We start from the raw sequence: 40969 nt of genomic DNA, 5'->3' as shown, positions 1-40969 counted from the left end.
CCCCCTTCACCGGGGGGGTGGGGGCGGGGACGGTAGCTGACGCTGCGTCAGATTGCCATGGGGTGGCACGCGGGGGGGGGCAGAGGAGTTGCGGGTCGGGGGCCGCCCGTGTGCTCGGGCACCGACCGGTCCGGCATATCGGACGAAAGGGAAATGAAGCGGCTCGCTCCTCCGAGTGCGGCGGCGCGGTCGCTCCCGGCAGGGCGGGATGGATACTGGACGGGTTATGGAAACCGTCATCCTTGCTGTAGTCATCGCCGTGGTCGTGCTCGGTGTGCTCGGCGGGCTCGTCGTCGGAAGCCGGCGCAAGAAGCCGCTGCCCCCGCCGCCTCCCGCCGCGCCCGACATCACCGCCCCTCCGGCCGAGCCGCACGTCGGCGACGAGGCCGAGACGCCGCGCGACGAAGCGCGCCGGACCATTGAGGAGGTGGATCTCCCGGACGGCTCCGCGCCGCCCGTCACCGAAGAGCTCCCGGCGGCGGCCGGGATCGAGATCCCGGAACCCACCGCCGGACGCCTGGTCCGGCTGCGCGCCCGGCTCTCCCGCTCGCAGAACGCGCTCGGCAAGGGGCTGCTCACGCTCCTGTCGCGCGAGCACCTCGACGACGACACCTGGGAGGAGATCGAGGACATCCTCCTCACCGCCGACGTCGGCGTGGCCCCCACCCAGGAGCTGGTCGACGGGCTGCGCGAGCGGGTGAAGGTGCTCGGCACCCGGACCCCCGACGAACTGCGCGGACTGCTGCGCGAGGAGCTGCTCAAACTGGTCGGCACCGAGGTCGACCGCACGGTGCGGACCGAGCCGGAGGGCCGCAGGCCCGGCATCGTGATGGTCGTCGGGGTCAACGGCACCGGCAAGACCACCACCACCGGCAAGCTCGCCCGTGTGCTCGTGGCCGACGGGCGGACCGTCGTGCTCGGCGCCGCCGACACCTTCCGGGCCGCCGCCGCCGACCAGCTCCAGACCTGGGGCGAGCGGGTGGGCGCCCACACTGTGCGCGGGCCGGAGGCCGGCGACCCCGCCTCCGTCGCCTTCGACGCGGTGAAGGAGGGCAAGGAGATGGGGGTCGACGTGGTCCTCATCGACACCGCGGGGCGCCTGCACACCAAGACCGGCCTCATGGACGAGCTCGGCAAGGTCAAGCGGGTCGTCGAGAAGCACGCCCCGCTCGACGAGGTGCTGCTCGTGCTGGACGCCACGACGGGACAGAACGGCCTGGTGCAGGCCCGCGTCTTCGCCGAGGTCGTCGACATCACCGGCATCGTCCTGACCAAGCTGGACGGCACGGCCAAGGGCGGCATCGTGGTCGCCGTCCAGCGTGAACTGGGCGTACCGGTCAAGCTGATCGGCCTCGGCGAGGGCGCCGACGACCTGGCGCCGTTCGAGCCGGAGGCGTTCGTGGACGCGCTGATCGGGGAGTAGTACCGCCCGTCCCAGCCGTCGGCGCACGCGAAGAAGCGCCCGCCCCCGAGGTGCAGTCGGGAGCGGGCGCTTCGCTGTGTACGGCTACGCGCGCGACCGGTGCGCCACGTACGCCAGCGTCCCCAGCAGCAGGCGGGCCGCCGGCGGTTTCGTCACCGCGTCCAGGGAAGGCGGCCGCAGCCACCGCACCGGCCCCAGGCCGCCCCGGTCCGACGGCGGAGCCGTGATGTACGCGCCCGGGCCCATGCCGCGCAGATCGAGGGAGGCGGCGTCGTCCCAGCCCATGCGGTAGAGGAGTTCGGCCAGGTCCGCCGCGGCGCCGGGGGCGACGAAGAACTGGGCGCGGCCCTCCGGGGTCGCGGTCACCGGGCCGAGCGGCAGGCCCATGCGCTCCAGGCGGACCAGGGCGCGGCGCCCGGCCGGCTCGGCGACCTCGATGACGTCGAAGGCGCGGCCGACGGGCAGCATCACCGCGGCACCGGGGAACTCGGACCACGCCTTGGTCACGTCGTCGAGGGTGGCCCCGGCCGGGACCGGGGGCGCGAAGTCGAGGGGGTGGGCGCCGGGTCGGAGGCAGTCCGCGCGGCCGCAGGAGCAGGCGCCGGCCGAGGCCCGCGCGCCCGGGACGACGTCCCAGCCCCAGAGTCCGGTGAACTCGGCGACGGCGGTGCACTCCGAGGAGCGGCCGCGCCTGCGTGTACCGGAACGGATCTCCCGAATGCCGCCGATCGTGAAGCCCATACCCCCTCCAACGGGTCCAGCACGCCGGTGGTTACGCGGCGGACGCGCTCGGTCACTCTCCGTTTCCCCTTCCGGGCGATGGTGGCGCCCGGAAGTGTCCAGGGTCGTGTGTCGAGGATCGTGCGCCCCCGAGTGCACCGCTCCGCCCACCCCGCTCGGTCTATGTCAAGTGAATCGTGTGGAGGCGACCGTGAGTTCATTCGAAGGGGTGGCGAATGGTGGCGTTTCCGGGATCGCCATGGCTGGACGCGTGATCGTAGGATTACTTTGAGTGCACGAGTCCTGGGGGCACATGCACTTGTGGGTATGCCGGAGGCAAGTCGGTTCCCCGTTCGAAGGCTGACAACCGCCGGACGGACGGCCGTATTTACCGGCATTCTGATAGGGCTTGGCGCACTCGGCGACAAGTGGTCTCAGGGATGGGGGCGTTCCAGTGGGCGGCAACAGCGGAAGCGGGACGGGCGCCGGGAGCGCTGCGCAGGCCGAGAAGCGCCCGAACGAACTGCTCACCTCCTGGTTCGTGCGCAGCGGCTGGTCGAAGGGCGAGCTCGCCCGCCAGGTCAACCGCAGGGCCCGGCAGTTGGGGGCCAACCACATCTCCACCGACACCTCGCGGGTGCGCCGCTGGCTGGACGGCGAGAACCCCCGCGAACCCATCCCCAGGATCCTGTCCGAGCTGTTCTCCGAGCGGTTCGGCTGCGTCGTCTCCGTCGAGGACCTGGGACTGCGCGCCGCTCGCCAGTCGCCGTCCACGACCGGGGTCGACCTGCCCTGGACGGGCCCGCAGACCGTGGCCCTGCTCAGCGAGTTCTCGCGCAGCGACCTCATGCTGGCGCGGCGCGGCTTCCTCGGGACCTCGCTGGCCCTGTCCGCGGGCCCGTCCCTCATCGAGCCCATGCAGCGCTGGCTGGTCCCCGGCCCCGCCGCCGCCCCGCAGCGGGAGCCCGACCCGGCCGCGTCCCGCCGCGTCGGCCGGCTCTCCAAGCCCGAGCTGGACCTCCTCGAGTCGACGACCGTGATGTTCCGCCAGTGGGACGCCCAGTGCGGGGGCGGACTGCGCCGCAAGGCGGTCGTGGGACAGCTGCACGAGGTGACGGACCTCCTCCAGGAGCCCCAGCCCGAGGCCACCACCCGCAAGTTGTTCAAGGTCGCCGCCGAACTGGCCGAGCTCGCGGGCTGGATGTCGTACGACGTGGGGCTCCAGCCCACCGCCCAGAAGTACTTCGTGCTCGCCCTGCACGCCGCCAAGGAGGCCGGCGACAAGCCGCTCGGCTCGTACGTCCTGTCCAGCATGAGCCGCCAGATGATCCACCTCGGCCGGCCCGAGGACGCCCTGGAGCTGATCCACCTCGCGCAGTACGGCAGCCGGGACTGCGCGAGCCCGCGCACCCAGTCGATGCTGTATGCGATGGAGGCCCGCGCGTACGCCAACATGGGCCAGCCCGGCAAGTGCAAGCGGGCCGTCCGGATGGCCGAGGACACCTTCGCGGAGGCCGACGAGTGGGACGAGCCGGACCCCGACTGGATCCGCTTCTTCTCCGAGGCCGAGCTGTACGGCGAGAACTCCCACTCCTACCGCGACCTCGCCTACGTCGCCGGCCGCAGCCCGGCCTACGCCTCCCTGGCCGAGCCCCTCATGCAGCGGGCGGTGGAGCTGTTCTCCGACGACGGCGAGCACCAGCGGTCGTACGCGCTCAATCTCGTCGGCATGGCCACCGTGCACCTGCTGCGGCGCGAGCCCGAGCAGAGCACCGTCCTGGTGGAACAGGCCATGCACATCGCCAAGAAGGTGCGCTCCGAACGCGTGAACACTCGTATTCGAAAGACGGTCGACACGGCCGTACGCGATTTCGGTGATCTCGCCGAGGTCGTGGATCTCACCGACAAGCTCGCCGTGGAACTCCCGGAGACCGCGGAAGCCGTCTGAATCCCCTGAACCCCGGCCGCGGCCGGCCCTCCCGAACTGCCCGACTCGGCTCCCCCATGCCAGGTCGTCGGAAGGCCGACCGCGGCCGGTTTCTTTCCTTCTCCGAAGGTTGCGCCACGATAACGATCGACGCGGCCGGAATCTGCCAGTTCATCGACGCGTAACACACCAGGTGTCTTCGTCACGGCGGCGAAACAACGAGGGGCTTCCACCGAAACCGCGCTGCGCCAATCTCATGGCGCATAACCGGCCCACCCCTCAATCCGCTCTGGCTTCGCCCGCACGGGGCCGTACCTACGACGAGGAGACGCCGATGGCACCAGCCATCACGCTCGCCGCAGACAAACTGTCTGTGGCGAACACAGGCTTCATGTTGATCTGTTCCGCCCTGGTGCTGATCATGACCCCGGGTCTTGCCTTCTTCTACGGAGGCATGGTCCGCGTCAAGAGCACCCTCAACATGCTGATGATGAGCTTCATCAGCATGGGTATCGTCACCATCCTGTGGGTGCTGTACGGCTTCTCCATGGCGTTCGGTACGGACCACGGCTCGCTCATCGGCTGGGAATCCGACTTCTTCGGATGGACCGGCATCGACAAGGGCGACATCTGGTCCGGGTACACGATCCCGGTCCTCGCCTTCGCCGTCTTCCAGATGATGTTCGCGATCATCACGCCCGCACTGATAAGCGGTGCGATCGCCGACCGCGTGAAGTTCTCCGCCTGGGCGCTCTTCGTCGTGCTGTGGGCGACGGTCGTCTACTTCCCGGTCGCGCACTGGGTCTGGGGCACCGGCGGCTGGGCCTTCGAGCTCGGTGTGATCGACTTCGCCGGTGGTACCGCGGTCCACATCAACGCGGGTGCCGCGGCGCTCGGCGTGATCCTGGTCATCGGCAAGCGCGTCGGCTTCAAGCGGGACCCGATGCGCCCGCACAGCCTCCCGCTGGTCATGCTCGGCGCCGGTCTGCTGTGGTTCGGCTGGTTCGGCTTCAACGCCGGCTCGTGGCTCGGCAACGACGACGGCGTCGGCTCCCTGATGTTCGTCAACACCCAGATCGCCACCGCGGCCGCCATGCTCGGCTGGCTCCTCTACGAGAAGATCCGCCACGGCGCGTTCACCACCCTCGGTGCCGCCTCCGGCGCGGTCGCCGGTCTGGTCGCCATCACCCCCTCCGGTGGTGCGGTCACCCCGATCGGCGCGATCTGCGTGGGCGTCATCGCCGGTGTCCTGTGCGCCATGGCGGTCGGCCTGAAGTACAAGTTCGGCTACGACGACTCCCTGGACGTCGTCGGCGTCCACATGGTCGGCGGTGTCATCGGCTCCCTGCTGATCGGCTTCTTCGCCAGCGGCAAGGGCCAGTCGGACGTCAAGGGCCTCTTCTACGGCGGCAACGCGGACCAGCTCTGGAAGCAGTGCGCCGGTGTCTTCGCGGTCCTCGCCTACTCCCTCATCGCCTCCGCGATCCTCGCCTTCCTCCTCGACAAGACCATCGGCATGCGGGTCAGCGAGGACGAGGAGGTCTCGGGCATCGACCAGGCCGAGCACGCGGAGACCGCATACGACTTCAGCGGTGCCGGTGGCGGCGCCGCCCGGACCTCCGTCCCGGCCCCGGCCGCCGACGCGGGCAAGAAGGTGGACGCATGAAGCTCATCACCGCCGTCGTCAAGCCGCACCGGCTCGACGAGATCAAGGAAGCCCTCCAGGCCTTCGGGGTGCACGGTCTGACGGTCACCGAGGCGAGCGGCTACGGTCGTCAGCGGGGCCACACCGAGGTCTACCGCGGTGCCGAGTACACCGTGGACCTGGTCCCGAAGATCCGCATCGAGGTCCTCGCCGAGGACGACGACGCCGAGCAGCTGATCGACGTCATCGTCAAGGCGGCCCGTACCGGCAAGATCGGTGACGGCAAGGTCTGGTCCCTGCCGGTCGAGACCGCCGTACGGGTCCGGACAGGCGAGCGCGGCCCGGACGCGCTCTGACCGGAGAACAGAACAGGAGCTGCTGGGTGACGAGCACGAACGTGCGCAAGGATGCAGAGGACTCGGGACCCAGCGGCTACGCGGCGGCCCGGCTGCGCCTCCTCCAGGAGGGGGCGCGGTCCGGGCCGCCGCGCCGTTCCGCCCTCGCCGAACTGACCGACGACTGGCTCGCGGGGCTGTTCACCGCGGGCGCCGGGCACCTGCGCGGGGTCTCCCTGATCGCCGTCGGCGGCTACGGCCGCGGCGAGCTGTCGCCCCGCAGCGACCTGGACCTGGTCCTGCTGCACGACGGCGGCGACCCGGGCGCGGTGGCCGCCCTCGCCGACCGCATCTGGTACCCGGTGTGGGACCTGGGCCTCGCCCTCGACCACTCCGTGCGCACGCCCGCGGAGGCCCGCAAGACGGCCGCGGAGGACCTGAAGGTCCAGCTCGGCCTCCTGGACGCCCGTCACATCGCCGGTGACCTGGGACTGACGGCGGGCCTGCGGACAGCGGTCCTCGCCGACTGGCGCAACCAGGCGCCCAAGCGCCTCCCCGAGCTCCAGGAACTGTGCGCCGAGCGCGCCGAACGCCAGGGCGAGCTCCAGTACCTCCTCGAACCCGACCTCAAGGAGGCCCGCGGCGGACTCCGGGACGCCACCGCCCTGCGTGCCGTCGCCGCCTCCTGGCTGGCCGACGCCCCGCGCGAGGGCCTCGACGACGCCCGGCGCCGGCTGCTCGACGTCCGGGACGCCCTGCACCTGACCACGGGCCGCGCCACCGACCGGCTCGCCCTCCAGGAACAGGACCAGGTCGCCGCCGAACTCGGACTCCTGGACGCCGACACCCTGCTGCGCCAGGTCTACGAGGCCGCCCGGGTCATCTCGTACGCCAGTGACGTCACCTGGCGCGAGGTGGGGCGCGTGCTCAAGTCGCGTGCCGTGCGGCCCCGTCTGCGCGCCATGCTCGGCGGCGGCAAGCAGGTCGCCGAGAGGTCCCCCCTGGCGGAGGGCGTCGTGGAACAGGACGGCGAGGTGGTGCTCGCCCGTGCCGCGCGCCCCGACCGGGACCCCGTGCTCCCGCTGCGGGCCGCGGCCGCTGCCGCACAGGCCGGACTGCCGCTCTCCCTGCACGCCGTGCGGCGCATGGCGGCCGGAGTGCGCCCGCTGCCCACGCCCTGGCCCGCCGAGGCCCGCGAACAGCTGGTCACCCTGCTCGGTTCCGGCCGTCCCACCGTCGACGTGTGGGAGGCGCTGGAGGCCGAGGGGCTGATCACCCGGATGCTGCCCGACTGGGAGCGCGTGCGCTGCCGCCCCCAGCGCAACGCCGTGCACATCTGGACCGTCGACCGGCACCTGATCGAGACGGCCGTGCGCGCCTCGGAGTTCACCCGGCGCGTCCACCGCCCCGACCTCCTCCTGGTCGCCGCGCTGCTGCACGACATCGGCAAGGGCTGGCCCGGCGACCACTCGGTGGCCGGCGAGATCATCGCGAAGGACGTCGCCGCACGCATCGGCTTCGACCGTGACGACGTCGCCGTCCTCTCCACGCTCGTACGGCACCATCTGCTGCTCGTGGACACCGCGACCCGGCGTGACCTGGAGGACCCGGCCACCGTGCGGTCGGTCGCCGAGGCGGTCGGGTCGCAGGGCACGCTGGAGCTGCTGCACGCGCTGACCGAGGCCGACGCCCTGGCCACCGGGCCGGCCGCCTGGTCGTCCTGGCGGGGCTCGCTCGTCGCCGACCTGGTCAAACGGGTGGCCGCGGTGCTCGCCGGGGACGACCTCGACCGGCCCGAGGCGGCCGCGCCCACCGCCGAGCAGGAGCGGCTCGCCATCGAGGCGGTCGCCACCGGCGGCCCGGTGCTGTCCCTGCGCGCCCAGACCGAGCCGCCCGTGGACGCCCAGCCCTCGGACGACCCGGAACCGCTCGGCGTGGAGCTCGTGATCGCCGTACCGGACCAGCCGGGCGTGCTGCCCGCGGTCGCCGGGGTGCTCGCCGTGCACCGGCTCACCGTCCGCACCGCCGAGCTGAGCGCCCAGGACCTGCCCGACGGGGTCGAGGGTTCCGTGCTCCTGCTGAACTGGCGGGTCGCCGCCCAGTACGGCTCGCTGCCCCAGGCGGCCCGGCTGCGCGCCGATCTCGTACGGGCCCTGGACGGCTCGCTGGACGTCGCCGGGCGCCTCGCCGAGCGGGACGCCGCCTATCCGCGGCGCCGGGGTGTCCTCGCGCCCCCCGCGCGCGTGACGGTCGCCCCGGCCGCCTCCCGGCACGCCACGGTGATCGAGGTACGCGCCCAGGACGCCCCCGGACTGCTCTTCCGGATCGGACGCGCGCTGGAGGACGCCGGGGTGCGGATGCGCAGCGCCCATGTGTCGACGCTGGGCGCCAACGCCGTGGACGCCTTCTACGTCACCGACGGCAAGGGCGCCCCGCTCGGGGCCGGAGAGGCGGCTTCCGTGGCCCGGAAGCTGGAGGAGACCCTGCGGGGCTGACCGGGGGATCCCGGCTACGCGTGCCGCCGGGATACCCTGGAGGGCGATTCCCAGCTGCCACCGACCCCGAGGACCGCGAGCGCCGTGTTCGATACTCTTTCCGATCGCCTCTCAGCGACTTTCAAGAACCTGCGCGGCAAGGGACGGCTCTCCGAGGCGGACATCGACGCCACCGCGCGCGAGATCCGCATCGCGCTCCTCGAGGCGGACGTGGCCCTGCCTGTCGTCCGGTCGTTCATCAAGAACGTCAAGGAGCGCGCCCTCGGTGCCGACGTCTCCCGGGCGCTTAACCCCGCCCAGCAGGTCCTGAAGATCGTCAACGAGGAACTCGTCACGATCCTCGGCGGCGAGACCCGGCGCCTCAGGTTCGCCAAGAACCCGCCCACCGTGATCATGCTGGCGGGTCTCCAGGGTGCCGGCAAGACCACCCTCGCGGGCAAGCTCGGCCGGTGGCTGAAGGAGCAGGGCCACTCGCCGCTGCTCGTCGCCGCCGACCTCCAGCGCCCCAACGCCGTCAACCAGCTCAGCGTCGTCGCCGAGCGCGCCGGAGTCGCCGTCTACGCCCCCGAGCCGGGCAACGGCGTCGGTGACCCGGTCAAGGTCGCCAAGGACTCCATCGAGCACGCCAAGGCGAAGGTCCACGACATCGTGATCGTGGACACCGCCGGCCGACTCGGTATCGACGCCGAACTGATGCAGCAGGCCGCGGACATCCGCGACGCCGTCAGCCCCGACGAGATCCTCTTCGTCGTCGACGCGATGATCGGCCAGGACGCGGTCAACACCGCGGAGGCCTTCCGCGACGGCGTCGGCTTCGACGGCGTGGTGCTCTCCAAGCTCGACGGCGACGCCCGCGGTGGCGCGGCCCTGTCGATCCGGCAGATCACCGGCAAGCCGATCATGTTCGCCTCCAACGGCGAGAAGCTGGAGGACTTCGACGCCTTCCACCCCGACCGGATGGCCTCCCGCATCCTCGACATGGGTGACCTGCTCACCCTGATCGAGCAGGCGGAGAAGACGTTCAGTCAGGAAGAGGCCGAGAAGATGGCCTCCAAGCTGGCGTCCAAGAAGGGCCAGGACTTCACCCTGGACGACTTCCTGGCCCAGATGGAGCAGGTCCGGAAGATGGGCAGCATCTCCAAGCTGCTCGGCATGCTCCCGGGCATGGGCCAGATCAAGGACCAGATCAACAACCTGGACGAGCGGGACGTCGACCGCACCGCCGCGATCATCAAGTCGATGACCCCGGCCGAGCGCCAGGAGCCGACCATCATCAACGGCTCGCGCCGTGCCCGTATCGCCAAGGGTTCCGGTGTCGAGGTCAGCGCGGTCAAGAACCTCGTCGAGCGGTTCTTCGAGGCCCGCAAGATGATGTCCCGCATGGCTCAGGGCGGCGGGATGCCGGGCATGCCGGGGATCCCGGGCATGGGCGGCGGTCCCGGCCGCGCCAAGAAGCAGCCGAAGAAGGCCAAGGGCAAGCAGCGCTCCGGCAACCCGATGAAGCGCAAGCAGCAGGAGGCCGAGGAGGCCGCGCGCAGGGCCGCGGGCGCCCAGGGCGGCGGCGCCTTCGGGGTGCCCGGCCAGCAGGCCCCGCAGGACTTCGAACTGCCCGACGAGTTCAAGAAGTTCATGGGCTGAGTCGTCGGCCCTGTCGCCGGGGGCGCTCCTCTGCGGAGGGGCGCCCCCGCGCCGTGCACGGAGGGCGACGGCTACGGCGTGCGCGCGATCAGGTAGCGGAACACGTTCGGCATCCACACCGTGCCGTCCGGGCGCTGATGCGGATGGAGCGCCTCCGTCACCTCCTCGTCCACCTGGGCCTGGTCGGTCGCCGCGATCGCCGCGTCGAACAGTCCGGTCGACAGCAGCCCCTTGAGCGCGCTGTCGAGGTCGGCGTACCCGAAGGGACAGGCCACCCGGCCCGAGCCGTCGGGCCTGAGCCCGGCCCCCTCGGCGACCTCCTCCAAGTCGTCGCGCAGCGCCGGGCGCCAACGGGCCGTGCCCCGCAGTGGATCCGCCAGCTTGGTGGCCACCCGCAGCACGGACGACGTGGCACACCGCTCCGGCGGGCCCCAGCCGACGAGCACCACGGCCGCTCCCTGCGCGGCGAGCGGGGTCGCCGCGGCGAGAAGATCGCCCAGCCCCTCGGCGTCGCCCGCGAGGCACCCGATCGGCTCGAAGGCGGTCACGAGGGTGTACGGGGTGCTCCCGGCCCCGGAGGTCTCCCCGGGCACCTGGTCGACCAGGCTGGTGCCGGCACGCGCACGCGTGCCCGACGCCTCCGGCTGGAGCCGCTCCCGCGCGAGCGCCAGCCGCTCGGGCGAGGAGGGCTCGACGCCGGCGACCGCGGCGCCTCTGGAGGCGGCCATCAGCAGGGCGAGCCCGCTGCCGCAGCCGAGGCCCAACAGCCGTGTCGCCGGCCCCACTTCCAGGCGCTCGTAGACGGCCTCGTACAGCGGAACCAGCATCCGCTCCTGGATCTCGGACCAGTCACGCGCGCGTGCACCGAGGTCCGCGCGGGACGCCTCTCTCGTCGAAGACAGGTGTTGCCGCACGAGCGTGGGTGTCATGGATAAGCGCCCCAATCCGCCGAGATTGACTCTGTGCCCGTTTCCGTAGCCCCCGTGACGTGCGCTCGCAGTTCCCCCGTATGCCAGGTAACTCCGCACTCGACCGCTCGTCCAGAGGCAGAAGGGCCCCGCTTGCCGGTTGGCATGTGCCGGGGAAAAGAATTCACATCCCGGCAATGTGCGCCCGTAACATCGCGCCATGGCAAAGGCACCTGTTCTCACACCCCGGGCGGACGACTTCCCGCGCTGGTACCAGGATCTGATCACGAAGGCCGAACTGGCCGACAACGGTCCGGTGCGCGGCACCATGGTCATCCGACCGTACGGGTACGGGCTGTGGGAGCGGATGCAGGCCGAGATGGACGCCCGGATCAAGGCGACGGGCACGCAGAACGCGTACTTCCCGCTGCTGATCCCGCAGTCCTACCTCACCCGCGAGGCCGACCACGTCGAGGGCTTCGCGCCCGAGCTCGCGGTGGTCACCCACGGCGGCGGCAAGGAGCTGGAGGAGCCCGCGGTCGTCCGCCCCACCTCCGAGATGATCGTCAACGACTACTTCTCCAAGTGGGTGCAGAGCTACCGTGACCTGCCCCTGCTGATCAACCAGTGGGCCAACGTGGTGCGTTGGGAGCTGCGGCCCCGCCTCTTCCTGCGCACGACGGAGTTCCTGTGGCAGGAGGGCCACACCGCGCACGCGACCCAGGAGGACGCGCGCGTGTTCGCCTCGCACATCCACCGGCAGGTCTACGAGGACTTCATGACGAACGTCCTCGCCATGGACGTCGTACCCGGCCGCAAGACCGTCAGGGAGCGCTTCGCCGGCGCGATCAACACCCTCACGCTGGAAGGCATGATGGGTGACGGCAAGGCCCTCCAGATGGCCACCAGCCACGAGCTGGGCCAGAACTTCGCGAAGGCCTTCAACACCTCGTACCTGTCGAAGGACGGCACCCAGGAACTCGTCTGGCAGACCTCCTGGGGCTCCACCACCCGCATGATCGGCGCCCTGGTGATGATGCACGGCGACGACAACGGCCTGCGCGTCCCGCCCCGGCTCGCGCAGACCCAGGTCGTCGTGCTCGCCATCAAGGGGGACGAACCGGTTCTGGCCAAGGTCCGCGAGCTCGGCGACCGGCTGAGGGCGGCGGGGCTGCGCGTCCACGTCGACGACCGCACCGACACCCCCTTCGGCCGCCGCGCGGTCGACTGGGAGCTCAAGGGCGTGCCGGTCCGCGTCGAGATCGGGCCCCGTGACCTGGAGGGCGGCACGGCGATGGTGGCCCGCCGGATCCCGGGCGGCAAGGAAGCCGTACCGCTGGATTCCCTGGCGGCGCTGCTCCCCGGGTTCCTCGAGGAGGACCAGGCGCTGCTGCTGGCCCAGTCCCGCGAGCGCCGGGAGGCCCGTACCGCCGAGGTGTCCACGTTCGACGAGGCCGTCGAGGCCGCCGTCTCCGGTGGCTGGGCGCGCATTCCGTGGGCCGTCCTCGGCGAGGAGGGCGAGGCCAGGCTGGCCGAGCACGCGGTGACCGTACGCTGTCTGGTCGCGGAGGACGGGTCGGTGCCGGGAACCGACGACGCCCCCGGTAACGTCGCAGTCGTCGCGCGCGCTTACTGAGACGGCGCCCTTCCGGTGCGAGAGCGACCGAAACGCCCCTTGCGCACCTGCGGATCCCATTCGCCCCGGCGCGTGGACACGATCTACGCGCCGGGGCGTACCTCACACTACGTACCGGCTTGTTACGAGCTGTGAGGCTTCTCCGCAGATCAGCGCACCCGCCCTCGTCTCCACGCATCAGCGGCAACTGACGGGTACGTGCAAATTATTTGGGATGCCCCGGAATAGGAACACAGCGGCACCCTGGCTCGTTGTCATTACGTGAGCACGACACAGACACCACCTGTTCTCGCCGCAGAGCTGGCAGAGGCGTGGGCCGACATTCAGCGGTACCACCCCGAGCTGCCGGATCTTGCCGCGCCAGAGTCCCTGATCGGGGAGTCGTCGTCCGCTTGCGGTCACGAGCTCTCCTTCGAGCGACTGCTTCACGAGGCAGTCCACGGCATCGCCGCCGCGCGAGGCATCCGAGACACCTCCCGCGCCGGCCGCTACCACAACCGCAGATTCCTCGCGATCGCCGAGGAGATGGGCTTGGACCACCCCGAGGAGCCGCACCCGAGCAGCGGCTTCTCCCTGGTCACGCTCACCCCCGAGGCGAAGCGCCGCTACCGCCCGACCATCGAGCGGCTCCAGCGCGCCCTCAAGGCCCACACGGCGGCGACCTCCGCCGACACCGCCCGCTCCTTCCGGGGTCCGGCGGCGCGACACGGCTCCTCCGGAGGCGGGGTCCGGGTCAAGGCGGTCTGCGACTGCGGCCGCAACGTGAGGGTCGTCCCCTCCGTCCTGGCCCAGGCGCCGATCGTCTGCGGGGGCTGCGGGAAGCCGTTCCGCATCCCCGAGATCGTGGGGGCCGCGGCGAGCTGAGGACCGCGACTGCTCGTGGCAGCCGCGATCCTGCCCGGGGGCACCCGGAGTGCCGGGTGCCCCTCAGGCATGCTCGTGCGCGGCCCCGGTCCGAGGGGAGGTCCGGGGTGTGGCACAATGGCTAGCTGTACTCGACAGCCGCACAGGAACCCTCTCGCCTCCGGCTGACGCGTCCATCGGGCACTCGGGTACCGCAACCCCACGCGGCATTCTCGCCGTGCCCAACCACGTCAAATCCAGGAGAACCCACTCCCGTGGCAGTCAAGATCAAGCTGAAGCGTCTGGGCAAGATCCGTTCGCCTCACTACCGCATCGTCGTCGCCGACTCCCGTACCCGTCGTGACGGTCGTGCGATCGAGGAGATCGGTCTGTACCACCCGGTGCAGAACCCCTCGCGCATCGAGGTCGACTCGGAGCGCGCGCAGTACTGGCTGGGTGTCGGCGCGCAGCCGACCGAGCCCGTGCTCGCCATCCTGAAGAAGACCGGCGACTGGCAGAAGTTCAAGGGCGAGCCCGCCCCGGCTCCGCTGCTCCAGCCGGCCGAGAAGGCCGCGCGCCCCTCGTTCGAGGCCCTCGGTGGCGACGACGAGGGCAAGGGTGAGGCCATCACCCAGAAGAAGAAGGCTGAGAAGAAGGACGAGGCCTCGGCCGAGTCGTCTTCGTCTGAGTCGACCGAGGCCTGAGCATGCTCGAGGAGGCTCTCGAGCACCTCGTGAAGGGCATCGTCGACAACCCTGACGATGTGCAGGTCGCCTCGCGCAACCTGCGCCGCGGGCGCGTGCTGGAGGTCCGGGTCCACCCCGACGACCTCGGCAAGGTGATCGGCCGCAACGGCCGCACCGCGCGTGCCCTGCGTACCGTCGTGGGCGCCATCGGCGGCCGCGGTGTCCGCGTCGACCTCGTCGACGTGGACCACGTCCGCTGACGTCAAACGCAGTACCGGCTCGGGCCGGGGAGGGCCATCGGGCCGTCCCCGGCCCGTAGTCGTCCCGGGCCCTACGACAGGAGATCTTCGGAAGTGCAGCTCGTAGTCGCACGGATCGGCCGCGCCCACGGCATCAAGGGCGAGGTCACCGTCGAGGTCCGTACCGACGAGCCGGAACTCCGGCTCGCGCCCGGCGCCGTACTGGCGACCGACCCGGCCGCCACCGGCCCGCTCACCATCGAGACGGGCCGCGTCCACAGCGGCCGCCTCCTGCTGCGTTTCGAGGGCGTCCGTGACCGGACCGCCGCCGAGGCGCTGCGCAACACCCTCCTGATCGCCGAGGTCGATCCCGACGAGCTGCCCGAGGAGGAGGACGAGTACTACGACCACCAGCTCATGGACCTCGACGTCGTGACCAAGGACGGCGTGGAGGTGGGCCGGATCACCGAGATCTCGCACCTGCCCTCCCAGGACCTCTTCATCGTGGAGCGGCCCGACGGCAGCGAGGTGATGATCCCGTTCGTCGAGGAGATCGTCACCGAGATCGACCTCGCCGAGCAGAAGGCCGTCATCGACCCGCCCCCCGGGCTCATCGACGACCGCGCCGAGATCGCGTCCTCGCGGGAAGAGTCGTAGAAGATGCGCCTCGACGTCGTCACGATCTTCCCCGAGTACCTCGACCCCCTGAACGTCTCCCTGGTCGGCAAGGCACGCGCGCGCGGGCAGCTCGACGTGCACGTCCACGACCTGCGCGAGTGGACGTACGACCGCCACAACACCGTCGACGACACCCCGTACGGCGGCGGCCCGGGCATGGTCATGAAGACCGATCCCTGGGGGGACGCGCTGGACTCCGTGCTGGCGGACGGCTACGAGACGGGCTCGCACACGCCCGCCCTCGTCGTCCCCACCCCGAGCGGCCGCTCCTTCACCCAGGAACTCGCCGTGGAGCTCTCCGAGAACCCCTGGCTGATCTTCACGCCCGCGCGCTACGAGGGCATCGACCGCCGGGTGATCGACGAGTACGCCACGAGGCTGCCGGTGCACGAGGTGTCCATCGGCGACTACGTCCTCGCCGGCGGCGAAGCGGCCGTGCTGGTGATCACCGAGGCGGTTGCCCGGCTGCTGCCCGGCGTCCTCGGCAACGCCGAGTCGCACCGCGACGACTCCTTCGCGCCCGGCGCCATGGCGAACCTGCTCGAGGGCCCCGTCTACACCAAGCCGCCCGAGTGGCGCGGCCGCGGCATCCCGGACGTCCTGCTCAGCGGGCACCACGGCAAGATCGCCCGCTGGCGCCGCGACGAGGCACTCCGGCGTACGGCGGCCAACCGGCCCGACCTCATCGAGCGCTGCGAGCCGGGCGCCTTCGACAAGAAGGACCGCGAGATGCTCTCCATCCTGGGCTGGGCGCCGGACCCGGCGGGGGAGCCGTACGGCCGATTTTGGCGCAGGCCGGAAGGCGTGGAAGAATAGGCCGCTGTTGTGCGTCGTCCGGCGTGCGCCCCTGCCACAGGGGGACACGACGCCCGCCCCGACACGGACAGCCTCCTCACGAAACCTAGCTACCGCCGATGACCTGTGGCATGGGCGAAGAAAGCAGACGAAATGTCTCACCTGCTCGACTCCGTCGACTCCGCGTCGCTGCGCAGCGACATCCCGGCCTTCCGCCCGGGTGACACCGTCAACGTCCACGTGCGCGTCATCGAGGGCAACCGCTCCCGTGTGCAGCAGTTCAAGGGCGTCGTCATCCGCCGCCAGGGCGCCGGTGTCCGCGAGACCTTCACGGTCCGCAAGGTCTCGTTCTCCGTCGGCGTCGAGCGCACCTTCCCGGTGCACACCCCGATCGTCGAGAAGATCGAGCTGGTCACCCGCGGTGACGTGCGTCGCGCCAAGCTGTACTACCTGCGCGAGCTGCGCGGCAAGGCCGCGAAGATCAAGGAGAAGCGCGAGAACTGAGCGCTTTTCGGACGTCACAGCGCGGCCGGATAGCATCTGGCCCCGATGGACACCGAAGCACAGCCGACGGAGCGCGACCGCTCCTCCCGCCCCGGACCAGGGGCCGCGGAGGGACGGTCGCGTTTCGCGTTGGTGTCGAGAATCACCCAGTGGCTGCCGGGCGGCCGGATCTCCCTGGTCCTGCTGCTCTGCCTGGTCCTTCTCCTGCTGATCAGTACGTTCGTGGTCAGACCTTTCCAGATCCCCAGCGGATCCATGGAGAACGGATTGAGGATCGGGGACCGCGTTCTCGTAAATAGGTTGGCGTACCGTTTCGGTGCCGAGCCGCGGCGGGGAGATGTAGTCGTGTTCGACGGAACCGGGTATTTCGGGGACGGGGACTACATCAAGCGCGTTGTGGGCGTGGGGGGAGACCACGTGGTCTGCTGCGACAAGAAGGGGAGGGTCGAGGTGAACGGCCGGTCGGTCGACGAGTCGGGCTTCCTGTACCCCGGCGACAGCCCGTCCTCGGTGCCCTTCGACGTCCGGGTGCCCGGGGGCACCCTGTTCGTCCTCGGCGACCACCGCAGCGTCTCCAGCGACTCCCGGGACCACCTCGGCTCACCGGGCGGCGGCATGATCCCCGTCGACGACGTCCTCGGCCGGGCCGACTGGATCATCTGGCCCGCCGGCCACGCCACCCGTCTGCACCGTTCCGCCGCCTACGCGCGCGTGCCCGCAGCGGAGGGCGCGCATGGGTAACCGCGGCAGACCACGCGGTGTGGCGAGCACCGCCGCCGAAAACCTGCTGCCCACCGGCGTCCGGCGGTCCGCGAGCCCCGCGGGCGGCCGCTCACGCGCGGAGCGGCGCAAGCTCCAGCGCAGGGTGAAGCGGCGCAGGAGGCGCGGAGCGGTCAAGGAGATACCGCTCCTGGTCGGAGTGGCCGTCCTGATAGCACTCGTCCTGAAGACCTTCCTCGTCCAGGCGTTCGTGATCCCGTCCGGCTCGATGGAGCAGACGATCCGGATCGGCGACCGGGTCCTGGTCGACAAGTTCACCCCGTGGTTCGGCTCCAAGCCCGAGCGCGGGGACGTCGTCGTCTTCAAGGACCCCGGCGGCTGGCTCCAGGACGAGCAGACCACGACGAAGAAGGACGACCCCGTCGTCGTCAAGCAGGTCAAGGAAGGCCTCACCTTCATCGGCCTGCTGCCGTCCGACAACGAGAAGGACCTGATCAAGCGGGTCGTCGGAGTCGGCGGCGACCGCGTCAAGTGCTGCGACACGCAGGGCCGGGTCACCGTCAACGGCGTCCCCCTGAGCGAGACCGACTACCTGTATCCCGGGAACGCCCCGTCCACCCAGCAGTTCGACATCACCGTCCCGCAGGGGCGGCTGTGGGTGATGGGCGACCACCGCGCCAACTCCGCGGACTCCCGCTCGCACCAGGACACCGACTACGGCGGCACTGTCTCCGAGGACTCGGTGGTGGGACGGGCCATGGTCATCGCCTGGCCCTTCGGGCACTGGACCACGCTGAAAGAACCGAAAACTTACTCTTCCATTGCCGACTCGGCGTCCGTCGCGACCTCAGCCTCCCGGGCGTCGCTTAGGGTTGCTCCCGACGATCCGAACGAAGCGATCCAACTCCCGAGCCCTGCGGAACTCCCGCTCGTTATGGGAGTGGTGGGCCTGCGCCGTACTTGGGGCAGGCGGCGGCACAGAGTAAGGAGTTGGCGTGGGGGATGTGGCGGTTGGCGCACGATCCGGGCACGACGGCGAGGAGCACCGCGGACGCCCCGTGGAAGCAGCCGACCCGGCCGCGGACAGCGCCGTGACCTCCGGGAGTGACTCCGGGGCGACCGAGGACGGGACGACGACGCAGGTCCGGGGAGGCGGGCCCGGCGATTCGGCCCCCACGGCGAAGAAGCAGCGCTCCTTCTGGAAGGAACTGCCCATCCTGATCGGCATCGCGCTGGTGCTGGCGCTGCTGATCAAGACGTTCCTGGTGCAGGCCTTCTCGATCCCGTCCGACTCGATGCAGAACACCCTCCAGCAGGGCGACCGGGTGCTGGTCGACAAGCTCACCCCGTGGTTCGGCTCCGAGCCCGAGCGCGGCGAGGTCGTCGTCTTCCACGACCCCGACAACTGGCTGGCGGGCGAGCCCACGGCGGACCCGAACGCCCTGCAGACGTTCCTGTCCTGGATCGGCCTGATGCCCTCGGCCGAGGAGAAGGACCTCATCAAGCGTGTCGTCGGCGTGGGCGGTGACACCGTCTCCTGCAAGGGCACCGGCCCGCTCAAGGTCAACGGCAAGGCGCTGGACGAGGCGTCGTACGTCTACCCCGGCAACACCCCGTGCAGCCAGGACGACCAGGGCGGACAGTTCACCGTGAAGGTCCCCAAGGGCTACATCTGGGTGATGGGCGACCACCGCCAGAACTCCCGTGACTCGCGCTACAACCAGTCGGACAAGCACCACGGCATGGTCCCCGTCGACGACGTCGTGGGCCGCGCCATCGTGAAGGCCTGGCCGATCAGCCGCTGGGGCACGCTGCCCAAGCCGGACACCTTCAGCCAGGCCGGCATCAACGACAAGGCGTCGGCCTCGGCCGCCCTCACGGTCGCGCCGCAGGGGATCGCCCTCCTCGGCGCGGTGCCGGTGGCGCTGTGGCGACGCAGGAAGGCCACCGCCGAGCGGACCCGCTGAGACGGGGCCCCGGCCGACCGGCCGCCACCGGCCCGCGACGACCTGGTGAAAGCTTTGCGGAGCCAGCCGCTCCGGCCGGGCGGGAGGGGCTGACCCGCTCAGGTACCGCCGGGTAGGGTGCGGGTCCATGGGTGGCGAGAGCACTACGCGTACGGCCCCGCACAGGGGTGGCACCGACACGGGCCCGGCGGGCAGCCGGACCGGACAGCGACTGTCCGGCCTGGCCGTCGCGCTGGGCCTCGTGCTGTTCCTCGGGGGGTTCGCCTGGGGAGCGGTGATCTACCGCCCGTACACCGTCCCCACCAGTTCCATGACCCCCACCATCGACGCCGGCGACCGGGTGCTGGCGCAGCGCGTCGACGGCGACGAGATACGCCGGGGTGACGTCGTCGTCTTCACCGACAAGACCTGGGTGACCAACGCGCCGGTGGTCAAGCGGGTCGTCGCGGTCGGCGGTGACACGGTCTCCTGCTGCACCGACGGGAAGCTGACCGTCAACGGCAAGCAGATCGACGAGACCTACCTCAAGGGCGGCCCGGTCGAGGTCAAGTCCATCCCGACCGTGAAGGTGCCCAAGGGCCGCCTGTTCCTGCTCGGTGACGAGCGTCAGGGTTCGCTGGACTCCTCCGCCCACCTCACGGACGCGGCCCAGGGCACCGTCGCCCTCTCGGCCGTGACCGCGCGCGTGGACGCCGTCGCTTGGCCCATGAAGGGCATGCTGGAGCGCCCCGCCTCCTTCGAGACGCTCGGCGCGCTCTCCTCGCCCGGCCCGCTGCGCACGATCGCCGTCCTGATCGTCGCCGGCGCGGTGCTGGTCCTGGGCGGCGGGGCGTACGGGCCCGTGGCCAAGCTGTTCGGCCGGCGCTCCCGGGTCCGGACGGAGCCCGTCGGTGCCCGCTGACGAGCCGGCCGTGGACGGGGCCCCCGCCGAGGGCGGGCTGCGCAAGGTGTCCCGGGTGGTGCTGCTGGATCCCGAGGACCGCATTCTGCTGCTGCACGGGCACGAGCCGGACGATCCGGCCGACGACTGGTGGTTCACGCCCGGCGGCGGACTGGAGGGCGACGAGACCCGTGAGGAGGCCGCTCTGCGGGAACTCGCCGAGGAGACCGGCATCACCGAGGTGGAGCTCGGGCCGGTGCTCTGGCGGCGGATGTGCTCGTTCCCGTTCGCGGGCCGCCGCTGGGACCAGGACGAGTGGTACTACCTGGCCCGTACGACGGTGACGGCCACCCGGGCCACGGCCCTCACCGAGCTGGAGCGGCGCAGCGTCGCCGGAGCGCGCTGGTGGACGTGTCAGGAACTTGCCCGGGCACATGAGACGGTGTATCCGACCAGACTCGCCGAGCTGCTGCGCAGGCTGCTCGACGAAGGTCCCCCGGCCGGGCCCGTGACCCTCGACACCGAAATCGTCTAGGTGCTGACGGGACTGGCGCACAATGGTGGGATCGCACGGCTGAAGGGGAACATGCCATGAGCGCCGAGGACCTCGAGAAGTACGAGACCGAGATGGAGCTGAAGCTCTACCGGGAGTACCGCGATGTCGTCGGTCTGTTCAAATACGTGATCGAGACCGAGCGGCGCTTCTACCTGACCAACGACTACGAGATGCAGGTGCACTCGGTCCAGGGTGAGGTGTTCTTCGAGGTGTCCATGGCGGATGCGTGGGTGTGGGACATGTATCGGCCGGCTCGCTTCGTGAAGCAGGTGCGGGTGTTGACGTTCAAGGACGTGAACATCGAGGAGCTGAACAAGAGCGATCTGGAGCTGCCGGGCGGGTGAGGAGCTGCCGGGCGGGTGAGGAGCTGCCCCAGGCGGGTGACGGGTGGGTTCATCCGTGTGAGTGATGGGGTTTTCCACAACCGCTGAGTAGTCCACCAAGATCCACTCGGTGGACGGGGTTGCGTGATCGTCGGTGCCGGAGGTGGTGCCGACATGAACGCACGCAGTGCACTCGGCAGGTACGGCGAGAGTCTGGCCGCGCGGCGGCTGACCGAGGCCGGGATGACGGTCCTGGAGCGCAACTGGCGCTGTGGCAGGACCGGCGAGATCGACATCGTGGCGCGGGACGGCGAGGTCCTCGTCGTCTGCGAGGTCAAGACACGCCGGGCCGGTGCCTTCGAGCACCCGATGGCCGCGGTGACCCCCGAGAAGGCGGAGCGCCTGCGGGGCCTCGCCGCCGCCTGGATCCACGCCCACGGAGGGGCGCCACCGGGAGGCGTCCGCATCGACCTGGTCGGCGTCGTGCTGCCACAGCGCGGCGCGCCCGTGGTCGAGCACGCGCGGGGGGTGGCCTGAGATGGGGTTCGCTCGAACGTGCTCGGTGGCGCTGGTCGGCGTCGAGGGGGTCGTGGTCGAGGTCCAGGCCGACCTGGAACCCGGGGTGGCGGCCTTCACGCTGGTGGGGCTGCCGGACAAGAGCCTGACGGAGAGCCGGGACCGGGTGCGGGCGGCCGTCGTGAACTCGGGCGGTGAGTGGCCCCAGAAGAAGCTGACGGTGGGGCTCAGCCCGGCGTCGGTGCCGAAGGCGGGCTCGGGCTTCGACCTCGCCGTCGCGTGCGCGGTGCTGGGCGCCTCCGAGCGGATCGACCCGCGCGTCCTCGCCGACATCGTGATGATCGGCGAGCTGGGGCTGGACGGCCGGGTGCGTCCGGTCCGGGGCATCCTGCCGGCCGTGCTGGCCGCCGCGGACGCCGGGTACGAACAGGTCGTCGTGCCGGAGTGTGCCGCGGCCGAGGCCTCGCTGGTGCCCGGGGTCTCCGTGCTGGGCGTCCGCAGTCTCCGGCAACTGATCGCGGTCCTCGCGGACGAACCCGTGCCCGACGAGGAACCGCACGAGCCCGGCCGCCCCGATCCGCTGTTGGCCGGCCTGCGGGTGCCGGGCACGGGCGCCGCCACCGGCATGCACAGCACCGGAGCCGCCCAGCAGGACCACGGCCACGACCTGGCCGACGTCGTCGGCCAGACCTCGGCGCGCACGGCAGTGGAGGTGGCGGCCGCCGGGGGCCACCACCTGTTCCTGGAGGGGCCGCCCGGCGCGGGCAAGACCATGCTCGCCGAACGGCTGCCCGCGGTGCTGCCGCGCCTCGCCCGGGAGGAGTCGCTCGAGGTGACCGCGGTGCACTCGGTCGCCGGTCTGCTGCCGCCGGGCAAGCCGCTGATCGACCTCGCCCCCTACTGCGCCCCGCACCACTCGGCCACCATGCAGGCCCTGGTCGGCGGCGGACCCGGCATCGCCCGTCCCGGGGCGGTGTCCCTGTCCCACCGGGGCGTCCTCTTCCTGGACGAGACACCCGAGTTCAGCACACAGGCCCTCGACGCGCTGCGGCAGCCGCTGGAGGCCGGGCACGTGGTGATCGCGCGCAGTGCGGGGGTGGTGCGGTTCCCGGCGAAGTTCCTGATGGTGCTCGCGGCCAACCCGTGCCCCTGCGGCCGCTTCTCGCAGACCGACGACTTCTGCGAGTGCCCGCCCTCGGCCGTCCGGCGCTACCAGGCGAGGCTCTCCGGCCCGCTGCTCGACCGGGTCGACCTGCGGGTGCAGGTGGACCGTGTCACGCGGGACCAGTTGGCCGGACGGGGATCCCGGGGCGAGCCGACCGCCGTGGTCGCGGACCGGGTGAGGGCCGCCAGGGAGCGCGCGGCCGTGCGCTTCGCCGGCACCCCGTGGCGGACCAACAGCGAGGTGCCCGGACGCGAGCTGCGCAGCCGCTGGCACGCCGTGTCCGGGGCGATGGACGAGGCCGAGCGCAATCTGGAGCGGGGCGTGCTGACCGCCCGGGGGCTCGACCGGGTCCTGCGCGTCGCCTGGACCGTCGCGGACCTCGTCGGACACGACCGCCCGGACGCGACGGACGTCGCCCTGGCGCTGCAACTGCGCACCGGAGTGCCCCGGGGCGTACCCATGGCCATCGGGGCGCTGACATGACCGGCGACGAACCCGACGGCGAACTGCTCGACCGCGTCCTCCTCGCCCGGGTCGTCGAGCCCGGCGACGAGGCCGCGGGGCGATGGGTCCGGGAACGGGGCGTGCGAGAAGTGGCCCGGCGGCTGCGCGGGTGCGGGGAGCCGCTGCCCGGAGTGAGCGAGAAACGGTGGAGCGGAATGCGGGCGAGGGCCCAGGTCGCCGAGCCGCGCCGGGACCTCGACGTCGCGTACGAGGCCGGCGCGCGGTTCGTCGTCCCCGGCGCCGCCGAGTGGCCGGGGCAGCTCGACGACCTCGGGGACGCCCGCCCGCTCGGACTGTGGGTACGGGGGCGGCCCAGCCTGCGGATGTGGGCGCTCAGATCCGTCGCCCTCGTCGGCGCCCGGGCCTGCACCGAGTACGGGGCCCACATGGCGGCCACACTCGCCACCGGGCTCGCCGAGCTGGGGTGGGTCGTCGTGTCCGGCGGGGCCTACGGGGTCGACGGCGCCGCCCACCGCGGTGCCCTCGGCGCGGGTGGTGCCACCGTCGCCGTCCTGGCCTGCGGGGTCGACCGGCCCTACCCGCGCGGACACACCCAGTTGATCCGCAGGATCGCGGAACAGGGCCTGGTGATCGGGGAGTTGCCGCCCGGCGATCATCCGACGCCCAGCAGATTCGTGCTGCGCAACAGGGTGATCGCCGCCCTCACCCGAGGCACCGTGGTCGTCGAGGCCGCCCACCGCAGCGGCTCCCTGGTCACCGCCCGGGCGGCACAGCGCCTGGGCCGGCACACGATGGGGGTGCCCGGGCCGGCCACCAGCAGTCTGTCCGCCGGGGTGCACGAGCTGCTGCGCGGGGACGCCACGCTGGTCACGGACGCCGCGGAAGTCGTGGAGCTGGTGGGCGACATGGGGGAGCTGGCGCCCGACCGGCGTGGACCCGTGCTGCCGCGCGACCTGCTGGACCCGGCGGCACGCAGGGTCCTGTCCGCGCTGCCCGGGCGGCGGGAGGCCGGCGCGGACGAGATCGCACGCGGTGCGCAGACGACGCGGGACGACGCCGTCGCGAGACTGTACGAACTCCGTTCACTTGGTTACGTCGAACGACACGGCGACGGCTGGAAGTTGACACGCCAGGCGATGATCTCCGTCCGGGGCGGTCGCGGCCCGTGCTGACCGAGCGTGTTCGGCCGTCCGGGCTAACCCCGACACCCTTGGGAATTCTCGCAGTTGGGGTGTTCCGTTGATCACACAGGGCGACGACAGCGCCTCGCGGATGCGGTCCGCGGAACGCGTCCGCGCGTGGACCCGGGCACACTGTTTGCGCACTGCGACTCTTCAGTCACGCTACGCTCACGGGGATTCCGACGCACTCCACGTACAACGCGTACTTCACGGCAGAACGGCACAAGGCGACGAATGCCCCAGCACACTTCCGGGTCCGACCGGGCGGCGATCCCCGCGGCCGCCCGTGACGGTGGCAGCGTGCGGCCGCCCGCTCCCTCCACGCTCGAAGAGCTGTGGCGGTCGTACAAGGCCACGGGAGACGAGCGGCTGCGAGAGCAGCTCATCCTGCACTACTCACCGCTCGTGAAGTACGTGGCCGGGCGGGTGAGCGTGGGCCTGCCGCCCAATGTCGAGCAGGCGGACTTCGTCTCCTCGGGGGTCTTCGGGCTCATCGACGCGATCGAGAAGTTCGACGTCGACCGGGAGATCAAGTTCGAGACGTACGCGATCACCCGGATCCGGGGCGCGATGATCGACGAACTGCGGGCGCTCGACTGGATCCCGCGGTCCGTGCGGCAGAAGGCCCGCAACGTCGAGCGGGCGTACGCGACCCTTGAGGCGCGCCTGCGGCGGACGCCGACGGAGGGGGAGGTCGCCGGCGAGCTGGGCATCGCGGTCGACGATCTCCACGCGGTCTTCAGCCAGTTGTCGCTGGCCAACGTGGTGGCGCTGGAGGAGCTGCTGCACGTCGGCGGCGAGGGCGGCGACCGGCTCAGCCTCATGGACACGCTGGAGGACACCGCCGCGGACAACCCCGTGGAGGTCGCCGAGGACCGCGAGCTCAGACGGTTCCTGGCGCGGGCCATCAACACGCTGCCCGAGCGGGAGAAGACGGTCGTGACCCTCTACTACTACGAGGGCCTCACGCTCGCCGAGATCGGCAACGTGCTGGGGGTGACCGAGAGCAGGGTCAGCCAGATCCACACCAAGTCGGTGCTCCAGTTGCGGGCGAAGCTGGCCAGTTTCGGCCGCTGACCTGGCCTGACGGGCTTCCGGCCGGCGCTGGTCGGAGGGAGTGACTCCCGTCGGCACCGGTCCGTCCGTACAGTGGTTGACGTGCCAAGGATTCGAGCGGCCTCCGTGGCCGAGCACCGGTCGATGCAGCGAGCCGCCCTGCTGGACGCGGCTCGCTCTCTGCTGTCCGAGGGCGGTACGGAGGCGCTGACCTTCCCGGCCCTCGCCGAGCGGACGGGGCTCGCGCGGTCGTCCGTGTACGAGTATTTCCGGTCGCGGGCCGCCGTGGTCGAGGAGCTGTGCGAGGTCGACTTCCCGGTGTGGGCCGCGGAGGTGTCGGCCGCGATGGAGCGGGAGCCCTCGCCCGAGGGCAAGGTCGAGGCGTATGTGCGGCAGCAGCTGGCGCTGGTCGGAGACCGGCGGCACCGGGCCGTCGTCGCCATCTCCGCGAGCGAGCTGGACGCGGGGGCGCGGGAGAAGATCCGGGCGGCGCACGGGGGGCTGGTGGCGATGATCGTCTCGGCGCTCGACGAGATGGGGCACGCGCAGCCCCGGCTCGCGGCGATGCTGGTGCAGGGGGTCGTGGACGCGGCGGTGCGGAGGATCGAGCTGGGGGCGGCGGAGGAGCCCTCGGTGATCACCGAGGCCGCGGTCTCCATGGCGCTGCGGGGCGTGCGGGGCTGAGCGCGGGGCGGGCTCGCCCGCCGGCGCTCGCCTGGTGCCGTTGCGCCCACCCGTGCCGCCCCGGCGGCACCGCTGCCCGCAGCTGAGGCAGCGGAACGCCCAGGACGGGGAGCAGTCTCGACGGCCCCCTGCGCAGGAGCCAGGGCGGTAGCAGAGACAGGGGGTCCAGGTAGGTCTCGCCCCTTCTCAAGCCCCAGTGGACGCAGGCAGTCATGCAGTGGGAGCCCGTCGGGTCCACCGTGCCGATCACCTCGCCCGCCTCCACCTCGGCGCCCTTGTCCACCGACGCCGTCACCGGTTCGTAGGTCGTGCGGAGGTCCGTCCCCGTCAGTTCCACGGACACCGCTCCCTTTCCCGCCACCCGGCCCGCGAAGGAGACCCGGCCCGCCGCCACCGCCCGTACCGGGGTGCCCGCGGGTGCCGCCAGGTCCACGCCCCGGTGGCCGCGGCCGTACACCGTCGCCGGCGGTTCCCAGCCGCGCAGGACCGCAGGACGGGAGCCCACCGGCCAGGTGCGCCCCACCACCGGCACCGAGGTGTCCGTGCCCGCCGGCTCCAGCGGGGTCGCCGGGGGCGGCGGGCGCAGCGGCAGCGCCGCCAGGAACAGCAGCAACCCCAGCACCAGCAACCCCAGCGCCGCCAGGACCGGCAGCAAGCCCAGCCCGTACCCCGCACATCGTTTCGCTCGCATCCCCGAACCGTGCCGCAACCGGCCGTAGAACGGCGGGGACCTGTGGAGTACTCCCGGGTTGTGGACAGCGGCGTCACCCGGTGCCCCGCCGGTCCCGTACACTTCTTCTGGCGATCCGGGTCACCGGGTCGACTTCGCACGCCCCGACATCAGGCCGTCACGCGGTCGGTGTCAGCGCCTCTCGGTCCTTTGCGGCAAGGCGCGTCGCGGGCGTCAGGCGCGGGAGCCCTCCGGTTCCCGCGGTACAACCGAGAAAACCAAGGAGAACGGCCATGGCCGTCGTCACGATGCGGGAGCTGCTGGAGAGCGGCGTCCACTTCGGTCACCAGACCCGTCGTTGGAACCCGAAGATGAAGCGCTTCATCTTCACGGAGCGCAACGGCATCTACATCATCGACCTGCTCCAGTCGCTGTCGTACATCGACCGCGCCTACGAGTTCGTCAAGGAGACCGTCGCCCACGGCGGCACGGTCATGTTCGTCGGCACGAAGAAGCAGGCGCAGGAGGCCATCGCCGAGCAGGCCACCCGCGTCGGCATGCCCTACGTCAACCAGCGCTGGCTGGGCGGCATGCTCACCAACTTCTCGACCGTCTACAAGCGTCTGCAGCGCCTCAAGGAGCTCGAGCAGATCGACTTCGAGGACGTCGCCGCCTCGGGTCTGACCAAGAAGGAGCTCCTGGTCCTCTCGCGTGAGAAGGCCAAGCTCGAGAAGACCCTCGGTGGTATCCGCGAGATGCAGAAGGTGCCCAGCGCCGTCTGGATCGTGGACACCAAGAAGGAGCACATCGCGGTCGGCGAGGCCCGGAAGCTCAACATCCCGGTCGTCGCCATCCTCGACACCAACTGCGACCCCGACGAGGTCGACTACAAGATCCCGGGCAACGACGACGCGATCCGCTCCGTCACCCTGCTCACCCGCGTGATCGCCGACGCCGTCGCCGAGGGCCTCATCAGCCGCTCGCGCGTCGCCACCGGTGACAAGGGCGAGAAGGCCGCGGGCGAGCCGCTCGCCGAGTGGGAGCGCGACCTGCTCGAGGGCGGCGAGAAGAAGGCCGAGGAGGCTCCCGCCGCCGAGGCGCCCGCCGCTGCCGAGGCCCCGGCCGCCGAGGCTCCGGCGGAGGCCGCTGCCGAGGCCCCCGCTGCCGAGGCTCCCGCCGCCGAGGCCGAGCAGGCCTGATCAGTCAGCGTTGACGGCGGGAGCGGCCGACATCCGGTTCGCTCCCGCCGTTCACCCATAGGTTCGCGATCCACATCTTCCCGTGGATCGTGGACCGGGCAGATCTCCCGACTTCGAGAAAGATTCACAGACTCATGGCGAACTACACCGCCGCCGACGTCAAGAAGCTCCGTGAGCTCACCGGCGCCGGCATGATGGACTGCAAGAAGGCGCTGGACGAGGCCGAGGGCGACGTCGAGAAGGCCGTCGAGGCGCTCCGGATCAAGGGCCAGAAGGGCGTCGCCAAGCGCGAGGGCCGCTCCGCCGAGAACGGCGCCGTGGTCTCCATCATCGCCGACGACAACTCCTCCGGCGTCCTCGTCGAGCTCAAGTGCGAGACCGACTTCGTCGCCAAGGGCGAGAAGTTCCAGGCCGTCGCCGACAAGATCGCGCAGCACGTCGCCGCGACCTCCCCGGCCGACCTGGAGGCCCTGCTCGCCTCCGAGATCGAGGCCGGCAAGACCGTCCAGGCGTACGTGGACGAGGCCAACGCCAACCTCGGCGAGAAGATCGTCCTGGACCGCTTCGCGCAGTTCGCCGACGGTTACGTGACCGCGTACATGCACCGCACGATGCCCGACCTGCCCCCGCAGATCGGTGTCCTCGTCGAGCTGGACAAGCCGGACGCGGAGACCGCGCGCGGTGTCGCCCAGCACATCGCCGCCTTCGCGCCGAAGTACCTCTCCAAGGAGGACGTGCCGGCCGAGGTCGTCGAGTCCGAGCGCCGCATCGCCGAGGAGACCACCCGCGCCGAGGGCAAGCCCGAGGCCGCGATCGCCAAGATCGTCGAGGGTCGCGTCAACGGCTTCTTCAAGGACGCCACGCTGCTCGGTCAGCCGTACGCGCTCGACCCCAAGAAGTCGGTCCAGAAGGTCCTGGACGAGGCCGGTGTCACCCTGAAGCGCTTCACGCGTATCAAGGTCGGCATCTGAGTCCGTACCGCGAGCGACGCGCGGGCCCTATAGGGTCGTCAGCAGTCGTCCGGTACGCCGCCACGCACGCGCGTGGCGGACGACAGCAGATCTGACGAGGAGGCCATTGCCGCGCATGGGATGCGAACCAGTTCCCACCGGCAGTGGCCTTCTTCGTATGTGCAACAGGTGAAAGAGGCGGGATCCCCATGACCACCAAGGCCCAGAAGAGCGACGACGGCAAAGTACGCGGCCGGTTTCTGCTGAAGCTGTCCGGAGAGGCGTTCGCCGGTGGCGGGGGCCTGGGTGTGGACCCCGACGTGGTGCACAAGATCGCCCGCGAGATCGCCGCCGTCGTCCGGGACGGCGCCGAGATCGCCGTCGTCATCGGCGGCGGCAACTTCTTCCGGGGTGCCGAACTCCAGCAGCGCGGCATGGACCGGGCCCGCTCGGACTACATGGGCATGCTCGGCACCGTGATGAACTGCCTCGCCCTCCAGGACTTCCTGGAGAAGGAGGGCATCGACAGCCGGGTGCAGACCGCCATCACCATGGGCCAGGTCGCCGAGCCGTACATCCCGCTGCGGGCCGTGCGCCACCTGGAGAAGGGCCGCGTGGTCATCTTCGGCGCCGGTATGGGCATGCCGTACTTCTCCACCGACACCACCGCCGCGCAGCGCGCCCTGGAGATCGACGCCGAGGCGCTGCTCATGGGCAAGAACGGCGTGGACGGGGTCTACGACTCCGACCCGAAGACCAACCCCGACGCCGTCAAGTTCGACGCCCTCGGCTACGGCGAGGTCATCACCCGTGACCTCAAGGTCGCCGACGCCACCGCCATCACGCTGTGCCGGGACAACAAGCTCCCGATCCTGGTGTTCGAGCTCCTGGCGGAGGGAAATATCGCGCGAGCCGTCAAGGGTGAGAAGATCGGCACGCTTGTGGGTGAGCAGGGCAGCCGGGACTGACCCGGGGATGTCCCCGGTCCCTGACCGGGGGATGGACAATGTCCTGCCGGTCGGGAACCGTGCAGGAAGAAGACGCGACGCAGCCGGCCGCCGCCCCCACGCACATGGAACAGCAGCCGGGCCTACTCAAGACACGCAGGAGCAAGTGGTGATCGAAGAGACCCTCCTCGAGGCCGAGGAGAAGATGGAGAAGGCCGTCGTGGTCGCCAAGGAGGACTTCGCCGCGATCCGTACCGGGCGTGCGCACCCGGCGATGTTCAACAAGATCGTGGCCGACTACTACGGCGCGCCGACGCCGATCAACCAGTTGGCCTCGTTCTCCGTGCCGGAGCCGCGCATGGCCGTGGTGACCCCGTTCGACAAGTCCGCGCTGCGCAACATCGAGCAGGCGATCCGCGACTCCGACCTGGGCGTCAACCCGAGCAACGACGGCAACATCATCCGAGTGGTGTTCCCCGAGCTCACCGAGGAGCGCCGCCGCGACTACATCAAGGTGGCCCGGGGCAAGGCCGAGGACTCGCGCGTGTCCATCCGCTCGGTCCGCCGCAAGGCCAAGGACGCGATCGACAAGCTCGTCAAGGACGGCGAGGTCGGCGAGGACGAGGGCCGCCGTGCGGAGAAGGAGCTCGACGACGCGACGCACAAGTACGTCGCTCAGGTGGACGAGCTCCTCAAGCACAAGGAAGCGGAGCTTCTCGAGGTCTGATGAACGACTCTTCCTGGGCGACGCCGCCCCACGCCGGGTACTGGGGGCCGTCCGACCAGGGGCCTGTCCAGGGGGCTGCCCCGGCGGGTCCCGCGTACGATGCGCATGACGCGCAGCACACTCGGCCCATGCCCATCGTGCCCGACGGACCCGCCGTACCCCCGTACGGCGACGCCCAGGATGACGACCGGGGGGCCGCTCGGCTGAGTGGTCCCTTGTTCCGCGACGAGGCGTCCCGCCACGGGACGTTCCGTGAAGACACCGCATCGGCGCAGCCCTACGCGGCGGCACCGCAGACGCAGAATCCGGAGCCCATGCCCGACTCCTCGCAGCCGGCGCCCGCGCCGCAGAAGAAGAGCGCGGGGCGGGACCTGGGTGCGGCCATAGGGGTCGGTGTCGGACTCGGCGTCGTGATCATCGCGTCGCTGTTCTTCGTCAAGGCCGCGTTCGTCGGCGTGATAGCGGTCGCCGTCGTGGTCGGGCTGTGGGAGCTGACGAAGCGGCTGGAGGAACGCAAGGGCATCAAGGCGCCGCTCGTGCCGCTGGCGCTCGGCGGGGCCGCGATGGTCGTCTCGGGGTACGTCCGGGGCGCGGAGGGTGCCTGGGTGGCCATGGCGCTCACGGCACTCGCGGTCCTCGTCTGGCGGATGACGGAACCGCCGGAGGGCTACCTCAAGGACGTCACGGCGGGTGTCTTCGCGGCGTTCTACGTCCCGTTCCTGGCCACGTTCGTCGCGATGATGCTGACGGCCGAGGACGGGGCCGCACGTGTCCTGACCTTCCTGCTCCTGACCGTCGTCAGCGACACCGGCGCCTACGCGGTCGGCTGGCGCTTCGGCACCCACAAGCTCGCGCCGCGCATCAGCCCCGGCAAGACCCGGGAGGGCCTGGTCGGAGCGGTGGCGTTCGCGATGGCCGCGGGTGCGCTGTGCATGGAGTTCCTGATCGACGACGGCGCGTGGTGGCAGGGCCTGCTGCTCGGGCTGGCGGTCGCGGCCAGCGCGACGCTGGGTGACCTCGGCGAGTCGATGATCAAGCGGGACCTCGGCATCAAGGACATGGGCACGCTGCTGCCGGGCCATGGCGGCATCATGGACCGCCTGGACTCCCTGCTGCCGACGGCACCGGTGGTGTGGCTGCTGCTGGTGCTGTTCGTGGGTTCGGGCTGACTTCTCCTGTACGGCCTCGCGGCCCCCGTCCTGATCTCAGGGCGGGGGCCGCGTCGTCAGGGCCGCCTTCCCTGGGGAGGGCGCCCAGGCTTCGGCGGCACCGGGCGTAGCCCTACGCGAACGGGGACAGCCCCTTGCTCTCCAGGTGGGCGAGCAACGCATCCAGGCATGCGTCGGGCCTCGCCAGATCGGCACGGAAGAACGAGTCCTCGCCGAGTGCCCCACCGCTGACGATGACCATCCACGCCGCCCGTCGCTCGACCATGCGGTCACCGTCGACCTTGAACACGGTCGTGACGCCGCGCTCGGCCAGCCACTCCATCAGTTCAAGCATGTCCACTTGCACCCCTCCGAAGTGATCATCGCACCAGGTGACCACCCCCACCCCGCTCCGGCCCGGGCTCCCCGCATTGATCTGCCACACTGGAAGGGTTATGCCTGCACCCGGAGAACTCACTTTCGTCGCCCCCCGCGGGGCCAAGAAGCCGCCGCGGCACCTCGCTGATCTCACTCCTGCCGAGCGCAAGGAGGTCGTGGCGGGGATCGGGGAGAAGCCGTTCCGCGCCAAGCAGCTCTCGCAGCACTACTTCGCGCGGTACGCGCACGACCCGGCGGAGTGGACGGACATCCCGGCCGGTGCGCGCGGCAAGCTCCAGGAGGCGCTGCTTCCCGAGCTCATGACCGTCGTACGGCATCTGTCGACCGACCAGGGGACCACGCGCAAGACGTTGTGGCGGCTGTTCGACGGGACGCTCGTGGAGTCGGTGCTCATGCGGTACCCGGACCGGGTGACCATGTGCATCAGCTCGCAGGCCGGCTGCGGGATGAACTGCCCCTTCTGTGCCACCGGACAGGCGGGACTGGACCGGAATCTGTCCACCGCCGAGATCGTCCACCAGATCGTGGACGGGATGCGGGCGCTGCGGGACGGCGAGGTTCCGGGCGGGCCCGCGCGACTGTCCAACATCGTCTTCATGGGCATGGGCGAGCCGCTCGCCAACTACAAGCGGGTCGTCGGAGCCATCCGCGCGCTCACCGATCCCGCCCCCGACGGGCTCGGGCTCTCCCAGCGCGGCATCACCGTGTCGACGGTAGGGCTCGTGCCCGCCATCCAGCGGTTCTCCGACGAGGGCTTCAAGTGCCGGCTCGCGATCTCTCTGCACGCCCCCGACGACGAGCTGCGCGACACCCTCGTCCCGGTGAACACGCGGTGGAAGGTGCGCGAGGTCCTCGACGCCGGGTTCGAGTACGTCGAGAAGTCCGGGCGGCGGCTCAGCATCGAGTACGCGCTCATCCGGGACATCAACGACCAGGCGTGGCGCGGGGACCGGCTCGGGCGGCTGCTCAGGGGCAAGCCCGTGCACGTCAACCTCATCCCGCTGAACCCCACTCCGGGGTCGAAGTGGACGGCCTCCCGGCCCGAGGACGAGAAGGCGTTCGTCGAGGCCATCGCCGCCCACGGGGTGCCGGTGACCATCAGGGACACCCGTGGGCAGGAGATCGACGGGGCCTGTGGTCAGCTCGCCGCCACCGAGCGGTAGTCTGACGTTCGTACGTACATCTACATATCCGACAGGGGAGCGCGACAGCGCTGAGAGTGCGGCGATCGGGCCGCAGACCCTCTGAACCTCGCCCAGGTCATTCTGGGTAGGAAGTTCGGTCATCACCGTGAACAACAAGAAGTTCTTCGCTGCCGTCGTCGGCCTCGGCCTGGTCACGCTGTCCGCGTGCGGGTCCTCGTCCGACGACAGCACCGGCTCCGGCTCCGAGTCCAAGACCGTCACCCTGGTCAGCCACGACTCCTGGGCCGTCTCCAAGAACGTCCTCGCCGACTTCGAGAAGAAGTCCGGCTACGAGGTCAAGGTCCTGGAGGACGGCGACGCCGGGCAGGCAGTCAACAAGGCCATCCTCACCAAGGACAACCCGCAGGGCGACGTCTTCTTCGGCGTCGACAACACCCTGCTCTCCCGCGCGCTCGACAACGGTCTCTTCCAGCCGTACGAGGCCAAGGGCGCCGACACGGTCAAGGCGGGGTACCGCGTCGACGGCGACAAGGTCACGCCCGTCGACACCGGCGACATCTGCGTCAACTACGACAAGGCGTACTTCGCCGAGCACAAGCTCGCGCCGCCGACGTCGTACGACGATCTGGTCAAGCCCGCCTACAAGAACCTCCTCGTCACCGAGAACGCCTCCACCTCCTCGCCGGGGCTCGGCTTCCTGCTCGGGACCGCCGCGAAGTACGGGGACGACGGCTGGGAGGGCTACTGGAAGAAGCTCAAGGCCAACGGCGTCAAGGTCGTCGACGGCTGGGAGCAGGCCTACAACGAGGAGTTCTCCGGGTCGGCCGGAGGCAAGAAGGCCAAGGCCGACCGGCCGCTCGTGGTCTCGTACGCCTCCTCGCCGCCCGCCGAGGTGATCTACGCCGATCCCAGGCCGAAGACCGCGCCCACCGGGGTCGCCGACGGCACCTGCTTCCGGCAGACCGAGTACGCCGGACTGCTGAGCAACGCCAAGAACAGCAAGGGCGGCAAGGCGTTCCTGGACTTCCTGCTCACCAAGGAGTTCCAGCAGGACATGCCGCTCAACATGTTCGTGTACCCGGTCGTCGAGGGCGCCCAGGTGCCCGCCGAGTTCACGCAGTACGGTCCGCAGGCCGAGGATCCCGAGACCATGGACCCGGCGAAGATCGCCGACCACCGTGACGACTGGGTCAAGTCGTGGACCTCGCTGGTTCTGAAGTAAGGCCCCGCAAGCCCCTCCACAGCGCGGCGGCGCGGCTCGGACTCGTGGCCGTGCCCGTCGCGTTCTTCGCCGTCTTCTTCGCCTATCCCGTCGCCGCGATCGTCACGCGCGGGCTCAAGACCGGCGGGACCTGGCAGTTCGGCAGGATCACCGAGGTCCTCGCGCAGCCGGACATCCGGCACGTGCTGTGGTTCACCACCTGGCAGGCGCTCGCCTCCACCGCGCTCACGCTCCTGATCGCGCTCCCCGGCGCGTACGTCTTCGCGCGCTTCGACTTCCCGGGCAAGCAGGTGCTGCGGGCCGTGGTCACCGTCCCCTTCGTGCTGCCGACGGTCGTCGTCGGTACGGCCTTCCTGGCGCTCGTCGGCCGGGGCGGACTGCTCGACGAGTGGTGGGGCGTACGGCTGGACACCACCGTGTGGGCGATCCTGCTCGCGCACGTCTTCTTCAACTACGCGGTCGTCGTACGGACCGTCGGCGGACTGTGGGCCCAGCTGGACCCGCGCCAGGAGGAGGCCGCGCGGATGCTGGGCGCGTCCCGGCTCAAAGCCTGGCGGACGGTCACCTTGCCCGCCCTCGCGCCCGCCGTGGCCGCCGCCGCGCTGATGGTCTTCCTGTTCACCTTCACCTCCTTCGGTGTCGTGCAGATCCTCGGCGGGCCGACCTTCTCGACCCTGGAAGTGGAGATCTACCGGCAGACCTCCGAGATCTTCGACCTGTCCACGGCCGCCGTGCTGACGCTCATCCAGTTCGTCGCGGTGGGCGCGGTCCTCGCCGTGCACGCGTGGACCGTGCGGCGCCGGGAGACCGCGCTGCGGCTCGTGGACGCGTCCGTGACCGCCCGGCGGCCGCGCGGCGCGGGGGAGCGGGGTCTGCTGGCCGCCGTCGTGGGCTGTGTCGCCGTACTCCTCGTGCTGCCGCTCGCGGTGCTGGTGCAGCGCTCGCTCGACGCCTCTGACTTCGGCTACTACCGGGCGCTGACCCACGGCGACGGCGGGGTCTTCCTCGTCGCGCCGATCGAGGCGGTCGGGAACTCCCTGGAGTACGCCCTCGCCGCGACCGGCATCGCGGTGGCGGTCGGGGGACTCGCCGCGGCGGCGCTGACGCGGCGGGACGCGGGGCGGTTCGTACGGGGTTTCGACGCGCTGCTGATGCTCCCGCTCGGGGTGTCCGCGGTGACCGTGGGCTTCGGGTTCCTGATCTCCCTCGACGAGCCGCCGCTGGACCTCAGGCAGTCGTGGATCCTGGTGCCGCTCGCGCAGGCGCTGGTCGGGGTGCCGTTCGTGGTGCGGACCATGCTGCCCGTGCTGCGGGCCGTGGACCACCGGCTGCGGGAGGCCGCGGCCGTGCTCGGCGCCTCGCCGTGGCGGGTGTGGCGGGAGGTCGATCTGCCCATGGTGCGGCGGGCGTTGCTGATCGCGGCGGGCTTCGCCTTCGCCGTGTCGCTGGGCGAGTTCGGGGCGACCGTGTTCATCGCACGGCCCGACAACCCGACCCTGCCGGTCGCCGTGGCCCGGCTGCTCGGGCGGGCCGGGGACCTCAACTACGGCCAGGCGATGGCTCTTTCGACGATCCTGATGGTGGTGTGCGCGGTGGCGCTCCTGGTGCTCGAACGGCTGCGGACCGACCGGACCGGGGAGTTCTGATGCTGCTGAGCCTTGCGGACGCGACGGTCCGGTTCGGCGGGCGGGCCGTCCTCGACGGGGCCGGTCTCGACGTCGCCGAGCACGAGATCGTGTGTGTGCTCGGGCCGAGCGGGAGCGGGAAGTCGACCCTGCTGCGGGCCGTGGCCGGGCTCCAGCCGCTGGACTCCGGGCGGGTGTTGCTCGACGGGCGCGACCAGGGCGGGGTGCCCGCGCACAAGCGCGGGGTGGGACTGATGTTCCAGGACCACCAGCTGTTCCCGCAGCGGGACGTCGGCGCCAACGTGGCCTTCGGACTGCGGATGCACGGCGTGTCCAGGGCGCAGCAGGACGAGCGGGTACGGGAGTTGCTCGCCCTCGTCGGTCTTCCGGGCGCTCCCCGGCGGGCCGTCGCCTCGCTCTCCGGCGGTGAGCAGCAGCGGGTCGCGCTGGCCCGGGCGCTCGCCCCCCGGCCCCGGCTGCTGATGCTCGACGAGCCGCTCGGGCAGTTGGACCGGTCGCTGCGGGAACGGCTGGTCGTGGAACTGCGGGAGCTGTTCGGGCGGTTGGGCACCACTGTGCTCGCGGTCACCCACGACCAGGGGGAGGCCTTCGCGCTCGCCGACCGGGTCGTGGTGATGCGCGACGGCCGGATCGCCCAGTCCGGCACGCCTCTGGAGGTGTGGCAGCGGCCGGCGGACGAGTTCGTGGCCCGCTTCCTCGGCTTCGAGAACGTGGTGGAGGGGACGGTGACGGGCGAGGCGGCGGACACGCCGTGGGGCAAGGTGCCGGTGCCCTCCGGAGCCGCCCAGGGGGTCCGGAGCCTGCTGGTGCGGCCCGCGGGGGTACGGCTCGTGGCCGCCGACGAGGGACTGCGCTGCACGGTCGCCGCGCGCACCTTCAAGGGCACGCACGTCGCCGTTCACCTGCACCCCGCGCAGGGCGACGGGCCGCGGCTGGAGGCCGCGTGTGCGCTCCGCGAGGCGCCGGAGGTCGGGGATACGGTCGGGGTGGAGTTCGACCCGGCGGAAATCGTGGTGCTGGACTGACGGGGGCGGGCCTAGGGTGCGGGCATGACGCCGCTCCCGCACGACCGCTACTGCGACGAGATCGCCCACCAGGTGGGTCTGCTGCGGGCCTTGGTGACCTCCGGGGCCGATCTGTCCGCGACCGTCCCGACCTGCCCGGACTGGTCGCTGGAGCAACTGGTGCGGCACACCGGCGGCGCCCTGCGCTGGGTGGAGCTGATGGTGCGGACCCGGGCGCGGGCGGAAGTGCCCGAGGACCGGGTGCCCTCGGGAGAGGGGCCCGAGGACGCCGGCGCTCTCGACGCGTGGCTCGCCGAAACCGGCGAGATGCTCGTCGCCGCGCTCAGGGAGGCCGGGCCGGACGCCCCCGTGTGGTCCTGGTCCGGCCTTCCCACGTCGGGATTCTGGGCCCGTCGGATGACCCACGAGCTGACCGTTCACCGCGCCGACGCCGCACTCGCCGCCGGGCAGCCCTACGAGGTCGCCGCGGACATCGCCGCCGACGCCGTCGACGAGTGGCTCCAGATCGTGGAGTTCGCGCAGCGGACCATGCCGGACGACGCGGCGGGGGAGCTGCGCGGCCCCGGACGCAGTATCCACCTGCACGCCACCGACGGAACGTGGGGAACGGTGGTCGAGCTCACCGAGGACGTCATCGTCTGGCGGCGCGGGCACGAGAAGGCGACCGTCGCCCTGCGCGGGCCGCTGACCGCCGTCCTGCTCGCCTTCTACCGCCGACTGCCGCTGGACAGCCCGGAGTTGGAGGTCGTGGGGGACCGGAAGCTGCTGGAGTTCTGGCTGGAGCGCGCCACCTTCGGGTGACAGCGCGGCTGTGGCCCGCCCCCGGACCGGGGACGGGCCACAGCTGTTGTTCAGGTACGGCGTCAGCGGCTGCCGGCGCCACGGCGGCGCAGGCCGAAGAACACCGCGCCGCCGCCGAGGGCGACCAGGGCGATGGCGATGCCCGCGATCAGGCCGGTGTTGGAGTTCGCACCGGTCTCGGCGAGGTTGGAGTCGCCGGCCGCGGGCGACGGGGCGTTGCTCTCGGCGGGCGCCGGGGCGGTGGTGCCCTCGGAGGCCGACGGGGTCGGGGTCGGGGACTCCTCGGCCGGGGTGCTGGCGGAGTCCGACGGCGTGGGCGTGGGCGTCGGGGTCGGCGTGTCCTCGGTCTTGCAGGCGGTCGCCGGGGTGGTCAGGTTGGGCTTGATGTCCTCGCCCTTGATGTAGGGCAGGGCCTCGACGTGGATGCGGTACTCGGCGTTGGGCGCCCAGTCCTCCTCGAAGGTGATGGTGGTGCCCTCCTTGGAGCCCTTCACCTTCTGCTCGCCGACCTTCTTGGCGTCGGCGCCGTTGTTCTGCAGGTACACGGAGACGGTGGCCTCGACACCGGCCTTGTCCACGTCGGTGACGGTGATGACACCCTTCTCGCCGTCACACTTGGCCTCGGCGGAGAACTCCTTGATGTTGCAGGCAAGGGCGTTGCTGGAGGCGCTGAGCACGATCGCGGTCGAGGCGGCGGCGACGCCGAGGAAGCGCGCGGCGCGGGAGGTGCGGCGGGATATGGGCGTGAATGCCACGTTCATCCTTCACGGGGTGCGCAAATGCGGGGGGTTGACGAGGTGGTGATGCGACATCACCATCCCCAGGAGTCTCACAGGTCTATAAGCGCTGCATAAGAAGTGTCAACGTGTAGGCGCCTTACAGTCGTTGGCTTTGCCTTCTTATTACCCGGCGAGACGTTTCAGCGCCGCCGGAGCGTCCTCGATCCGGTCAACAAGGGCGATTCGGGCCTCCATCGACCGCTCCCGCGCGAGCGCCTGGAGCAGCGGCCAGGTGGGCAGCTTCTCCGTCCAGTGCGCGCGGTTCACGAGCACCATCGGAGTCGGTTCGCCGCGCGACTCGTAGTAGTTGGGCGTCGCGTTGTCGAAGATCTCCTGCACGGTGCCGGCGGCGCCCGGCAGGAAGACCACCCCCGCGTTCGAGCGGGCGAGCAGACCGTCCTCGCGGGTGGCGTTGGCGAAGTACTTGGCGATGTGCGAGGCGAAGGCGTTCGGCGGCTCGTGCCCGTAGAACCAGGTCGGGATGCCGACGGAGAGGCCGCCCCGGGGCCGGCGGGCGCGGACCTCGAAGGCGGCGCGCGCCCAGTCGGTGATCGAGGGCGTGAACGAGGGTGCCGCGGCCAGGAGTCGGCACGCCTCGTCGAGCGCGGCGTCCTCGAAGGGGGCCGTGTAGGCGCCGAGGTTGGCCGCCTCCATCGCGCCCGGTCCGCCACCGGTGGCCACGGTGAGCCCGGCGCGGGTCAGTTCGCGGCCGAGGCGGGCGGCACCGGCGTACTCCTCGGTGCCGCGGGCCATCGCGTGCCCGCCCATCACCCCCACGACCCTCGCGCCGCGCAGGAGTTCGTCGAGGGCGTCGGAGACGGCGTCGTCGTGGATGGAGCGGAGCATCGACGCGTATATGTCGCCGTCGGACTTGGTCCGCTGGAACCAGGCGTAGGCGAGGGCGTCGGGAGTCTGCTCGTAGCCCTTTTCCAGCCCGTCGAACAACTCGTCCGGGGAGTAGAGCAGTCCGCGGTACGGGTCGAAGGGCAGGTGCGGGACGGGCGGGAAGACCAGGGCGCCGTCTGTGCGGAGCTTCTCCGCCGCGCTCTCCCGCATCGGGCAGCCGAGGAAGACGGCGCCCGCAGTGTCGGTGGCCAGCAACTCCCTTGTCCGGTCCGTCAGATCGACGGACTGGACCCGGAAACCGGCCAGCGTGCCGCGGGCCGGTACGACCGCGTCGAACTCCTCGAGCGTCTCGATCTCACGGTCGTCGTGGTGTGCCGCGTGGGCGGGGCTCGTCTGCACCCGCCCATGCTCGCACGCCGCATCCCGGCCCCGGGGATCAGCCCTGGATCACCGCCGGGTCCATCCACACGACCTCCCAGCCGTGGCCGTCGAGGTCGTTGAAGGAACGGCCGTACATGAAGCCCTGGTCCTGCACGTCGTCGTTGGCCGTACCCCCGGCGGCGACGGCCTTCTCGACCAGCTCGTCCACCTTCGCGCGGCTCTCGGCGCTCAGACAGAGCAGCACCTGGCTGGTCTTCGTCGCGTCCGCGATCTCCTTCTTGGTGAACGTCGCGTAGAACGGCTTCGTGAGCAGCATCGCGACGATCGTCTCGCTGATCACGACGGAGGCCGCCTTGTCGTCGCTGAACTGTTCGTTGAGCGTGTAGCCGAGCCCCGTGTAGAACTTCTTGGAGGCGTCGAGGTCGTTCACGGGCAGGTTGATGAAGATCATCTGCTGGTAGGCCGGCGTGGTCATCGGAGTCTCTCCCATCGGGTGCGTGCGGTACGCGGGGGTAGACGGACGAGGGCGGCACAACTCATCGCTGCCGCGGGATTTTTCTTCAGCCGGTCAGCGGCAGGGCCGCCAGCTCGGCCACGACCAGGGTGAGCGGGCCGAACAGGGCGAGCAGGGCGCCGGCGCGCAGGGCCGCCGCGCTGCGGAGCATGGTCGCGGGGGCGCCGAGCCGGACGAGCGCGGCCGTGGTGTCCGACCTGGCCTGCTTCGCCTCCACGGCGGCGGTGAGCAGCGTGGCGAGCGTGCAGCTCGTCACGAGCAGCAGGCCGAGCGTGGTGAGGGGCCCCACCTCGGGGCCCGTCGGGTCGTACAGCGTCGTCATGGCGTAGGCGCCGGAGGCCACCGCGCAGACGATGCCCAAGGGGCGGCCGATACGGGTGGCCTCGGCCATGAGGACGCGTCCGGCGAGGAGGCGGAGGGCGCCGGGCCGGGTGGACTGGAGGAGACGGCCGCAGAGGTGGGTGAGCCCGGGGCCGGCGAGGGCCAGGCCCACGGCGGTGAGCAGCCAGCCGACGAGGACGGAGGGCGTGCCCGCGAGGCCGCCGGGGAGGGGGGTGGCGGGGGTGCCGCCCTGACGGTTGGCGT

41 protein-coding genes, 1 pseudogene and 1 riboswitch are annotated in these 40969 nt (G+C 71.1%); of the genes and pseudogenes, 34 read left to right on the top strand and 8 right to left on the bottom strand.

The window, feature by feature from the left end; all coding sequences use genetic code 11:
* The first annotated feature begins 226 nt into the window (after positions 1 to 226).
* A complete protein-coding gene (gene ftsY / locus AOJ26_RS13330) occupies positions 227 to 1423 on the top strand; it encodes a signal recognition particle-docking protein FtsY (protein ID WP_053848468.1) in 1197 nt (398 codons plus the stop codon).
* Positions 1424 to 1507: 84 nt separating this feature from the next.
* On the opposite strand, the gene AOJ26_RS13325 is transcribed toward ftsY, so the two are convergent.
* Positions 1508 to 2164: a bifunctional DNA primase/polymerase gene (locus tag AOJ26_RS13325; protein ID WP_053848467.1), complete on the bottom strand. Its 657-nt coding sequence runs from the start codon at positions 2162 to 2164 to the stop codon at positions 1508 to 1510.
* A gap of 433 nt (positions 2165 to 2597) precedes the next feature.
* Between AOJ26_RS13325 and AOJ26_RS13320 the strand changes: the two genes are divergently transcribed.
* The 5 genes from AOJ26_RS13320 to ffh all read left to right on the top strand — a co-directional run bounded on the left by AOJ26_RS13320 (position 2598) and on the right by ffh (position 10183).
* The gene (locus AOJ26_RS13320; RefSeq protein ID WP_053848466.1) at positions 2598 to 4091 is read left to right on the top strand and encodes a hypothetical protein; all 1494 of its coding nucleotides are present in this window, start codon (positions 2598 to 2600) and stop codon (positions 4089 to 4091) included.
* Between the two features lie 313 nt (positions 4092 to 4404).
* On the top strand, positions 4405 to 5736 hold the full coding sequence (locus AOJ26_RS13315; RefSeq protein ID WP_053848465.1) for an ammonium transporter: 1332 nt from the start codon (positions 4405 to 4407) through the stop codon (positions 5734 to 5736).
* Positions 5733 to 6071 (top strand): P-II family nitrogen regulator, encoded by a 339-nt coding sequence (locus AOJ26_RS13310; protein ID WP_003997576.1) that lies wholly within the window; start codon positions 5733 to 5735, stop codon positions 6069 to 6071. The genes AOJ26_RS13315 and AOJ26_RS13310 overlap by 4 nt, the downstream gene beginning before the upstream one ends.
* Before the next feature lie 26 nt (positions 6072 to 6097).
* The gene (locus tag AOJ26_RS13305; RefSeq protein WP_053848464.1) at positions 6098 to 8545 is read left to right on the top strand and encodes a [protein-PII] uridylyltransferase; all 2448 of its coding nucleotides are present in this window, start codon (positions 6098 to 6100) and stop codon (positions 8543 to 8545) included.
* Positions 8546 to 8629: 84 nt separating this feature from the next.
* Positions 8630 to 10183, top strand: a complete 1554-nt coding sequence (gene ffh, locus AOJ26_RS13300) for a signal recognition particle protein (RefSeq protein ID WP_053848463.1) — start codon at positions 8630 to 8632, stop codon at positions 10181 to 10183.
* Positions 10184 to 10254: 71 nt separating this feature from the next.
* On the opposite strand, the gene AOJ26_RS13295 is transcribed toward ffh, so the two are convergent.
* Positions 10255 to 11112 (bottom strand): SAM-dependent methyltransferase, encoded by an 858-nt coding sequence (locus tag AOJ26_RS13295; protein ID WP_078959879.1) that lies wholly within the window; start codon positions 11110 to 11112, stop codon positions 10255 to 10257.
* 199 nt (positions 11113 to 11311) lie between these two features.
* On the opposite strand from AOJ26_RS13295, the gene proS reads away from it, so the two are divergent.
* The 18 genes from proS (at position 11312) to AOJ26_RS13205 (ending at position 25985) form a co-directional block, all read left to right on the top strand.
* Positions 11312 to 12727 (top strand): proline--tRNA ligase, encoded by a 1416-nt coding sequence (proS, locus tag AOJ26_RS13290; RefSeq protein WP_053848461.1) that lies wholly within the window; start codon positions 11312 to 11314, stop codon positions 12725 to 12727.
* Positions 12728 to 12988: 261 nt separating this feature from the next.
* The gene (locus AOJ26_RS13285) at positions 12989 to 13591 is read left to right on the top strand and encodes a hypothetical protein (RefSeq protein WP_020138752.1); all 603 of its coding nucleotides are present in this window, start codon (positions 12989 to 12991) and stop codon (positions 13589 to 13591) included.
* Between the two features lie 254 nt (positions 13592 to 13845).
* Positions 13846 to 14274, top strand: a complete 429-nt coding sequence (gene rpsP, locus AOJ26_RS13280) for a 30S ribosomal protein S16 (RefSeq protein WP_053848460.1) — start codon at positions 13846 to 13848, stop codon at positions 14272 to 14274.
* Between the two features lie 2 nt (positions 14275 to 14276).
* Complete coding sequence (locus AOJ26_RS13275; protein WP_003973401.1) at positions 14277 to 14516, top strand: RNA-binding protein; 240 nt, start codon at positions 14277 to 14279, stop codon at positions 14514 to 14516.
* 93 nt (positions 14517 to 14609) lie between these two features.
* The gene (rimM, locus tag AOJ26_RS13270) at positions 14610 to 15152 is read left to right on the top strand and encodes a ribosome maturation factor RimM (protein WP_053848459.1); all 543 of its coding nucleotides are present in this window, start codon (positions 14610 to 14612) and stop codon (positions 15150 to 15152) included.
* 3 nt (positions 15153 to 15155) lie between these two features.
* Positions 15156 to 15989: a tRNA (guanosine(37)-N1)-methyltransferase TrmD gene (gene trmD / locus AOJ26_RS13265; RefSeq protein ID WP_053848458.1), complete on the top strand. Its 834-nt coding sequence runs from the start codon at positions 15156 to 15158 to the stop codon at positions 15987 to 15989.
* Positions 15990 to 16121: 132 nt separating this feature from the next.
* Positions 16122 to 16472 carry a 50S ribosomal protein L19 gene (rplS, locus tag AOJ26_RS13260; protein WP_053848457.1) on the top strand — a complete coding sequence of 117 codons (351 nt, stop codon included), beginning with the start codon at positions 16122 to 16124 and terminating at the stop codon, positions 16470 to 16472.
* A 45-nt stretch (positions 16473 to 16517) separates the two neighbouring features.
* On the top strand, positions 16518 to 17213 hold the full coding sequence (lepB, locus tag AOJ26_RS13255; RefSeq protein WP_053848456.1) for a signal peptidase I: 696 nt from the start codon (positions 16518 to 16520) through the stop codon (positions 17211 to 17213).
* On the top strand, positions 17206 to 18300 hold the full coding sequence (lepB, locus tag AOJ26_RS13250) for a signal peptidase I (protein ID WP_053848455.1): 1095 nt from the start codon (positions 17206 to 17208) through the stop codon (positions 18298 to 18300). The genes lepB (AOJ26_RS13255) and lepB (AOJ26_RS13250) overlap by 8 nt, the downstream gene beginning before the upstream one ends.
* On the top strand, positions 18188 to 19159 hold the full coding sequence (gene lepB, locus AOJ26_RS13245) for a signal peptidase I (protein WP_078959878.1): 972 nt from the start codon (positions 18188 to 18190) through the stop codon (positions 19157 to 19159). Before lepB (AOJ26_RS13250) ends, lepB (AOJ26_RS13245) begins: the two co-directional genes overlap by 113 nt.
* A gap of 127 nt (positions 19160 to 19286) precedes the next feature.
* On the top strand, positions 19287 to 20060 hold the full coding sequence (gene lepB / locus AOJ26_RS13240; protein WP_053848453.1) for a signal peptidase I: 774 nt from the start codon (positions 19287 to 19289) through the stop codon (positions 20058 to 20060).
* Positions 20050 to 20574 carry an NUDIX hydrolase gene (locus AOJ26_RS13235; protein ID WP_053848452.1) on the top strand — a complete coding sequence of 175 codons (525 nt, stop codon included), beginning with the start codon at positions 20050 to 20052 and terminating at the stop codon, positions 20572 to 20574. Before lepB (AOJ26_RS13240) ends, AOJ26_RS13235 begins: the two co-directional genes overlap by 11 nt.
* Before the next feature lie 56 nt (positions 20575 to 20630).
* A complete protein-coding gene (locus AOJ26_RS13230; protein ID WP_003965949.1) occupies positions 20631 to 20939 on the top strand; it encodes a DUF2469 domain-containing protein in 309 nt (102 codons plus the stop codon).
* Positions 20940 to 21092: 153 nt separating this feature from the next.
* The gene (locus tag AOJ26_RS13225; RefSeq protein ID WP_053848471.1) at positions 21093 to 21455 is read left to right on the top strand and encodes a YraN family protein; all 363 of its coding nucleotides are present in this window, start codon (positions 21093 to 21095) and stop codon (positions 21453 to 21455) included.
* 1 nt (position 21456) lies between these two features.
* Positions 21457 to 23082: a YifB family Mg chelatase-like AAA ATPase gene (locus AOJ26_RS13220; protein ID WP_053848451.1), complete on the top strand. Its 1626-nt coding sequence runs from the start codon at positions 21457 to 21459 to the stop codon at positions 23080 to 23082.
* Complete coding sequence (gene dprA, locus AOJ26_RS13215; protein ID WP_053848450.1) at positions 23079 to 24236, top strand: DNA-processing protein DprA; 1158 nt, start codon at positions 23079 to 23081, stop codon at positions 24234 to 24236. Before AOJ26_RS13220 ends, dprA begins: the two co-directional genes overlap by 4 nt.
* Positions 24237 to 24479: 243 nt before the next feature.
* Positions 24480 to 25322: an RNA polymerase sigma factor WhiG gene (gene whiG, locus AOJ26_RS13210; protein WP_053848449.1), complete on the top strand. Its 843-nt coding sequence runs from the start codon at positions 24480 to 24482 to the stop codon at positions 25320 to 25322.
* A gap of 105 nt (positions 25323 to 25427) precedes the next feature.
* Positions 25428 to 25985: a TetR/AcrR family transcriptional regulator gene (locus AOJ26_RS13205; RefSeq protein ID WP_053848448.1), complete on the top strand. Its 558-nt coding sequence runs from the start codon at positions 25428 to 25430 to the stop codon at positions 25983 to 25985.
* 85 nt (positions 25986 to 26070) lie between these two features.
* On the opposite strand, the pseudogene AOJ26_RS13200 reads toward AOJ26_RS13205, so the two are convergent.
* Positions 26071 to 26607, bottom strand: a pseudogene (locus tag AOJ26_RS13200) (murein hydrolase activator EnvC family protein); the annotation flags it as partial.
* Between the two features lie 341 nt (positions 26608 to 26948).
* Between AOJ26_RS13200 and rpsB the strand changes: the two are divergent.
* The 5 genes from rpsB to AOJ26_RS13175 all read left to right on the top strand — a co-directional run bounded on the left by rpsB (position 26949) and on the right by AOJ26_RS13175 (position 31647).
* A complete protein-coding gene (rpsB, locus tag AOJ26_RS13195; RefSeq protein ID WP_053848446.1) occupies positions 26949 to 27854 on the top strand; it encodes a 30S ribosomal protein S2 in 906 nt (301 codons plus the stop codon).
* A gap of 134 nt (positions 27855 to 27988) precedes the next feature.
* Entirely contained in the window at positions 27989 to 28825 is an 837-nt protein-coding gene (tsf, locus tag AOJ26_RS13190) for a translation elongation factor Ts (protein WP_053848445.1), read from the top strand.
* Between the two features lie 188 nt (positions 28826 to 29013).
* A complete protein-coding gene (pyrH, locus tag AOJ26_RS13185) occupies positions 29014 to 29772 on the top strand; it encodes a UMP kinase (RefSeq protein ID WP_053848444.1) in 759 nt (252 codons plus the stop codon).
* A 148-nt stretch (positions 29773 to 29920) separates the two neighbouring features.
* Positions 29921 to 30478, top strand: coding sequence for a ribosome recycling factor (frr, locus tag AOJ26_RS13180; protein ID WP_053848470.1), 558 nt, complete (start codon positions 29921 to 29923; stop codon positions 30476 to 30478).
* Entirely contained in the window at positions 30478 to 31647 is a 1170-nt protein-coding gene (locus AOJ26_RS13175; RefSeq protein ID WP_053848443.1) for a phosphatidate cytidylyltransferase, read from the top strand. Before frr ends, AOJ26_RS13175 begins: the two co-directional genes overlap by 1 nt.
* Before the next feature lie 112 nt (positions 31648 to 31759).
* On the opposite strand, the gene AOJ26_RS13170 is transcribed toward AOJ26_RS13175, so the two are convergent.
* The gene (locus tag AOJ26_RS13170) at positions 31760 to 31981 is read right to left on the bottom strand and encodes a hypothetical protein (protein WP_063790271.1); all 222 of its coding nucleotides are present in this window, start codon (positions 31979 to 31981) and stop codon (positions 31760 to 31762) included.
* Positions 31982 to 32081: 100 nt separating this feature from the next.
* Between AOJ26_RS13170 and rlmN the strand changes: the two genes are divergently transcribed.
* The 5 genes from rlmN (at position 32082) to AOJ26_RS13145 (ending at position 37864) form a co-directional block, all read left to right on the top strand.
* Entirely contained in the window at positions 32082 to 33188 is a 1107-nt protein-coding gene (gene rlmN / locus AOJ26_RS13165; RefSeq protein WP_053848442.1) for a 23S rRNA (adenine(2503)-C(2))-methyltransferase RlmN, read from the top strand.
* A 23-nt stretch (positions 33189 to 33211) separates the two neighbouring features.
* A riboswitch (TPP riboswitch) is annotated at positions 33212 to 33319 on the top strand.
* Entirely contained in the window at positions 33316 to 34392 is a 1077-nt protein-coding gene (locus AOJ26_RS13160; RefSeq protein ID WP_053848441.1) for a thiamine ABC transporter substrate-binding protein, read from the top strand. (Overlaps the previous riboswitch by 4 nt.)
* 44 nt (positions 34393 to 34436) lie before the next feature.
* On the top strand, positions 34437 to 36038 hold the full coding sequence (locus AOJ26_RS13155; protein WP_053848440.1) for an ABC transporter permease: 1602 nt from the start codon (positions 34437 to 34439) through the stop codon (positions 36036 to 36038).
* Positions 36038 to 37063: an ABC transporter ATP-binding protein gene (locus tag AOJ26_RS13150; RefSeq protein ID WP_053848439.1), complete on the top strand. Its 1026-nt coding sequence runs from the start codon at positions 36038 to 36040 to the stop codon at positions 37061 to 37063. The genes AOJ26_RS13155 and AOJ26_RS13150 overlap by 1 nt, the downstream gene beginning before the upstream one ends.
* 24 nt (positions 37064 to 37087) lie before the next feature.
* The gene (locus tag AOJ26_RS13145; RefSeq protein ID WP_053848438.1) at positions 37088 to 37864 is read left to right on the top strand and encodes a maleylpyruvate isomerase family mycothiol-dependent enzyme; all 777 of its coding nucleotides are present in this window, start codon (positions 37088 to 37090) and stop codon (positions 37862 to 37864) included.
* A 62-nt stretch (positions 37865 to 37926) separates the two neighbouring features.
* Here AOJ26_RS13145 and AOJ26_RS13140 read toward each other — a convergent pair whose 3' ends face one another.
* The 4 genes from AOJ26_RS13140 to AOJ26_RS13125 all read right to left on the bottom strand — a co-directional run.
* On the bottom strand, positions 37927 to 38625 hold the full coding sequence (locus AOJ26_RS13140; protein WP_053848437.1) for an LAETG motif-containing sortase-dependent surface protein: 699 nt from the start codon (positions 38623 to 38625) through the stop codon (positions 37927 to 37929).
* 141 nt (positions 38626 to 38766) lie between these two features.
* A complete protein-coding gene (locus tag AOJ26_RS13135) occupies positions 38767 to 39888 on the bottom strand; it encodes an LOG family protein (protein ID WP_053848436.1) in 1122 nt (373 codons plus the stop codon).
* Positions 39889 to 39925: 37 nt separating this feature from the next.
* The gene (locus AOJ26_RS13130) at positions 39926 to 40345 is read right to left on the bottom strand and encodes a VOC family protein (protein WP_053848435.1); all 420 of its coding nucleotides are present in this window, start codon (positions 40343 to 40345) and stop codon (positions 39926 to 39928) included.
* Positions 40346 to 40430: 85 nt separating this feature from the next.
* Positions 40431 to 40969 (bottom strand): hypothetical protein (locus tag AOJ26_RS13125; protein WP_107092827.1); only part of this gene is annotated, 539 nt, incomplete at its 5' end.

It is taken from the genome of Streptomyces sp. NRRL B-24085, assembly GCF_001282115.1.
GTDB lineage: Bacteria > Actinomycetota > Actinomycetes > Streptomycetales > Streptomycetaceae > Streptomyces.
The sequence above is the reverse complement of the archived record's forward strand: the minus strand, read 5'-3'. Positions and strand labels throughout refer to the sequence as shown.

What these genes read in the sequence shown, in the direction of transcription:
- ftsY (WP_053848468.1), top strand. Translation starts at nt 227, where the DNA reads ATGGAAACCGTCATCCTTGCTGTAGTCATCGCCGTGGTCGTGCTCGGT.
- AOJ26_RS13325 (WP_053848467.1), bottom strand. Translation starts at nt 2,164, where the DNA reads ATGGGCTTCACGATCGGCGGCATTCGGGAGATCCGTTCCGGTACACGC.
- AOJ26_RS13315 (WP_053848465.1), top strand. Translation starts at nt 4,405, where the DNA reads ATGGCACCAGCCATCACGCTCGCCGCAGACAAACTGTCTGTGGCGAAC.
- AOJ26_RS13310 (WP_003997576.1), top strand. Translation starts at nt 5,733, where the DNA reads ATGAAGCTCATCACCGCCGTCGTCAAGCCGCACCGGCTCGACGAGATC.
- AOJ26_RS13295 (WP_078959879.1), bottom strand. Translation starts at nt 11,112, where the DNA reads ATGACACCCACGCTCGTGCGGCAACACCTGTCTTCGACGAGAGAGGCG.
- proS (WP_053848461.1), top strand. Translation starts at nt 11,312, where the DNA reads ATGGCAAAGGCACCTGTTCTCACACCCCGGGCGGACGACTTCCCGCGC.
- AOJ26_RS13275 (WP_003973401.1), top strand. Translation starts at nt 14,277, where the DNA reads ATGCTCGAGGAGGCTCTCGAGCACCTCGTGAAGGGCATCGTCGACAAC.
- trmD (WP_053848458.1), top strand. Translation starts at nt 15,156, where the DNA reads ATGCGCCTCGACGTCGTCACGATCTTCCCCGAGTACCTCGACCCCCTG.
- rplS (WP_053848457.1), top strand. Translation starts at nt 16,122, where the DNA reads ATGTCTCACCTGCTCGACTCCGTCGACTCCGCGTCGCTGCGCAGCGAC.
- lepB (WP_053848456.1), top strand. Translation starts at nt 16,518, where the DNA reads ATGGACACCGAAGCACAGCCGACGGAGCGCGACCGCTCCTCCCGCCCC.
- lepB (WP_053848455.1), top strand. Translation starts at nt 17,206, where the DNA reads ATGGGTAACCGCGGCAGACCACGCGGTGTGGCGAGCACCGCCGCCGAA.
- lepB (WP_053848453.1), top strand. Translation starts at nt 19,287, where the DNA reads ATGGGTGGCGAGAGCACTACGCGTACGGCCCCGCACAGGGGTGGCACC.
- AOJ26_RS13230 (WP_003965949.1), top strand. Translation starts at nt 20,631, where the DNA reads ATGAGCGCCGAGGACCTCGAGAAGTACGAGACCGAGATGGAGCTGAAG.
- AOJ26_RS13225 (WP_053848471.1), top strand. Translation starts at nt 21,093, where the DNA reads ATGAACGCACGCAGTGCACTCGGCAGGTACGGCGAGAGTCTGGCCGCG.
- AOJ26_RS13220 (WP_053848451.1), top strand. Translation starts at nt 21,457, where the DNA reads ATGGGGTTCGCTCGAACGTGCTCGGTGGCGCTGGTCGGCGTCGAGGGG.
- dprA (WP_053848450.1), top strand. Translation starts at nt 23,079, where the DNA reads ATGACCGGCGACGAACCCGACGGCGAACTGCTCGACCGCGTCCTCCTC.
- whiG (WP_053848449.1), top strand. Translation starts at nt 24,480, where the DNA reads ATGCCCCAGCACACTTCCGGGTCCGACCGGGCGGCGATCCCCGCGGCC.
- rpsB (WP_053848446.1), top strand. Translation starts at nt 26,949, where the DNA reads ATGGCCGTCGTCACGATGCGGGAGCTGCTGGAGAGCGGCGTCCACTTC.
- tsf (WP_053848445.1), top strand. Translation starts at nt 27,989, where the DNA reads ATGGCGAACTACACCGCCGCCGACGTCAAGAAGCTCCGTGAGCTCACC.
- pyrH (WP_053848444.1), top strand. Translation starts at nt 29,014, where the DNA reads ATGACCACCAAGGCCCAGAAGAGCGACGACGGCAAAGTACGCGGCCGG.
- AOJ26_RS13175 (WP_053848443.1), top strand. Translation starts at nt 30,478, where the DNA reads ATGAACGACTCTTCCTGGGCGACGCCGCCCCACGCCGGGTACTGGGGG.
- AOJ26_RS13170 (WP_063790271.1), bottom strand. Translation starts at nt 31,981, where the DNA reads ATGCTTGAACTGATGGAGTGGCTGGCCGAGCGCGGCGTCACGACCGTG.
- rlmN (WP_053848442.1), top strand. Translation starts at nt 32,082, where the DNA reads ATGCCTGCACCCGGAGAACTCACTTTCGTCGCCCCCCGCGGGGCCAAG.
- AOJ26_RS13150 (WP_053848439.1), top strand. Translation starts at nt 36,038, where the DNA reads ATGCTGCTGAGCCTTGCGGACGCGACGGTCCGGTTCGGCGGGCGGGCC.
- AOJ26_RS13145 (WP_053848438.1), top strand. Translation starts at nt 37,088, where the DNA reads ATGACGCCGCTCCCGCACGACCGCTACTGCGACGAGATCGCCCACCAG.
- AOJ26_RS13140 (WP_053848437.1), bottom strand. Translation starts at nt 38,625, where the DNA reads ATGAACGTGGCATTCACGCCCATATCCCGCCGCACCTCCCGCGCCGCG.
- AOJ26_RS13130 (WP_053848435.1), bottom strand. Translation starts at nt 40,345, where the DNA reads ATGACCACGCCGGCCTACCAGCAGATGATCTTCATCAACCTGCCCGTG.